The sequence below is a fragment of the Anaerosacchariphilus polymeriproducens genome, assembly GCF_003363435.1.
Taxonomy (GTDB): domain Bacteria; phylum Bacillota; class Clostridia; order Lachnospirales; family Lachnospiraceae; genus Anaerosacchariphilus; species Anaerosacchariphilus polymeriproducens.
This window is the reverse complement of record NZ_QRCT01000019.1, coordinates 115,344-173,014: the sequence shown is the minus strand read 5'-3', so window position 1 is coordinate 173,014 and position 57,671 is coordinate 115,344. Positions and strand designations below refer to the sequence as shown.

General features: G+C 34.8%; 53 protein-coding genes (2 of these 53 cut by a window edge). 45 read left to right on the top strand and 8 right to left on the bottom strand.

Going from position 1 to position 57,671, the window contains the following annotated elements; all coding sequences use genetic code 11:
- From ccpM to DWV06_RS08095, 20 genes are all read left to right on the top strand, one after another.
- Nucleotides 1-655 carry the final stretch of a Cys-rich peptide radical SAM maturase CcpM gene (ccpM, locus tag DWV06_RS08185; RefSeq protein WP_162300608.1) on the top strand. 791 nt of this gene lie to the left of the window's left edge, so the window shows 655 of its 1,446 coding nt (coding positions 792-1,446); the start codon falls outside the window, past its left edge; it ends in the stop codon at nt 653-655.
- Entirely contained in the window at nt 624-1,637 is a 1,014-nt protein-coding gene (locus DWV06_RS08180; RefSeq protein ID WP_115481694.1) for a P-loop NTPase family protein, read from the top strand. The genes ccpM and DWV06_RS08180 overlap by 32 nt, the downstream gene beginning before the upstream one ends.
- Before the next feature lie 4 nt (nt 1,638-1,641).
- Nucleotides 1,642-1,890: a hypothetical protein gene (locus tag DWV06_RS08175; RefSeq protein ID WP_115481693.1), complete on the top strand. Its 249-nt coding sequence runs from the start codon at nt 1,642-1,644 to the stop codon at nt 1,888-1,890.
- A gap of 74 nt (nt 1,891-1,964) precedes the next feature.
- Nucleotides 1,965-2,129 carry a hypothetical protein gene (locus DWV06_RS18350; RefSeq protein WP_155522623.1) on the top strand — a complete coding sequence of 55 codons (165 nt, stop codon included), beginning with the start codon at nt 1,965-1,967 and terminating at the stop codon, nt 2,127-2,129.
- A 117-nt stretch (nt 2,130-2,246) separates the two neighbouring features.
- A complete protein-coding gene (locus DWV06_RS08170; protein ID WP_115481692.1) occupies nt 2,247-5,117 on the top strand; it encodes an ABC transporter permease in 2,871 nt (956 codons plus the stop codon).
- Nucleotides 5,118-5,154: 37 nt separating this feature from the next.
- The gene (locus DWV06_RS08165; protein WP_162300607.1) at nt 5,155-6,843 is read left to right on the top strand and encodes an ABC transporter ATP-binding protein; all 1,689 of its coding nucleotides are present in this window, start codon (nt 5,155-5,157) and stop codon (nt 6,841-6,843) included.
- A complete protein-coding gene (locus DWV06_RS08160) occupies nt 6,821-7,906 on the top strand; it encodes a S8 family serine peptidase (protein WP_115481690.1) in 1,086 nt (361 codons plus the stop codon). The genes DWV06_RS08165 and DWV06_RS08160 overlap by 23 nt, the downstream gene beginning before the upstream one ends.
- Before the next feature lie 44 nt (nt 7,907-7,950).
- Nucleotides 7,951-8,598, top strand: coding sequence for an ABC transporter ATP-binding protein (locus DWV06_RS08155; protein WP_115481689.1), 648 nt, complete (start codon nt 7,951-7,953; stop codon nt 8,596-8,598).
- Between the two features lie 181 nt (nt 8,599-8,779).
- Nucleotides 8,780-9,688, top strand: coding sequence for a LysR family transcriptional regulator (locus DWV06_RS08150; protein ID WP_115481688.1), 909 nt, complete (start codon nt 8,780-8,782; stop codon nt 9,686-9,688).
- 112 nt (nt 9,689-9,800) lie between these two features.
- Nucleotides 9,801-11,426 carry a nickel ABC transporter substrate-binding protein gene (gene nikA, locus DWV06_RS08145; protein ID WP_115481687.1) on the top strand — a complete coding sequence of 542 codons (1,626 nt, stop codon included), beginning with the start codon at nt 9,801-9,803 and terminating at the stop codon, nt 11,424-11,426.
- 54 nt (nt 11,427-11,480) lie between these two features.
- Nucleotides 11,481-12,419 carry a nickel/cobalt ABC transporter permease gene (opp1B, locus tag DWV06_RS08140; RefSeq protein ID WP_115481686.1) on the top strand — a complete coding sequence of 313 codons (939 nt, stop codon included), beginning with the start codon at nt 11,481-11,483 and terminating at the stop codon, nt 12,417-12,419.
- Nucleotides 12,420-13,247, top strand: a complete 828-nt coding sequence (gene opp1C, locus DWV06_RS08135; RefSeq protein ID WP_115481685.1) for a nickel/cobalt ABC transporter permease — start codon at nt 12,420-12,422, stop codon at nt 13,245-13,247.
- Complete coding sequence (locus tag DWV06_RS08130; RefSeq protein ID WP_115481684.1) at nt 13,240-14,073, top strand: ABC transporter ATP-binding protein; 834 nt, start codon at nt 13,240-13,242, stop codon at nt 14,071-14,073. The genes opp1C and DWV06_RS08130 overlap by 8 nt, the downstream gene beginning before the upstream one ends.
- Nucleotides 14,070-14,804: an ABC transporter ATP-binding protein gene (locus DWV06_RS08125; protein WP_115481683.1), complete on the top strand. Its 735-nt coding sequence runs from the start codon at nt 14,070-14,072 to the stop codon at nt 14,802-14,804. Before DWV06_RS08130 ends, DWV06_RS08125 begins: the two co-directional genes overlap by 4 nt.
- Before the next feature lie 17 nt (nt 14,805-14,821).
- Nucleotides 14,822-15,769 carry a M14 family metallopeptidase gene (locus tag DWV06_RS08120; RefSeq protein ID WP_235828921.1) on the top strand — a complete coding sequence of 316 codons (948 nt, stop codon included), beginning with the start codon at nt 14,822-14,824 and terminating at the stop codon, nt 15,767-15,769.
- Nucleotides 15,770-15,942: 173 nt separating this feature from the next.
- Entirely contained in the window at nt 15,943-17,385 is a 1,443-nt protein-coding gene (locus DWV06_RS08115) for an ABC transporter permease subunit (RefSeq protein WP_115481681.1), read from the top strand.
- A complete protein-coding gene (locus DWV06_RS08110; RefSeq protein WP_115481680.1) occupies nt 17,382-18,302 on the top strand; it encodes a carbohydrate ABC transporter permease in 921 nt (306 codons plus the stop codon). Before DWV06_RS08115 ends, DWV06_RS08110 begins: the two co-directional genes overlap by 4 nt.
- A gap of 23 nt (nt 18,303-18,325) precedes the next feature.
- Nucleotides 18,326-20,086 (top strand): type 2 periplasmic-binding domain-containing protein, encoded by a 1,761-nt coding sequence (locus tag DWV06_RS08105; RefSeq protein WP_115481679.1) that lies wholly within the window; start codon nt 18,326-18,328, stop codon nt 20,084-20,086.
- A 180-nt stretch (nt 20,087-20,266) separates the two neighbouring features.
- Nucleotides 20,267-21,463, top strand: coding sequence for a macrolide family glycosyltransferase (locus DWV06_RS08100; protein WP_115481678.1), 1,197 nt, complete (start codon nt 20,267-20,269; stop codon nt 21,461-21,463).
- A 27-nt stretch (nt 21,464-21,490) separates the two neighbouring features.
- Nucleotides 21,491-22,111 carry a YesL family protein gene (locus DWV06_RS08095; protein WP_115481677.1) on the top strand — a complete coding sequence of 207 codons (621 nt, stop codon included), beginning with the start codon at nt 21,491-21,493 and terminating at the stop codon, nt 22,109-22,111.
- Nucleotides 22,112-22,145: 34 nt separating this feature from the next.
- Here DWV06_RS08095 and DWV06_RS08090 read toward each other — a convergent pair whose 3' ends face one another.
- From DWV06_RS08090 to DWV06_RS08065, 6 genes are read right to left on the bottom strand one after another with little or no spacing between them, the layout of a single operon-like run.
- Nucleotides 22,146-23,690 carry a response regulator gene (locus DWV06_RS08090; RefSeq protein ID WP_115481676.1) on the bottom strand — a complete coding sequence of 515 codons (1,545 nt, stop codon included), beginning with the start codon at nt 23,688-23,690 and terminating at the stop codon, nt 22,146-22,148.
- Between the two features lie 38 nt (nt 23,691-23,728).
- Nucleotides 23,729-25,213 carry an alpha-L-fucosidase gene (locus tag DWV06_RS08085; RefSeq protein ID WP_408608148.1) on the bottom strand — a complete coding sequence of 495 codons (1,485 nt, stop codon included), beginning with the start codon at nt 25,211-25,213 and terminating at the stop codon, nt 23,729-23,731.
- Complete coding sequence (locus DWV06_RS08080) at nt 25,210-25,866, bottom strand: SGNH/GDSL hydrolase family protein (protein ID WP_115481674.1); 657 nt, start codon at nt 25,864-25,866, stop codon at nt 25,210-25,212. The genes DWV06_RS08085 and DWV06_RS08080 overlap by 4 nt, the downstream gene beginning before the upstream one ends.
- Before the next feature lie 15 nt (nt 25,867-25,881).
- The gene (locus DWV06_RS08075; protein WP_115481673.1) at nt 25,882-27,897 is read right to left on the bottom strand and encodes a beta-galactosidase; all 2,016 of its coding nucleotides are present in this window, start codon (nt 27,895-27,897) and stop codon (nt 25,882-25,884) included.
- The gene (locus tag DWV06_RS08070; protein ID WP_115481672.1) at nt 27,894-29,636 is read right to left on the bottom strand and encodes a type 2 periplasmic-binding domain-containing protein; all 1,743 of its coding nucleotides are present in this window, start codon (nt 29,634-29,636) and stop codon (nt 27,894-27,896) included. The genes DWV06_RS08075 and DWV06_RS08070 overlap by 4 nt, the downstream gene beginning before the upstream one ends.
- 42 nt (nt 29,637-29,678) lie before the next feature.
- The gene (locus tag DWV06_RS08065; RefSeq protein ID WP_115481671.1) at nt 29,679-31,487 is read right to left on the bottom strand and encodes a sensor histidine kinase; all 1,809 of its coding nucleotides are present in this window, start codon (nt 31,485-31,487) and stop codon (nt 29,679-29,681) included.
- Between the two features lie 230 nt (nt 31,488-31,717).
- On the opposite strand from DWV06_RS08065, the gene yicI reads away from it, so the two are divergent.
- The 4 genes from yicI to xylB are packed head-to-tail and all read left to right on the top strand — an operon-like array spanning nt 31,718 to nt 39,312.
- Nucleotides 31,718-34,057: an alpha-xylosidase gene (gene yicI / locus DWV06_RS08060; protein ID WP_115481670.1), complete on the top strand. Its 2,340-nt coding sequence runs from the start codon at nt 31,718-31,720 to the stop codon at nt 34,055-34,057.
- A 30-nt stretch (nt 34,058-34,087) separates the two neighbouring features.
- Nucleotides 34,088-36,301, top strand: coding sequence for a beta-glucosidase family protein (locus DWV06_RS08055; RefSeq protein WP_235828920.1), 2,214 nt, complete (start codon nt 34,088-34,090; stop codon nt 36,299-36,301).
- 19 nt (nt 36,302-36,320) lie between these two features.
- Nucleotides 36,321-37,805, top strand: coding sequence for an L-fucose/L-arabinose isomerase family protein (locus DWV06_RS08050; RefSeq protein ID WP_115481668.1), 1,485 nt, complete (start codon nt 36,321-36,323; stop codon nt 37,803-37,805).
- 34 nt (nt 37,806-37,839) lie between these two features.
- The gene (xylB, locus tag DWV06_RS08045) at nt 37,840-39,312 is read left to right on the top strand and encodes a xylulokinase (protein WP_115481667.1); all 1,473 of its coding nucleotides are present in this window, start codon (nt 37,840-37,842) and stop codon (nt 39,310-39,312) included.
- Between the two features lie 55 nt (nt 39,313-39,367).
- On the opposite strand, the gene DWV06_RS08040 is transcribed toward xylB, so the two are convergent.
- Nucleotides 39,368-39,655 (bottom strand): response regulator, encoded by a 288-nt coding sequence (locus tag DWV06_RS08040; protein ID WP_115481666.1) that lies wholly within the window; start codon nt 39,653-39,655, stop codon nt 39,368-39,370.
- Nucleotides 39,656-39,822: 167 nt separating this feature from the next.
- Here DWV06_RS08040 and DWV06_RS18820 point away from each other — a divergent pair, with 167 nt between their 5' ends.
- The 15 genes from DWV06_RS18820 (at nt 39,823) to DWV06_RS07970 (ending at nt 50,585) form a co-directional block, all read left to right on the top strand.
- Nucleotides 39,823-40,896 (top strand): TlpA disulfide reductase family protein, encoded by a 1,074-nt coding sequence (locus tag DWV06_RS18820; RefSeq protein WP_235828919.1) that lies wholly within the window; start codon nt 39,823-39,825, stop codon nt 40,894-40,896.
- Nucleotides 40,893-41,039: a CD1871A family CXXC motif-containing protein gene (locus DWV06_RS18625; protein WP_193726009.1), complete on the top strand. Its 147-nt coding sequence runs from the start codon at nt 40,893-40,895 to the stop codon at nt 41,037-41,039. The genes DWV06_RS18820 and DWV06_RS18625 overlap by 4 nt, the downstream gene beginning before the upstream one ends.
- 7 nt (nt 41,040-41,046) lie before the next feature.
- Nucleotides 41,047-41,931: a 4Fe-4S binding protein gene (locus DWV06_RS08030; protein ID WP_115481665.1), complete on the top strand. Its 885-nt coding sequence runs from the start codon at nt 41,047-41,049 to the stop codon at nt 41,929-41,931.
- A gap of 222 nt (nt 41,932-42,153) precedes the next feature.
- Nucleotides 42,154-42,549 (top strand): hypothetical protein, encoded by a 396-nt coding sequence (locus tag DWV06_RS08025; protein ID WP_115481664.1) that lies wholly within the window; start codon nt 42,154-42,156, stop codon nt 42,547-42,549.
- 26 nt (nt 42,550-42,575) lie between these two features.
- Nucleotides 42,576-42,872, top strand: a complete 297-nt coding sequence (locus tag DWV06_RS08020) for a hypothetical protein (protein WP_115481663.1) — start codon at nt 42,576-42,578, stop codon at nt 42,870-42,872.
- 22 nt (nt 42,873-42,894) lie between these two features.
- Nucleotides 42,895-44,271, top strand: a complete 1,377-nt coding sequence (locus DWV06_RS08015) for a hypothetical protein (RefSeq protein WP_115481662.1) — start codon at nt 42,895-42,897, stop codon at nt 44,269-44,271.
- A 42-nt stretch (nt 44,272-44,313) separates the two neighbouring features.
- A complete protein-coding gene (locus DWV06_RS08010) occupies nt 44,314-44,772 on the top strand; it encodes a hypothetical protein (protein ID WP_115481661.1) in 459 nt (152 codons plus the stop codon).
- A 45-nt stretch (nt 44,773-44,817) separates the two neighbouring features.
- Nucleotides 44,818-45,390, top strand: a complete 573-nt coding sequence (locus DWV06_RS08005) for a hypothetical protein (RefSeq protein WP_115481660.1) — start codon at nt 44,818-44,820, stop codon at nt 45,388-45,390.
- Nucleotides 45,381-45,785 carry a hypothetical protein gene (locus DWV06_RS08000; protein WP_115481659.1) on the top strand — a complete coding sequence of 135 codons (405 nt, stop codon included), beginning with the start codon at nt 45,381-45,383 and terminating at the stop codon, nt 45,783-45,785. The genes DWV06_RS08005 and DWV06_RS08000 overlap by 10 nt, the downstream gene beginning before the upstream one ends.
- A 421-nt stretch (nt 45,786-46,206) precedes the next feature.
- Nucleotides 46,207-46,881: an esterase/lipase family protein gene (locus DWV06_RS07995; RefSeq protein ID WP_115481658.1), complete on the top strand. Its 675-nt coding sequence runs from the start codon at nt 46,207-46,209 to the stop codon at nt 46,879-46,881.
- A 160-nt stretch (nt 46,882-47,041) separates the two neighbouring features.
- Nucleotides 47,042-47,344 carry a hypothetical protein gene (locus tag DWV06_RS07990; protein WP_115481657.1) on the top strand — a complete coding sequence of 101 codons (303 nt, stop codon included), beginning with the start codon at nt 47,042-47,044 and terminating at the stop codon, nt 47,342-47,344.
- A 52-nt stretch (nt 47,345-47,396) separates the two neighbouring features.
- A complete protein-coding gene (locus tag DWV06_RS07985; protein WP_115481656.1) occupies nt 47,397-48,365 on the top strand; it encodes a metal ABC transporter substrate-binding protein in 969 nt (322 codons plus the stop codon).
- Nucleotide 48,366: 1 nt separating this feature from the next.
- Nucleotides 48,367-49,080 carry a metal ABC transporter ATP-binding protein gene (locus DWV06_RS07980; RefSeq protein ID WP_115481655.1) on the top strand — a complete coding sequence of 238 codons (714 nt, stop codon included), beginning with the start codon at nt 48,367-48,369 and terminating at the stop codon, nt 49,078-49,080.
- Nucleotides 49,070-49,888 (top strand): metal ABC transporter permease, encoded by an 819-nt coding sequence (locus DWV06_RS07975; RefSeq protein ID WP_115481654.1) that lies wholly within the window; start codon nt 49,070-49,072, stop codon nt 49,886-49,888. The genes DWV06_RS07980 and DWV06_RS07975 overlap by 11 nt, the downstream gene beginning before the upstream one ends.
- A gap of 4 nt (nt 49,889-49,892) precedes the next feature.
- On the top strand, nt 49,893-50,585 hold the full coding sequence (locus DWV06_RS07970) for a TIGR03943 family putative permease subunit (RefSeq protein ID WP_115481653.1): 693 nt from the start codon (nt 49,893-49,895) through the stop codon (nt 50,583-50,585).
- Nucleotides 50,586-50,634: 49 nt separating this feature from the next.
- Here DWV06_RS07970 and DWV06_RS07965 read toward each other — a convergent pair whose 3' ends face one another.
- The gene (locus DWV06_RS07965) at nt 50,635-51,597 is read right to left on the bottom strand and encodes a fibronectin type III domain-containing protein (protein ID WP_115481652.1); all 963 of its coding nucleotides are present in this window, start codon (nt 51,595-51,597) and stop codon (nt 50,635-50,637) included.
- 319 nt (nt 51,598-51,916) lie between these two features.
- Between DWV06_RS07965 and aguA the strand changes: the two genes are divergently transcribed.
- The 6 genes from aguA to nspC form a co-directional block, all read left to right on the top strand.
- Entirely contained in the window at nt 51,917-53,032 is a 1,116-nt protein-coding gene (gene aguA, locus DWV06_RS07960) for an agmatine deiminase (protein WP_115481651.1), read from the top strand.
- A gap of 24 nt (nt 53,033-53,056) precedes the next feature.
- Nucleotides 53,057-53,935 (top strand): N-carbamoylputrescine amidase, encoded by an 879-nt coding sequence (gene aguB / locus DWV06_RS07955; protein ID WP_115481650.1) that lies wholly within the window; start codon nt 53,057-53,059, stop codon nt 53,933-53,935.
- Nucleotides 53,936-54,058: 123 nt separating this feature from the next.
- Nucleotides 54,059-55,507, top strand: coding sequence for an aminotransferase class I/II-fold pyridoxal phosphate-dependent enzyme (locus DWV06_RS07950; protein ID WP_115481649.1), 1,449 nt, complete (start codon nt 54,059-54,061; stop codon nt 55,505-55,507).
- A 26-nt stretch (nt 55,508-55,533) separates the two neighbouring features.
- Nucleotides 55,534-56,379 carry a polyamine aminopropyltransferase gene (gene speE / locus DWV06_RS07945; RefSeq protein ID WP_115481648.1) on the top strand — a complete coding sequence of 282 codons (846 nt, stop codon included), beginning with the start codon at nt 55,534-55,536 and terminating at the stop codon, nt 56,377-56,379.
- Between the two features lie 30 nt (nt 56,380-56,409).
- Nucleotides 56,410-57,609, top strand: a complete 1,200-nt coding sequence (locus DWV06_RS07940) for a saccharopine dehydrogenase family protein (RefSeq protein WP_115481647.1) — start codon at nt 56,410-56,412, stop codon at nt 57,607-57,609.
- Nucleotides 57,610-57,635: 26 nt separating this feature from the next.
- Nucleotides 57,636-57,671 carry the 5' portion of a carboxynorspermidine decarboxylase gene (gene nspC / locus DWV06_RS07935; protein ID WP_115481646.1) on the top strand. It continues 1,095 nt past the right edge of the window, so the window shows 36 of its 1,131 coding nt (coding positions 1-36); it begins with the start codon at nt 57,636-57,638; the stop codon falls past the right edge of the window.

The window sequence follows — 57,671 nt, the reverse complement described above, 5'->3', positions numbered from 1 at the left end:
TGATAATGATAAACTATTAGAAGAAAATCATATCTCTTTTAATTTATTAAGACCTAAAGATTTAGATGAAGTAATTCCTTATAGTAAAGAAGCACTTTGTATACGTAAATTTGAGTATTTGAAAGTGTTATTGGCATTGACTTATAAAGTTAAATTATCCAGTGTTAGTAAAATAGTAAGAGAAGGTATAGGAGTTCCGTTAAAATTTTATAAAGAAATGAGTAAAAAAACTAGATTAACGGAAGAATGTCATCACAATGGTCCATGTCTACCAGGAATTCAAAGGCTTTTTATAACGGTAGAGGGAAAATTCTTTCCATGTGAAAAAGTGGACGAGATGGTTGATGCTCATTGTATTGGTGACATTCAAAATGGATTTAGATTAAATAAACTGAAAGAATTATTAAACATAGGAAAGATTACAGAAGAAGAATGCAAACAGTGTTGGAATCTACAGAATTGTTCGATGTGTATTGACAATATAGAGTGTGTTGGAGAAGAGAAACAATGCAAAAGAAATAAATTAAAAGTATGTCAGGAAAAGAAAGAAGAGGTATTGCAAAATCTGTATGAATTGTGTGTATTGAAAGAATTAGGATGTGATTTTGAGGGGGCGTTTAATCGTGAAGAGTATGATGATATTTCCATATCATAGAGATTTAGATATTTTGTTAAAATACAAAGAAATGCTGAAAGATAGAAAAATTGTAAATATTCTTTCTTTTCCGGAGGATCAAGAAAGATTAGAAAAGTTAAAGGAAAAATATAAAATTAATAAAGAGTATGAGGAAACAGCGAATGAATTGTTGGTTTTAAATCCTGAAGAAGGAGTAATTTTCGAGAAATATAAAGAAAAGCTAGAAGAGTTAAAAAAGCAAGGAATACCGTTATGGTATCTAAAAACACAAAATGAAAATAGAATTAAAAATGTACATTTTTATAACGAAGATATTTATAAAAAACGACGATATTCGGTTCCAGTACCAATTATTGCTATCTTAGGACAAGGAATTAACTGCAGTAAATTTGAAACTTTGTTAATGACAAATCAAATAATAGAAAAAATGGGATATAAAAGTCTCGTCGTTTCATCCAATGAATTAGGAGGATTATTTGAGTTTTACAGCTATCCTGATAGTTTATCGAAGTTAAATGTTAGTTTAGAAGATAAAATCTTTTCAATGAATCATTATATTTATGATTTATATATGGAGGAAAAACCAGATCTTATTTTGCTTGAAATACCTGGAGGAATAATGAAAATGGGAGAAAAGGGTGAAAACCATTTTTCAGAGTACACACATGTAATTTCAAATGCTCTGGATATTGATAGTGGTATTATGAATTTATATTATACAAAATCATATGAAGAGTCTTATTTAAATAATATTCGTCAGTATTGTTTTTACAAATATGGAATTGAGATTGAAATGTTGCTTAGTGCAAGACAACGTACGGAATATAATATGGGGAGTGAATCATGGGATTATTTTTTTCTGGATGAATTATTTTTGAAAAGATTACAAAATGAGGATGGAAAAGAACAGAGTATACCAAATATTATTGAAGTAGATAGTTGTGTTTTAAAGATACAAAAAATAATTGAAGAATTTATAAATATATATGAGAGGATTTAATTATATGGATAGACACAGGAAAGTAAAGAGTACTATTACAAAAACAATAGAAGAAATCTGTGGAATAAAAATAGATGATGAGAAGTCTAATCTATTAGAGGATTATTTGGGGATAATTTTAGTAGATTGGCTTTATATTCTAGATGAATTACATAGGAAATATCATTATCCAGTTTATGAAATAATAGAAAGTATGGATTGTCAAAGTTTTACGGTTGAAGGATTAAGTAAAGAAATAAGTGAAAGAATATAAGTCTTTTGCAGTAACTTAAAAATCTATATTAGCACATGTAAAAAATCAACTAAAGAAGATATGGAGGAATATAAATGAAAAAACTAAACAAAAAAGTAAGAAATGAATTAGTAAGTGTAGGGGCAAATGCAAAGTGTTATTCTTGTGTAGTTTATGATTGTTTTGGTGCTCCAACACCTCGGAGGACTCAGGAAACTTGGCAGAAAAATATAAATATTAATTTCAGTAATCCAAGATAAAATAAACAAAATAAAATTATACATGTGCTTATAGAAAATATGGCAGAGAAGAAATATTTTTCTTTTCTGCCGAATTTAATTTGAATAAATGTAAAATAGAAAAAGGGATGGAAGAATATGACAAAGCGTTTAGTTTTATACTTAATTAGAAAAAGAGTCCGTACAGTTATTGTCTTAGGAATTTTATTCATAATCACTTTCATGGGGATACTATCTATTACGACTCAAGTTAACATTGAAAAGACTTTAGCTGCGTTAAGAGAAAAAACGGGAGCTTGTTTTGCGGTAGAAGGGAAACATGATAGAAATGTTCAGGAAAATTGGCATTTTGAACCTGCTTTAAGTGGAGGTACCAGTTTTTATATTGGTCCAGATGTAGATGAAGCACTTGTATCCGATATAATGGAGCAAGAGGGTTTACTAAGTTATGATCTTTATGGAAATATTCCAATGTATTTGGAGAATGGAAAAATTTTTCCTGGACTCTGGTCGGATGAATATGGTTTTTTTTACGATGGTCAGAAAGAAGAAGAACTACCTGCAAATGAATTAGATTTATTGTGGTATGGGAGGATGGCAAGAAATCAAATTGGATTACAGGGACATGCTGATATTTCAAAGGCAGTACAATTTCGCTCAGGTAATTATTCGTTAGCAGAAGGAGAATTTCCTTCTGGGAAGGATGCTTATGAAATACTGATATCAAAACAATTGGCTGAGTTAAATGGATTTCAAATTGGTGATTTCATAGAACTTTCACAAAAAAAATGTTCATGGGACTCAGAATCTATGAAAATGCAGGAAGAAGACTATTTTATAAATGAAAATGGACCATACAAGTGCAAAATTGTTGGAATTTATACCATAAATGTGGGAGGAGAGTATTCAAAATTAACACCAGAAGATTCTATTCCTAGGAATATTATTTTTGGTACTTTTCGGTTTTTAGACGAATTAAAAGATCCATGTGCAACATATGATACGGAAGAAAGTAAACCACATAAATATTTAAATGCCACATTTTTCGTAAAAGATGCAAATCAGTTAGATTCGGTTATATCAAATCTGATTCAAAAAAAAGTAGTAGATGAAACTTATTTTAAGATATACAAAGATAATACAGCATTCGCCCAAAGTGCCAACGCATTAAACAACATGCGTATCATCACCTGGATTCTGACAGTCCTCATCCTGGGTGGAGGGATTGCCCTCCTGCTTCTATTGGAGAAGATGTGGATAGAAGGAAGAAAGCGGGAAACCGGAATCTACCTTGCATCCGGAATAGGAAAGAAGCAGATTCTGGGTCAGTATTTCTTGGAACAGTTTTTTTGTCTGATTCCTGCAGTTGGGGTGTCCAGCATCTTGAGCGTTATAGTCGCACCAAAACTAGGACAACTTCTTTTTCGAAGCAGTGGAGGAGCGGAAGAGATTTTATTAAAAGATTGGAGTATTCATGTAGGGTGGATGCCAATTGTTATAGTGGCTTTGAGTTCCGTTGTTCTATGTGTTGTTGGAACTTTGATCCCGGGTAAAAAGCTGATCGAAATGAGTCCAAGAGAATTGTATTCGAACTTAAGTATTCCGGTAAGAATAAAAACAGGATGGAAGAAGAAGCGGGACAAGAAAGTACAGGAAGCGAGAAAGCAGAGATATTCCCGCTGGGACAAGGTTTTGGCTTCTCATCACTATGATTGTAGCAACTGGAAATGGAGATCAATTACCTATCTGGTACGAAACCGTAATCGGACAGTAGGGATGTTTTTGATTCTATTTTTAACTACTACATTACTACTTTCTTCCTTAGTGATTCAAGAAGCTGCGAGAGAAGGAAAGCGACAGCTGGCGTCTTCCATAGGAGCTAGTTTCCAAATAAAAAAGACGGAAGGAAAGAAAGTAACGCAGGAACTGGCAGATGCAGTGGGGAAAATGAAGGGCATTCGTTCTTATAATACCACAAGCATTTCAAGTCCAGCTACGAAAGATCTGCAGCTGATTCCGGGACATTTCGCCGGTTCCGGGGAGATTTGGGAGAAGGTACCGCGGGTCATCAGCTGCAATGCGAGTTCCAATGTTCACTTTTTCAGAGACGGAGAGGTGAAGATGAAGGAAGGCCGAGAGCTGGAACGTGACGATAGTAATGCGTGTTTGATTTCAGAAGACCTTGCGAAACAGAATAAGCTATCCGTCGGGGATTCGATAACGCTTTGGCTGGCAGAGGAACTGGCACCTGAGAAAAAGGAGAGCATCAATGAAGAAAAACAAGTAGAGATTGTAGGAATTTATTCCATTGAAACAACAGATTTAGTCAGTGATAAATCCACAGAAGCCGATAAATATGCCAATATGATTTTTACGGATGCGGTTACAGGGGACTGGCTTCAGACCAGACTTTATGGCTTGGAAACGGGGGAGGTCAATGACAATGCGGAGTTCTTCTTGTCAGACCCGGAACAAATGGAATCTATTCTAGCACAGATTCAAGAGAAGTATGAGGTTACAAAACAACAGTTGACAAAGAATGACAAAAAATATCAGGAAAGTGCTGCAAGTCTGACACAATTAGATTCCGTGATGAAGATCTTGGAAAAGGCTACTATCTTTATCAGTCTTTTCGTGCTGGCTCTGGTACTAACTCTATGGGCAAGGGAGAGGATTCAGGAAATCGGAATTTATCTTGCTGGAGGGATTGGTAAGAGAGAAATCCTGTTACAGATGTTAGGGGAAAAGTTATTGATCGGAATCACCTCCTTTTTCGCTGCTGTTATTGTAGTAGCAGCCTTTGGAACGACTTTAGAGCAGTGGATGAAGAACAGTGTGACGAAGGAAACCGCAGAAAGTCTTTCCGGTCTTCAAGTCTTTCCGGATATGAAGACACTATTTGTATCCTTTGGATTGGAAATGGGGATTGTTCTTTTAGCCGTAGGTGTTTCGCTCTTGGCTGTGATGCGGTTTAAGCCCAAACATATCTTAAGCCAGATGAGTGAATAATATAGTGGAAGTAGTAGAAATATAAATGGAGCAGAATATGAAAAATACAGAAAAAAGAATCCTGCAAAAAATTTTAAAAAGTATGAGTCATTATAAATGGGAAATTGGTGGAATAACTCTATGTTATCTTATTGTGACGGCTACCTCCTTCTTATCACCGATTTTAATCGCCCAAATAACAGATAAAGGTATGCTTCAAAAAAATATGCAGATGATTTTGACATTTTCCTTGTTGCTGCTTGGATTTGCAGCAGTCGAACAGTTAATTGGAATCGGAGAATCCAGGTTGTTTTTAAGGATAAGAAATCATATCAGACTTCAGTTCGGAGCTGATGTGTTTGAAAAATTATTGAAAATTAAATATTCCTATTATAAAGAATCCAATAGTAATGAGATTTTGGAGCGGATCACCACAGATGTAGATCGGGTCAGTATGGTTGCGGATCGGGGAATTATGTATCTGGTACAATTTGTTCTAAGAATCATCAGTGGATTTATCGGTCTATGTTATATCAGCTGGAAACTGACTCTGGTCGTAATTTTAATCATCCCTATTAAATTTGGTCTGGCTAAACTACTGTCAGAAAAGAAAAAGAAAAAAGTAGGTGCGTGCATTACCAGCAGTAATCAACTAAGTTCCTGGTATGGTGATATGATTAATGGAATACGGGAAATAAGGATGTGGAATCTTCAGTATGCAAAAAAAGAGCATTATATTAAGGAACAAAAAAAGTTACTCGAACTAGAAAAAGATATGGAAATGACAGATGCTGTTAATATGAGTTTGGATGGTTTTCTGGAATGGCTGATTACCTGTCTTCTTTATCTGTTTGGAGGTTATCTGGTATGTACCAATGGATTAACAATTGGAGGTGTAATTGCCTTTATTTCTTATAGCAAGTATGTGACAGGACCGATTTCCGCCTTGTTAGATATGAAAATGATTTTTGCCGGAATTCTGCCTTCAGCAGTACGTTTATATTCTTTCCTTGATGACGATGAGGAATCTGGCGAAGGTGATCCAATAAGGCCTGAGCAGTTCGAAGAAATGGAATTTGAAAATGTATCGTTTGCGTATGAAGAAAAAAAGATTTTGAAGCAAATTCATTTTAAAATAAAACGAGGAGAAAAAATAGCGATTATTGGAAAGAATGGAAGTGGGAAAACCACGTTATTTCAATTATTAATCAGGTTGTTAGAACCGGCAGAAGGTATGATACGATTGAATCATAAAGAGATATCAGCTTATCAGATAAAGGACTATCGCAACTTGTTTGGATTGGTCAGTCAGGATGTCTATCTCTTTGCAGATAGTATTCGAGACAATATCAGCCTAGGGGAGAAATTAGAACCAGATCAAATGGAAGAGGCCTGTAAGAAAAGTGGACTATCGGAATTTGTTCAGTCACTTCCGAATGGAATCAGCCAGACAATTGGGAAAAATGGATCAAAGGTCTCAGGAGGAGAAAAGCAAAAGATTGCATTGGCAAGAGCTTTGTTGAAAAACAGACCAATCATACTTTTGGATGAAGCAACTTCAAATATGGACGTAGAGTCAGATGCTGATTTTACAAGACTTATAAAGGAAGAATTAAAAGATAAAACTATCCTTATGATTACACATCGTTATACGAACCTGGAAGGGATGGACCGGATCTTTGAATTATCGGAGGGACGATTGGTTGAAAGAGGGGAAGAAATGCATGGCAAAGATCGTAATCATTGATACTATCATTGAAAAAGAATTGTTAAAGAAAAAGTTAGAGATTCAAACATTTTTTTTGTGCGAGCCGGAAGCAGAAATGCCACCCTATCAGCATGGAACCATTTGCATGAAAATTTTGGAAGCACGTACAGAGGACTATGAGATTATAAATATTGTTATTTTAGAGAATGAGCAAAAGAAAGTGTCGATTGAACGCTTGGTAGAAGCTTTGGAACTCTGCTATAATTTCGAGCCGGATATTATCAGCATGAGTATAGGGACAACATGTCTAAAAGATTATCAAAAATTAAGTGGAGTCATTCAAGCACTTAATGAGAAAGGCATCATTCTGATAGCAGCTCCGGATAACAGTTGCAAAATAACTTGGCCGGCAGCCATGGATTCGGTCATAGGGGTTACCTGTGATTGGAAGGAAAGATTGAAACCGGGCGAAATAAGAACCTTAGAAGAAAATATTTTCGGGTTAGATCTTGTGGCAAATGCCAATCTGGAATTTAAAAATGAGCCTGTGGCATTTGGACAAAGCAATAGTTATGCGGTCCCAATTGTTGTAAGTCTCCTTAATACCTGTATTAATAAAGGAATTCGAGGAAAAGAACGAATTTTAACAGAAATTCAAAATAGTTTTGGAACGGCATTGGCCTATGAGCAGTTAAAATACCCGGAGAAAACTAAGTTGGAAATCTTTGATGAGCCGGTTGTTCTATGTCAGGGATTACATGAAGAAGAATTTGTTCCTTTTATTGAATGGCTATGGGAGGAGCATATGATACAAGCTGTTGGAATTACGGACGACTTACAAACAGATGACTTTACTCTTCTTGCAAGAAATAGAATTGGAACAGATATAGAATCATTTGTAAGTACTTGTTTGCAAAAGGATCTTGTTCTATTTTCGTTGAATCAAAACCAATCAAGGCTCAAATGGGATGTGTTGATTCAAGGTGAGGAAAAACAAGTGGTAATAAAAAGTGCTGAAGAAGAAATTTATGTACAGACAAAAGATGATCAGCAATGGCTGGGAACACTGGTAAATAATCTCGTCGAAATGCTGACAGAATAAATGTGAAAATAGAATAGAAAATAAGAAAAAGGAGAGGTATCAATATGGCAGTAATAGAAGCAAAAGATGTAGAATTTCATTATTATTCTTCAAGGAGTGTTTTAAAAGATATTAATATGGAATTTGAGGAGGGAAAGATGTATGCAATTGTAGGACCGTCAGGATGTGGAAAAACAACATTGTTGTCTTTGTTAGGAGGACTTGATGTACCTACTGGAGGAGAGATTCTATGTGTAGGAAAAAATATTAGTCAGCTTGGTTTGGAGAAACACCGCAGAGACAATGTGACCTTTATTTTTCAGAGCTACAATTTAATTGATTATATGACTGCAGCAGAGAATGTAACTTTAACGTCGAAAGAAGATCCGTTTCCAATCTTGGAGAAACTAGGGATTACAAAGGATGAAGCAACCAGAAATGTGTTAAAGCTGTCAGGAGGACAACAGCAGAGAGTCGCTATAGCCAGAGCACTTGCATCGAATGCTTCTATTATACTTGCCGATGAACCGACTGGAAATCTTGATGAAGAGACAGCAGGAGAGATTACTAAGATTTTAAAAGAAAGTGCCCATACCTATGGAAAATGTGTCATAGTAGTAACACATTCGAATGAATTGGCATCAGAGGCGGATCAAGTGTTTCGGTTAAGAGGAGGTATTCTTTTGAAAGAAGAATTAGTTTGTGAATGCTGATTGGAATCAGAGCGTAGGTGCTTTTATGGCATGAAAACAAATAGGGGATACTTGCTGCTGCTCGACAAAAATTGACATTAATCTCACGCAATGTTAAAATGATTAGAAAAGGCTAACCAAGGTTAGATTAAGAGTGAATGATTGCTTTCATAGTATTTATTGGAAGTGAAGAGGAGAGATTATGGAAATACGACAGATGGAATATCTGATAGCAGCGATTGAAACCAAAAGTTTAAATAAAGCAGCGGAGGTCTTGTATACGACTCAGCCAAATGTAAGCAAAGTAATCCGGAACTTAGAGAGTGAGTTGAATGCAAAGATATTTATTCGTTCGAGTAAAGGTATTAGTTTGACCCCTTTTGGTGAGCAGTTATATGAATATGCAAAGAATATAGTAAAAAATTCAGAGATGGTACAAGAGTTAGCTCAAAATGCGGCCTATCAGAAATTAAAAATAGCATCTTATCCAAGTAATATGGTGGCTCGTAATTTGACAGATTTTTATATGCAAAAAGAACATGATAAACTACATATTGAGTTTCAAGAAGGGACAGCCGAAGAAGTGATTCAGTTAGTATCAGAACGACAGGCACGTATTGGTATTATTTATATTGCGAAGAAACAGGAAGCAATTTTGAATCGTATTTTAGAAATGAAAAAATTGCAGTTCAAGGTATTGAATGAATGTGAACTATGTTTAAATGTAGGGCCAAAGAATCCCTATTATCATTTAGAAAACATTGAGTTTGAAGAACTGAAAGAACTAAAATTTGTGCAGCGAAATAAAGATTATTTCTCTATGGTGAACCATTTAGAGACTTTTAGCAAGGGTGCAGTCCGTATGAATCAGTTAAAGCATATGGTTCATACCAATAGTGATCATTGTGTATTGGATATGTTATTATATACAGATTTATGCAGTTTGGAATTAGATTTTATGATGCCTGATTATCAACAATATGACATAAGGACGATAAGAATAAAAGGGTGTGAACGGTGTCTTTATGTAGGATATATTTCAGAAGGCTTAGAACAACTTGAGAATTATGAAAAATTGTATTTGGAATCATTAGAAAGCTTATTTCAGTGATAGTGGAGCAATGGTATAACAAATTGTTATATCCATGCTCTCTTTTTTTGCTATTAGTAAGTCTTAACTAACTTATGTTATAGTACATATGGATAAATTAAGGAGGAGAATTATGAAAAAAAGAATATTTACATTGTGCCTTGCATTGATAATGGCAGCAGGTACAATAACAGGTTGTGGTTCAAATAAAACCAAAGAGACAGAAAAGACAAGTTTAAAGGGAACAGGAATACAAAGCGAAGATAAAAAAGTGAAAGAAGAGTTAGTATTTGTAAATTATAGAGATATTCGAGATCTGAATCCTCATCTATATGCAGGTGAAATGTATGCTCAGGATATGCTCTATGATACATTGGTAACGATTACGAAGGACGGATATGAAGGGGGTTTGGCAGAAAGCTGGGACATCAGTGAAGATGGAAAGGTATATACATTTCATATCAGAAAAGGTGTTTACTTCTCAGATGGGGAAATTTGTGATGCAAATGCCATTAAAGCAAATTTTGATGCTATTATACAAAATAAAGAACGACATACCTGGTTAGAAATGATGAATCTGTTGGTAGGTGTTGAGGCACCGGATGAAAAAACTTTTGTGATTAAATTGTCACAACCATATTATCCATTGTTAACAGAATTAGGGGTGACAAGGCCTTTTGCAATGATTTCACCAAAAGCAATGATAGATGGGGGGACGAAAGATGGTGTCAAAGAGTATATTGGTACAGGTCCATATGTGTTGAAAGAATTTGAAACAGACAAATATGCGGTATTTGAAGTAAATGAAAAGTATTGGGGTAACAAGCCGGCAATTAAGAAAATTACAGTAAAGGTAATACCGGATAACCAGACAAGAATTTTGGCATTAGAAAAAGGTGAAATTGATTTAATATATGGAAAAAATATGATAGATGCAGATGCTATCAGTAAATATACGGATAGTAAAGACGTTAGTGTAGCAATGTCAGATGCTACGTCGACTAGACATCTGGTCTTAAATACAACGAATGATATTTTAAGCGATACGAATGTCAGAAAAGCATTACAACAGGCAACGGATAAAAAAGCAATTTCAGAAGGTATCTTCTATGGATTGGAAGAACCGGCAGATTATTTGTATGCAAAATCGATACCATATTGTAATGTAGATTTAAAACCATATGAATATAATTTAGAGGTTGCTAATCAATTGTTAGATGAAGCAGGATGGACAAAGAAAAATAGTGAAGTTCGTGAAAAAGACGGAAAGAAATTAGAACTAGATCTCTTATATAATAGTGACAGTGTAACGGAAAAAAGTATTGCAGAATTGCTTCAATCGGAATACAAAGAAATTGGCGTTCAGATTAATATAACGGGACAGGAAGAACAATCTTATCGTGACAATATGAAAGCGGGTAATTTTGATATTGTATTTAATATCTGCTGGGGTACGCCATATGATCCACAATCTTCATTGTCGGCAATGACAGCACCGGTTTATGGAGATTATGCAGCACAACAGGGACTTGAAAATAAAGCAGAAATTGATGATGCAATTGAGAAGATATTAGTATCAACAGATGAAACAAAAAGACAGGAATTGTACAAGTATGTATTAACGAGTCTTCATCAAGATGCAGTCTATATACCTCTGACTTATGAACGGAATAAAGCAATTTTTAGCTCAGAATTAGAAGGGGTTACATTTACACAGAGTCAGTATGAGGTACCGTTCTATCGTATGAATTTTAAATAAAATTGTAAATGAGGCGTTGTCTTTTGACAATGCCTTATTTTAAGAGAGGAAAAAATGAAAGCTTATATATTCAAGAGAATCTTAACGACAATTCCATTATTGCTATGTGTCTCATTCTTGTGTTTTGTTTTTATTAATCTAATACCTTCGGATCCTGCTGAAGTAGCATTACGAGTTCGTCAGACGCCTGTAATTACAGAAGAAGCAATTGAAGAGGTAAGAGAAGAATTGAGATTGAACGACCCTTATTTTGTTCGCTATATTCGGTGGTTAGGAGATTGTCTTACCCTTGACTTCGGAGTAAGTTATACAAATCCATCCAGAACGGTATTAGGAGAAATCAGTCGGTGTCTGCCGGCGACTGTTTGGTTAGCAGGAGCTTCTTTGCTATTTGTAATTATCCTGAGTCTTCCAATTGGATTTCTTTGTGCTGTCTATCAAAACAGTTGGTTTGATAAATTAATGAGAGCGCTTATATTTATGACAACTGCAATGCCCGCTTATTGGATAGGCTTATTGTTAATCTGGCTGGTAAGTATTCAATGGGATCTGCTTCCTACTAGCGGAAGTGGAAGTATTAGGCATATGATATTACCTGCATTTACAGTTTCATTGACTTACATTTCAACTTATATACGTCTGATACGAAATAATATGTTGGAAAATATGAAAGAAGATTATGTTCTTTATGCAAAGGTACGTGGATTGAAGCAGAAAAATATATTAGTAAGGCACATCTTGAAAAATTCACTGCATACTTGTATTGTGGCGATTGGTATGAGTATACCGCAGTTGATTGCCGGAACTATTGTAGTTGAAAATGTGTTTGCATGGCCTGGATTAGGGAAGCTTTGTATCGAGTCGATTTTTAACAGGGATTATCCAGTCATACAGATTTATGTATTATTGATTGGTACTTTATTTGTAATATTCAATCTGCTATTTGATATCATTCAGTATTTGGCAGATCCTAGATTGCGGGGGGAAAGATAAATGTGGAAACGGTTATGGAAAAATAAAATGGCTGTTCTTATGCTTGGGATTATTTTGGGAGTGATAATTGCTGGAATATTTGCGCCAGTAGTTGCACCTCATGACCCTTATAAAACAGATATACTTAATAAGTTTGCCGGATTTAGTATGAGTTATCCATTAGGAACCGATCATTTGGGCAGATGTATTTTATCTCGTATGATATATGGGATCCGTCCTACTTTGTTTTTATCAATTTTAACAATGACAGGTACCATTTTTCTTGGTATGATTATGGGGCTTTTAGCAGGATATTTCAGAGGCTTCGTGGATGAAGTAATTATGAGAATCGTTGATGTGATGCTTTCCTTTCCAAGTCAGATCATGGTGTTTGCGATTGTAGCGCTTCTTGGAGTTGATATACGAAATGTAATTCTTGCAAATGTATTTATTAAGTGGGCATGGTATGCCAGAATGATACGAACGAATGTTATGAAGTACAGAGATAAAAATTATATTCTGTATTCAAAATGTATAGGAAATAGAGAACGTTATATATTATTTCGGCATCTATTGCCGAGTATCTCATCAGAGCTGGCAGTATTAGCTACTTTGGATATGGGATGGGCCATATTAAATATCTCTACCTTATCATTTCTAAAACTCGGAGTTCAGCCGCCGACACCAGAATGGGGCGCTATGCTCAATGAGGCTAAAAATGTTATGACAACAAATCCTGTTCAAATGATTGCACCGGGCTTAGCAATTGTTATCTTGGTTGCTGCTTTTCATTTTCTTGGAGATGCACTAAGAGATGCATTGGATCCTAAGGAGGCAGAGTATGAATGATAAAGAAATCTTACGAGTGAAAAATTTAGTAGTAGATGTTAAAGGCAAGAATGGAAAAAGGTCAGAAATTATAAAAAATATCAGTTTTGAATTAAACAAGGGGGAATGTCTTGGGATTTTAGGGGAAAGCGGTAGTGGAAAAAGTATGAGTATGAAAGCAATTCTTGGATTGTTAGATAGTCATTTTATCATTCGGGGAAGTGCTTATTATAAAAATATGGATCTGATGTTAGAGACTCCTGAAAAGCTAAGGAGTTACAGAGGAAATGATATTGCAGTGATATTACAAAATCCAATGACATGTTTTGATCCTTTGTTTAGAATGGAAGATCAGATGAAGGAAACTTGGCAGTCTCATTTAAATCTATCAAAAAGAGAATTACACGAAAAAGCATTATCGGTTTTAAGAACAATGCAGATTCCCAATGAAAGAGATGTGTTAAGAAAATATCCACATCAGTTAAGCGGCGGTATGCTGCAAAGAATCACCATAGGACTTGCGTTGTCCATGGAACCGGAAATCTTAATTGCCGATGAACCTACGTCATCGATTGATGCCATTACGCAGTTTGAAATTATGAAGGAATTTCAGAAGATTAAGGAGAAATGTGGGACATCAATGATATTTATTACGCATGATTTAAGTGTAATTTCACAAGTTGCAGACCGGATTCTTGTAATGAATCAAGGGGAAATTGTAGATATGGGTGATTTTAAACATATAACTACAAAGGCACAGGATGAATATACGCGACATTTGGTAAGAAGTAAAATGATGGTAATGAGACAATACAATCAGGTCTTACAGAAAGGAGAAACGTTATGATCCGCTTAAACAACGTAGGAGTAAGTTTTCGGAAGGAAAACCAGAAAAAGATATTTGGCAAAGAGCGCCAGCAGATATTGGTAGATGTATCAATGCACGTGAAAGAAAAGGAATGTCTTGGAATTTTGGGAGAAAGTGGAAGTGGAAAAAGCACAATGGGTCGTGTCATCTGTGGATTATTAAAGCCTGATTGTGGTAAAGTAGAGGTGGAAAAACCAATCAGTATTGTGTTTCAGGATTACACGACATCTGCAAACCCAAGATTTACTGTAAAGCAAATTATTTCCGAATCGCTTATTGTTCGTGAAAGAAGAGAATCGATTCGATTGGATAGAGAAAAAGAAATTCGTAAGCTTTTGGAATTAGTGGGATTAAGTGAGGAATTTTCCTTACGTTATCCACATGAGTTGAGCGGAGGCCAGTTACAGAGAGTTTGTATTGCAAGAGCTGTTGCACTACAGCCTAAAATTATTCTTTTTGATGAATCAATTAGTTCGTTAGATGCATATACACAGGTACAAATTATGGATTTATTAAAGGAAATTAGAAAGAAGTATGGATTGACCTATGTATTTATTACGCATGATTTGTCTTCCGTGACTTATTTTTGTGATAGAGTATTATTTTTATACCAGGGTCAGATTGTGGAGACATGTGAAATAGCAGAACTAGGGAAAGTGAAAGATGAATATGCAAAAAAACTTTTAAATTCTGTGGTGAATTTAAGATAGGAATGAAAGGACAAAAAATGAAAATAGGAAACTTAAATATAAATTGTGGAGAAAAGAAACAGGGATTTGTGTCTGTCTATAAAACAGGACTACAGATTCCCATTACAGTCATCTGTGGGATAGAAAAAGGAGATACGATATTGCTTACCAGTGGAATTCACTGTGCGGAATATGTTGGTATTGAAGCGGCTTTAGAGTTGGCACAGAAAATGACTCCTGATGAGTTGAAAGGACAGGTCATTATCATTCATCCGGTAAATATTTCAGGGTTTGAGCAGTGTAACTATAATTCAAAAGTTCCAGAAGATCATAAAAATCTGAACCGAGTTTTCCCGGGAAGTCAGGATGGAACTGTATCGGAACAAATAGCAGATTTTTTAGTAAAAGAATTTCAGTCAAAAGCAGATTATTATATTGATATGCATGGTGGTAATACACAAGATAATTTGGCTCCTTATGTTTATTATGTTGCGGCAGCAAAGCCGGAAGTTATGGAAAAAGCCAGAAAAATGGCTTGTAGGGTAAATGTGAATTATATGGTAGGTTCTACAGTTTCAAGTCAGGGGTCATACAATTATGCAGGGACATCCGGTATTCCTTCTATATTGATTGAACGGGGATGTGCCGGAGTCTGGAGCTTGGAGGAAGTTGAGTTATACAAAAATGATATTAAAAATGTAATGCGTTATCTTGGGATCTTAAAAGATCAAGAGGAGGAAAAAGAATATCAACCTGTTTCCGTAAAACAAGTAGAATATCTGAAATCTAATCATACCGGTTGCTGGTATCCAGCAAAAAAAGCAGGTGATATTGTTAAGAGAGGAGAGCTGGCAGGTGAAATCAAAGATTATTTTGGAAACATGTTAGAGCAGTTTTATTTTCAAGATACTGGTGTTATCCTGTATCAAACATGTACACTATGTACATATAAGGGAGAAGAAATTGTAGTGTATGGAAAAATATAATTTAAAAATAGAAGGGAAAAAGACCGATTGTAGAAATTGGTCTTTTTTTTACGAACAAAACACCAGAAAAAAATATTGTATTTTACCTCAAATCTTTCAGGTATTACAAAATAGAGAGTTTATATATAATAATTCTAAGTAAAAGAGTGACAGCTTAACTAATAAAGGAGGAAATGAGAGTGAAAGAAAACAGCGAAGACGATAAGATTTATATTGTGCAAAGAATTTGTACCATGGCGGCACTCGTTTTGTTATTTGTACCTTCTGTTAATCCTGCAAGAATCTGTGGACTGATTGGAAAAAACATATCTTTGTTTACTGCGGGGACGTCATATTCATCGTTATGTGAAAATTTCAAGAGAGCATTTGATAAAGGCTGGGTTGGGACTTTAAGTATGCAGGTTGTGTTCCTATCAAGTTTGCTGATCTGTATTGGGATTATTTTGGCCGGATTGGGTGTTTGTATAACACTGGGATCATTAAAGTTAAAGCAATTAGGTAATTTTATTACGATGGCGGGTGGTATTATTTCGTTAATTTCCTGCTATGGATTACACTGGGCTGCCGTCGATATTCAAGGTACATCAAAGCCGGATAAGGTAGAACCAATGATGCCGCAAGGAATCTGGTATTTTATCATTTTTAGTGTTCTGATAGTATTTATAACGATTGTGCTATTGATTCGTACACCGAAACCGGAAAAAGAAGAAAAGTATAGCATGGAATCAAAATATAAACTGTTTTTTATGCTGTTACCATTTATTATTCTTTGTTTTGTATTTTGCTATCTTCCATTGTCCGGTTGGAGATATGCATTTTTTAATTATAAAGCAGGAGATGTCCTGACGGGAGACAAATTTGTTGGGTTTAAATGGTTTATCTACCTTTTCAAGAATGAATCTACTAGAAATGATTTAATACGGGTCATCAAAAATACGTTAGCGATGAGTGGGCTTGGCCTTGCAACAAGCTGGTGTGCTATGGCATTTGCTATTTTTTTATCGGAGATCAAAAATGTACGCTTCCGCAGGTTCGTTCAAACATTTACAACAATACCGAACTTTATTAGCTGGGTCTTAGTATACGCAGTGGCGTTTTCCATTTTTTCCACAGATGGTTTTTTGAGTTCTATTCTGATAAAACTTGGGATTTTAGACAAGGGTGTCAATTTTTTAATGAGTTCGTCTCATATGTGGCTTAAGATGCTTGCCTGGGGGATGTGGAAAGGGCTTGGATGGGGAGCCATTATTTATATTGCAGCGATTTCAGGGATTGATCAGCAATTATATGAAGCGGCAACGGTAGATGGAGCCGGACGTTTTCAGCGTATGTGGTATATTACAGTGCCAAGTTTAATTCCAACTTTTATGGTTCTTTTGCTATTAGCCATAGCGGGGATACTAAGCAATGGAATGGATCAATACTTAGTATTTGAGAATTCTTATAACACAGATTATGTAACAGTACTGGATCTATATGTTTATAAATTGGGAGTCAATAGTGGTAAAATACCGTTGGCAACAGTGATTGGAATGGCAAAATCACTAATTAGTGTAGTTCTTTTATTTAGCGCCAACAGTATTTCAAAAGTAATTCGAAAGGAAAGTATTATATGAAGAAAAAACATAAAAAGAGGTATAAACGAACATTACAAGATTGGATATTTGATATTTGCAATCATTTAGGTTTTTTACTATTTACTTTGGCCTGCATTTTTCCATTTTATTACATATTAATTAATACCATTAGTGATAACAATTTAGTTTTAAAGGGCAGCATAAATTTTATTCCAAGAGGAATTCATATAAAAAATTATATCGCTTTAATCAATGTAAATGATTTGGGTACGGCAGCGATTGTTACCATCTCAAGAACGATAATTGGTACAGCATTGATGGTTCTGGCATCTGCATTTGTGGGATATTTAGTGACCAAAAAAGAAGTATGGGCAAGAAAGTTCTGGTATCGTTTTTTGATTGTTACAATGTATTTTAATGCAGGATTGATACCTTGGTATTTAAATATGTCTATGTTGGGCTTAACAGATCATTATCTTGCTTATATCATACCGACGATTGTAGCACCGTACAATATTATTCTTGTTAAGACATATATTGAATCTATCCCATCCGAATTAGAGGAAAGCGCAAAGATAGATGGAGCCAGTTATTTCGTAATTTTTCGTAAAATTATATGGCCTTTATGCAAGCCGATTTTGGCAACGATTGCAATATTCGGCGCAGTCGGTAACTGGAATTCGTTTACGGATTCTTTGATTTTGATGCCGAATGCGACAGAACTACAGACTTTGCAGCATAAGCTATACAATTATTTAAGAGCATCCACGAACCTTAAAAGCCTTATGAATTCAGGCAGTAGTACGGTTGGTGCTGCGGCGATGGATAATGTATTGAATGCAAAAACGATTAAATATACAATTTCTATGATTACCATTATTCCAATATTAATGGTATATCCGTTTATGCAGCGTTACTTTGAAAAAGGAATTATGTTAGGAGCAGTGAAAGGGTAAAAGCAAAACAGGAGGAGAAGGATATGAAATTAAAGAATGTAGCAGCAGGAATGATGGTATTTGTTTTGATAGTCAGTATGGCAGCTTGTGGTGAAAGAACAACGACTACCAACTTACAAAGTGAAGACACTACAAAAGAAAATCAGTCTTCAGATGAGACTGGATCAGAGATGTTAGATCTGGAAGAAATTATTCCGGAGAAAACAGTAACATTAAATGTATACAGTCAAGTGGCAAATTATCAGGGGGAGCAGATTGGGTGGTTTGCAAAGGTCATAAAAGATAAATTTAATGTAAAACTTAATATTATTAACGATGGTACAGATGGGGTGTTTGCGACTCGAATGGAATCCGGGAACTTAGGTGATATTGTTATTTTTGGAAACGATACGGATCAATATCATCAGGCTATCGACAAAGGGATGCTGTTAAACTGGAATGAAGATCAAATTTTAGCAGACTATGGTCCTTATATGAATAAAAATATGACAAAGGCATTTGAGAAGAATAAGAAAATTTCCGGAGGAAAAATATACGGATTTGGTCATGATGTAGCTGTTAAGAAAAATTCTTATGGAGAATTTGAGTATCATCCGGATATCCGATGGGATCTTTATCAAAAAATTGGTTCTCCAAACGTAGATACTTTAGAGGATTACGTCAATGTATTGAAAAAAATGAAAGAAATATGCCCAAAATCTGATTCAGGAAAAGAGACTTATGGCGTATCTTTATTCAATGACTGGGATGGAGATATGGTTATGTTTGTAAAGGCAACAGCAACAAATTTCTTTGGTGTAGATGAATTTGGAGTTGGGTTTTATGATGCTGAAACAGGTGATTTTCAAGGATGCTTAGAAGATAACGGTTATTATACAAGATGTTTGAAATTTTATAATTCTTTATACCGAGAAGGTTTGCTAGATCCGGATTCTATGACACAAGGATATGATGGATGTATGGAAGATTACAAGGATGGTACTGCATTTTTTTGTATTTTTGGATGGATGGCGGCTCCATTGTATAATTCTACGGAACACGTCAATCAAGGTAAAATGATGTTACCCCTGGCAGCAAAAGAGCAAGATACCTTAGTCTATGGGTTGAATACGAACGGAAATAACCGGGTATGGGCGATAGGTGAGAATACCCAGCATCCGGAATTATGTATGGCGATTATAAATTGGTTATGTACGCCGGAAGGCAGATTAATTACAGAATATGGCCCAAAGGGAGTATGCTGGGATTATGATGAAAAGAGAAATGCATTAATTACAGATTTTGGATACGAAGTTAAGAATTCTGCCGAATTGAAGATGCCTGAAGATTCCGGGTATGACGGTTTATGGAAAGATGGATGTCCCCAATTTAATAATACAACATGGTCTTTATATACAGAAAATCCTGAATCTAATGGTGAGACTTATTATTATAAATATTGGCCGAATGTATTGGCAAGAAAGGTTTCTCCTGTAGAAAAAAGCTGGAGAGAGGCAACGAAGTCAATCACTTCAAAAGATTATTTATCAAAGTTTAAATTTTCTGTGTCAAAACCAAATACCTATTCAGCAAGTATTAAATCAGATGAACTTGATACGACATATAATCAAGTTACAAAGTGTATAAAAGATGGTTCCTGGCAGGCAATTTATGCGAAATCAGATGAGGAGTTCAACCGTATTGTAGAAAAGATGAAGACAGAAGCAGCTTCTTATGGATATCAGCAATGTATAGACTGGTGTAAAAGAGAAGCTAAATTGCGAAAAGCTTCTGAGGAAAAATAGAAAGTTAGTGATAAAATCTTATTTTTCAATATATTGACATCTAATAAATGTTGGTATACGCTGATTATAAGGAGGTAAAATAAAGATATTGCTGGAAACAGTAAAACATTAATAAAAATTAATATTTTAAGTTCTAATTACTAGTTATAATAACACAACATAATAAAAGGACGTGAAAAAATGGAGAAAATATTATTTTTGGGAATACCAGCTTATGGGCATATTAATCCAACATTAGGTATCATCGCTGAGTTAGTGAAACAAGGGAAAGAAGTAGTCTATTTTTGTTCTGAAGAATTTAGAGATAGAATAGAAAAAACTGGTGCTGTATTTAAATGTTGTAGTGGTTTGGATGATTTTCTGGGTAAGAATAAATCACAAACACATAGTCTTAATAAAGAAGATATAGTGAGAGTTTTTGAGTGGACCATAAATTCTTGTGAGAAGATCATTAATGAAATTTTAGAAAAAATAGACGATATGAAATTTGATGTTATTGGTTATTCAGTTAATTTTCCTTATGGTTATATTATGGCTCAAATACTTCAAATTCCTTCATTTTCATCTTTTGAAGTATTTGCTAAATCAAAAGATATAATGCCAAAAGAACTACAAAAAGTAGTAAAAGAAATATTAGCCGATCATTCATTAGTGGATGAATATAAAGAACTTTCATTAAAACTGAATGCAAAATATAATATAGAAATGCCGGAATTAAGAGAACTATTTATTAATAAAGGAGATATTAATTTTGCATATACATCAAAGTATTTCGTTCCAAATATAGAAGAGTATGATGATACTTTTAAATTTATAGGACCTCCTATATATGATAGAAAAGAAGATATCACAGATTTTCCTTTTGAAGAGATTAAAGGAAAGAAAGTTATATATATATCTTTAGGCACTGTATTTAGTAATTTTTATAAAAATCTTTATGCTATCTTCTTTAAAGCGTTCAAAGATTTTGATGCAGCAGTTGTAATGACTGCATATAATACAGATTTATCAGAATTTGAGATACCTGAAAACTTTATAGTAAGAAATTATATTTCCCAAACAGAGATCTTGAAATATACAGATGTTGCTGTAACTCATTCAGGTATGAATAGTACAAATGATCTATTATTTAATAATGTCCCATTTGTTGCGATTCCTTTAGGCGCAGATCAACCATATATGGCTTCAAGAACTGAAAAATTAGGAGCGTGTATTAGTTTAGATAAGAATAATCTTACACCAGGAATTTTAAGAGATTCAGTAAATAAAGTAATGACAGAACCAAAATACATAGAGAATATTAAAAAAATAAATGAGTCTTTTAAAAAATGCGGTGGTTATAAAAGAGCAGTTGATGAAATATTAAGTTTAGCATGAAAATTTTCATTATATTAGGAGGAATTTATGGGGAGGATATTTCAAGTGGATGGACCGGTTTATAAATTTTTGAGCCGGTTCGTAGATTTGGTAGTATTGAACTTTTGGTTCTTGCTCTGTTCGATTCCTATTATTACGATAGGTGCATCTTTATCTGCTGCATATACAGTTGGAATGCGTATGGTGAAAGATGAGGAGGATTCTATCACCAAAGATTACTTTGCGGCTTTTGCATCAAATTGGAAGCAGAGTACAATATTATGGATAATTACAATCGTAGTATCTTATTTTGTTTATTTAGATTTTGAAGTGTTTAAAGCTATGGATAAGGGGTCGGTTTTATTATTGCTCATTGGAGGACTGACCGGTTTTTATTTTTTCTTTTCCTTATTATATGCTATCCCATTAAGTACTCGATATAAAAATACAATATACATGATTCTACGAAATTCTATGCAGATTTCATGCAGGTATTTTGGAAAGACAGTTTTTCTGGTATTTTTAATAGTAATGGAATTAGTTATGTTTTGGTATGATAAGGTCACCCTATTTTTTGCAGTATTAATTGGACCATCCTTTATCATATTTACAAAAAGCTGGTTATGCAGGACTATTTTTGAAGATATAGAACGGAAACAAAAAGAGTAGATTAATTATATAGAGGGATTGGTGCATATAAGCATCATCCCTCTTTCATTGATTTTCTATATTCAGCAGGGCTCATCCCAACATACTTTTTAAACTTTTTATGAAAATAATCCACATTGTTATAGCCGATACATTCTGCAATTTCATAAACTTTTAATTCCTGTTGGCTAAGTAGCTTTTTAGAGTGCTCAATTCTGATTTCATCTAAATAAGAATTAAAATTTTTACCAACTGTTTTGTGAATTAGTTTTCCCAGATAGGCACTGTTATAACCAAATAAAGGAGCAATAGTTTCTAACTTAATATGATTATGGAAATTATGTTCTATGTAATATAAAATATCTTCCAGAATACTATTTCTTGAGTAAGCGCCTAATGCGTTCATGATCATTTCAAATTGACTTGAGTAAAATTGAATGATTTCATAAAGATAGAACTTACTCTGAATCAGTTGTATAATTTCCGAGTTGGTAGGAAAAGGAATCTGTATATTGCTATAAAGGCGATTGATACGTTCTTTAATAAGAAGATATAAATCGGCCAGAAACAATTTAGTCTCTGAAATATTATTTCTCACATTATATAAGTGATTTTCTAGATGAATTAAGGAATCATTTACCTTTTGTCTGTTAAAACATTGTATGTAATCAGCCAATTCAAAAGCGTATTCTTCAATAATCTCTCTGGTAATCATAATATTTTTTGTTTCAATAGCAGGAAAATCAGGAAATCCTAAGGTATGTTGCCCTTTTTTGCAGAAGAACCGCCGTTTAATTAAGGCGGCCGCTTCTTTGTAAGAGATAGAGATATCAAAAATATGATTGACAGGACGTCCATAAGCAATAAAGATCGAATCTAGCGGACTTCCTTTTTGTGGAATTCTATCATAGTGTTCTAGAAAACGATTAAATTTTTTCAAAGCAACGTCGCCTTTTAATAATATAACATTCATGTTATCTTCTATAAAATAGTCGAATAAATTTGAGGTATTGGTCAAGCGTAGTATATCTGCAAAATCGTAGGAAACATCACGGAATTTGTAACTATAATTTTCGTACAACAGTATTTGATATTTATCAGCATATAAATGGATATACTGAATATCGTTCAACGAAAGAGAAGACGATTCTGTAATTAATTCGTGTAATATTGTATTTTTTGCTTTTTGCTTATATTGAAAGATGTTTTCCAAATTTTGAGCTTCAGATATAAGTGTAGTTTTGATAGATTCTATAGAACGACTTAGTTCATCTTCGTCAATTGGTTTCGTTAAATATTCATTAACTCCAAGTTTAATAGCAGATTGTGCATATTTAAAGTCAGAATATCCACTTAAAATAATAAATTTACCTTGATATCCGCGATCCCGGGCTAGCTTTATTACATTAATACCATAAAGTTTTGGCATATTGATATCTAATAGTACCAAATTTGGTTGTTTTTTTAAGATTAAATTTAAAGTTTCTTCCCCGTTTGATGCTTCCCCACAAATGGTAAAGCCGTAATCTGTCCAGTTTATGATACAGGACAAGCCTTCACGTATTACTTTTTCGTCATCAGCGATGAGAACTGTATACATAATTATCATCTCCCCTTTTTTATTCATTTAAGATAAAATTAATCGCATGTAATTTTAAATACAATAGGAAATGTATTTTTTAAAGGGGTGGTTTGAATCAATAGTCCATTTGTGTCTTTAGACCAGGTGATTGGCCCCTTATAACCTAGTAGCGTTACTTGTTTTATAATACCGTGAAACATTGGAATATTTTGATCTTTATTATCTGCCAGCATTGTAATAAGGGTATTACCGTCAGGAGGACATTTCATGACAATGGCATAAATAGCTCCATTATTTACAGTAAATCGGATATCCCTGCACGTATATGCTCCTGTATTTCCTTCACTGAATTTCCCCTCAACTTCTTTTGCAGGTCCTTCTCCATAATAACGCCATACTTTACTATTATATATAGCTTCTCCATTAACAGCAAGCCAGGATCCAATTTCTGTTAATAAAGTTCTTTCAGATTCCGAAATGGAACCGTCAGCTTTTGGACCGATATTTAATAGAAGATTGCCATTTTTGCTGACGACATCAATAAGATAACAGATTAATTCTTCACTGCTTTTGTAATCTAAAGAATTGGTATAGCACCATGAATTTTTGGCTGTAGCTGTATCAGTCTGCCAAATAAATGGTTTACAATCTGCGAATTTTCCTCGTTCCATATCCACAATACCCGTACCAAACATCATAGCATCATGTTTATAGCAGATAGCTGCCTGTTCTCCCAGTTTGTTACTTTTATTATAATAATAAGCAGCAAATTTGCGTAAGTAAGGTTTGAATGCTTCATGCTGTATCCACCAGTCAAAATAGAAAAGTTTCGGATTGTAACGGTCAACAATTTCACAACAGCGTAACAACCAATCAACTAAAAAGTCATCGGAAGGGTAAGGAACTGCATATAAATCATCTTCTTCCGGCTGTTCCTTAACAGATGGCCAATAGAAGTCTCCGGTGGTGAGCGGTTCTTTGATATCACTCTCAAATTGTTTTCCATAGCCTAAGAACCACCAATGTTCAGCACGATGAGAAGAGGTGCAGAAATATAGTCCGGAGTCTTCACTAGCTAGTTTCAGTTCTTTCAGTATATCACGACAGGGTCCCATTTTGTAAGCATTGTAATGAGATAAAGAACTTTGGTACATTTGAAACCCCTCATGATGCTCTGCTACCGGAACGATATATTTCGCTCCAGATTGTTTGAAAAGTTCAATCCATTCTTTTGGATAAAATTTTTTAGCAGTAAACATAGGAATAAAGTCTTTATAACCAAAATTTTCGTGCAAACCATATGTTTTTAGATGGTGTTCATATTCCAATGTTCCTTCTATATACATATTTCTAGGGTACCACTCATTCTGGTAAGCGGGGACACTAAATACGCCCCAATGTATAAAGATTCCGAACTTTGCTTTTGAGAACCAAGTTGGAGTTTCATACCGGCTTAAGGAATCCCAAGTATCATGAAAAGGACCTTTTGCTATTGCTTGATTTATTTCGTTCAGATATAAATTTCGATTCAACCTTATCACCCTTTGTTCCATTCAAAACCAATAGTATCCAAGAAAGCTTTCGCAATCAGCATATGTCCCTGAAGATTGGGATGTACGCGGTCACTAGACAATATAAAGCTGTTCAAGTGTAATAAGAATTTATCAAAATAAGACTGTACATCAATGAATGGAAGTGAGTATTTGTCTGCAAGCTCTTTTGTGATATCTGCATATTGGTGAACCATGGCAGCCATTTTATCATTCTTGTTCGATTCGATCATAAAACAGCCTAATAAGAAGATATTTTTTACTTTTGGCAGAGTAATTTCTATTAGTTCTTGATAGGTGTTTCGGAATATTTCTGGTGTAACGGGGATATCTTGTTTCAAAATACCGTCAAACTGGCGCCATACATCATTGACACCAATCATTATGCTGATATAGTCGGGATTTAGGGAAAATACATCTTTTTCCCAACGTTGCTTTAGATGGAGAATAGTGTCACCACTTATCCCTTTATTTATGACCATAATTTGCTTTTTCGGTTCTAATGCAGTGAAGAAGGCATTCATGAGACTGACATAACCATCTCCAAAAGAATCCCATCCCCCAGGTTCAGAATCATAAGACCTGCCACAATCTGTAATCGAATCTCCAATCATAAGTAATCTGCTGTTTTTCTCTAATAACATGGTATACCTCCAATTTTATAATAGTTTTAATATTTTTATAGCATAGCCGGATAAGATCAGGGCATCATTTACCTGATAAGTCTGTTTCGACAATAATTCTGTTGCGTGGTAAGGGAGAGAGATAGAAATCTCTTTGGAATTATGATTTAACAAAAATAAAAATTTTCCATTTACATTCTCGCGAATCGAAACTTCTAAATGCTCCGGTCCATTAATAATAGGTAAAATTTGCTTTTCCTTACAAAGTTTTCTTAAAAGAGTCTTAGTCAGGGAGAGATCTGATATGGTTCCCATATAATACCCTAGCCCTTTTCCAAAATGGTTACAGGTGATAACAGGCATTCCGGAATAGAAATCTTTTTCATAGGAGCATAGTATTTCGGCTCCTTCACTATGTAATAAATCACAAATAATGCGTGCAGGATAGGTGATACCTTCATATGTAAAACTGTTTTCTTCTCCTTCAATAAGAGCATCTTCTTCTTCGACCCAGATTCCCAAGATATCTCTTAAACGTCCCGGATATCCTCCGGTTATTACCAAATCATTTTCATTCACATAACCGCTGAAAAAAGTGGTCATGAAAGTACCCCCATTTTTGACGAAGGTTCGTATTTTATCGTCAGACCCTGCTTTTGTCATATAGAGCAGAGGAGCTATGACAACGTCGTATTTACATAATTCATCTTCTACACTAATGATATCTACAGGTATATGCTGTGTATGAAATGCGGTATAGTAATGAAGGATGATATCATAATATTTTAATAAGCATGAAGGGCCGGCAGAGAAGTCGACAGACCACCAGTTATCCCAGTCAAATATAATAGCTGCTTTTGCTTGTATTCTAGAACCTAACAAAGTATCTCCAAGAAAACGAAGTTCTTGACCAAGAGAAGCAACTTCCCGAAAAACACGCGTATTTTCGTGACCAGCATGATCAATGACAGCCCCATGATATTTTTCACAGGCTCCAATACTTCTGCGCATTTGGAAAAACATAATGGTATCAGCTCCATGAGCGACTGCCTGATAACTGAGAAGGCGCATTTGTCCTGGGCGTTTCAAAGCATTATAGGGATGCCAATTGGTTACACTTGGCGTTTGTTCCATCAAAGCAAAAGGTTTTCCTTGTTTTAAACCACGCATCAAATCATGAGCCATTGCAGTGGAAGAAGGAGAATTATCATAAGCAGGGTAATTATCCCAAGAGATGAAATCCATAGATTTTGCCCACTTATGATAGTCTAATAATTTATAGAATCCCATTAAATTAGTTGTTATTGGAATATTTGGTGTAATAGTACGGATTGCTTTTGCTTCTTCCTGGTAACAAGTTAGCAGGCTGTCAGACATAAATCTTCTATAATCAAGTGAAATGGGTTGATATGTAGTGCGATCATAATCAAAGTGCTCGCTTAGAAGATTAGGAGAAACAATATCTTCAAAAGTATAAAAGGTATGTCCCCAAAAAGCAGTATTCCATGCACGGTTTACTTCATCAATTGTGTGGTAACGGTTTTTGAGCCACTCCCGAAATGCATTTTCACAGTTTTCACAGTAACATTCTCCGCCAAATTCATTGGAAATATGCCAGGCTATGATGTTATCATAATCTTTGTAACGTTCTGCAAGTCTTCTGGCTAATTCAACAGAATATTTCCGATAAATTGGACTATTAGGACAGGAATTATGCCGACTTCCAAATTTGCGTTTCATGCCGTTAAATTCAGTCCTAAGTACTTCCGGATATTTTCTTGCCATCCATGCCGGATGAACAGCGGTTGAGGTTGCAAGACACACAGAGAGCCCGTTTTTTTTGACAATTTCCATAATGCGGTCTAATTTCTCGAAATGATAAGTAGTCTCATCCTCTTGTAGACTAGCCCAGCTAAAGACGTTAAGAGTTACAACATTAATATTTGCCAAAGACAGCAGCCGCATATCTTCGTGCCAAATTGTTTCCGGCCATTGTTCAGGGTTATAATCCCCCCCATATAAAATACTTTTAATGCTTGGATTTTCTATCATTTTGTTACCTCCTTATAATTATGAACAATATCAATTCTAGCTTTATATAAGTCTTTTGCGGCCTTAATATCAAAACTTACAACTTTCTTATAACCCAAAGTATTTACGATCTTTTTACACTCCCTTAATAATTGGTAATAAGTTTCTTCCTCTTTTGCAAATACCATTTTCCATGAATAATCTACGATAATCTTACTGCATTGTTTTCGTAGTGCAGCTATTTCAGAAGAAGTATCTGAAGATTGATAGATATAACCTGGAGCTAATAAAATCTGGTCATTCTTTTTTAGATATTCATAGGTCGAATCTGCTTTCATAAAATTCTTCCAATCGATATCAAGTGGAGAATTCATCATATCACGTATTGATTTCCAGAGGCTGTAATGATACGGTATTCCTTCGTCATCACAATCCACAGGTGAGACAGGTTTATAATTTAAGGCACAAATGCCATTTTTCCAACTGCCGCCCCCGTATTTCTCAGGCACAAGGGCATCTTTACTAAAAAAAGCAGATTTACCAAATTCAGTAAGGATGGGACCATTTTCGGTCTTTTTCCAGGTCAGGCCTTCCGGACCGGAAGCATCATTGGATGCAGATGCACAGGCTGTACGGATTCCTTCTGAAGAATAAAGCCAGTCTATAAAATCGGCTAATCTTTTTGGATCTTTTGCTTGTGAACCAATGGAAATGACCATTTTTTGATTGCCTAGCGGATTACATCCATGGGAGTATATTTTCATATCCTTGATGGGAGCGAAGAGAAATCCCTTGCCTTCTTGAGAGTGCTTTGTGTTGTTGAAGGCACCTTTTCCTAACCAGGGCCATGGAGAATACAAGACAGCACCATCGGCATATTTATCATATACTTCTTGGAAGGACTGATTACGTGACTTAGGATCGACAAGCCCTAATTGATTTGCTTTAAAATATAAATGAAGTACTCTAAGATAGTAGGAATCATCAGATAAGATATCTTGATAATCACTACCGTCAGCTTTGGCTAATACAAAACCGACTTCATCATAACCATACATACAGCAGGGCTGTTTTGCTGCATTCATCATATTGTTATCCCAATCAGGAAAAAATGAAAATGCATAAACAGGTTCGCCATTATCGCTTCTCGGGTTCATTTCCTGCATTTTTTTTAAAATAGGAAGGATATCTTCAAGTGTATTCATTTCAGGATATCCGAGGCTCTTATATAAATCCCAACGAATATATGGACCGAAATCTAAGTCCGCTCCCTCACTGGAAGTCGTTGGTGAACAATTGGATATTTCACTGGGTATCGCATAAATACCCTTTTGCAATAATTGATTGTTTAAGGAAGCAATCGCATGCTGATAACGCATTATGTCTTTGTTTTTCAACATATCAGACATATCAAGAATTAATCCGGAACTAGCCAAACGCTGCAATATTTTAATATCTCCGGTACTGATAATCAAATCTCCCAGATTTCCTGATGCAGAACGCATTTCAAAGAGAGTATTTCCGCCGCCGGTCACATTGGGAGCGATGATATTTAACTTCATATTGAACTTATCTTTTACTATTTTGGCAAACCATCCCGATTGCAAACCCTGATAATTTGACAAAGAATCAAAGACATCGATAACAAGGAAATCCTTGTAGGGACTATCTTTTTGATTATTATGTTGAAAAACTATTATAGCTGTTAACATGAATAAAAAAATAGTGGAAAATAGTATCAGATGTTTAAGTTTTTTCAAATGAAATCCTCCAATTCGAAATGATTCGCCGTCTTTGAAATGTTATTCCGGGGTCGTTGGATTCAATGGGAGTGTCAGAGTAAATAAGGTACCTTGATTCTGACGGCTGATAAAGCTCAACCCATACTTTTCACCATAGCAGAGACGGATACGTTGACAGATATTATATAAACCAATATTTGAGTTCAATTTTAAATCAGGAGTATGTAATCGATTTACCAATGCGTTGCATGTTTCTTCGGTCATCCCAATCCCATTGTCACAAATTTGAATGATTAAATGTTCATAATTCCGGCTTTTGACAGTGATAACAATATATCCTTTATTATCAATATGTTTTAGACCATGAAGAATCGAATTTTCTACAATAGGCTGTAACAATAGTGGAAGAATCGGGTAATCACATGGTCGGATATCAGAAGAAATTTTAATTTTATAATTCACTTTATCTTCAAAACGAAGTTTTTGAATCCTAATATAATTTGTTACATAATCAAGTTCCCGATTCAACTTGGTGAATGCAGTTCCTGTATTTTCGAGAACATAACGCATTGTCTTTCCTAATAATTTGGTTGCCGTTGCTACTTCTTGGTTTCCGGCTGTAAATGCTTTCATCCGGATCGTTTCAAGCGTATTATAGAGAAAATGTGGATTGATCTGGGCTGCCAGCATTTTAAATTCAATTTTTTGTTGCTTATTCGTCAGTTCCTGTTCCTTAATACGAGCCTGATAAATAGCTGCTTCTTTCTTTTTGATCTTTTGAAGAAGAACTTCAAGATCAGAGAATACTTCGTAAAGTTCATCTTTGCCATTTAAAGATGTAGACAGATTATAATCATCATTACTAGCCTTATGCATTACATGTCGAAGTGTATGGATACGATGATTAAAATAGGAAGTAAATAAATATATAATTCCAATCGGGGCTAATAGGCTGATCGCAGTTAAAACCATACAAAGTGCAAGGATACGGTATATATGGGCATAAGCTGTTTTGTCTAAAATGCAGATATAGAGCCTGCAATCTGATTGATAAAGATACATGGTACTAAGAGAAGCCATACAAGGTTTTCCTCTTACTTTAACTTTTCCGTTTTTCTGATAATATAAAGTATCATAATCAATAGGTATAGACGGCATACTGCCATATAGGCTGCGATCAGAACTATAGGAAATATAATTTTGGTCTATCGATACGAATGTAGTATATTGATTATTCTGAATACAGCTGTTTAAATAATTGTCACTTATTTTTATGACCATTACAGCCGTATGAGTAGAATCGATCATAGGGATCTTTCGGACCAATGACATATGATAATAGTGATTTCCATATTTATCTGTAGTTTTGATAGGAAACCAGAAAATTTCATCATGATTTAATGCATTTTGATACCATTTTGTTTCTTTGATTTTTTTATTAATTGGAATGATTTGGTTGTATTTCGTATAGGCCAAGTAATTATCTGTATAGATAGTAACATCTTCTATCTCGGCATAATTATAAAAAGACTTGTTGGTAATGGTATAGTCATTTATATTCGTTTTAATTTTTTCAATATTCTTCTTATTTGCAGACAAAATGGTAAGCAGGTTTTTATCGTTATTTATTTCTTCAGATAAATGATAGACCTGTGTGGTAATCTCAAAAAGTATAGTCTTTATACGGGTATTTTCAGAGATAGCGAGGTCATGATAATAACCTGTTAATATATTATGAATATATGATGTCAGTAAAATCCCTAAAATAATAACAGGAATCAGAACAGCTGTCAGATATGTCTGATAAAGTTGTTGACTGACTTTCGATTTACTTAAGTATTCCTGCAATTTCTGTAGCCTTACTTTCATAAGACATGCCCTCCATTTCTGGAACAACACTCTGTTCTAAAACAGTATAATACAATATGTGAAGTATCAAAATAGTAAAAATTATACATATTTAATGTAGATTCTAGAGGTTTTTAATTTAGTTCAAATTATAAATGTAATTTAGTATAAAAAGAATGGTATTATTTTTTTAGTAAAAGTTTTAAAATCAACTTAAAGATATTTTTTTAAAGAAGGAGGAAGGAATCATTATGAAATTTAGTAACGGATGCTGGCTGCAAAAAGAAAGTTGTGAATGTTTTTCACCACAGGAGATATATTTTACAAAAATAGAAGAAAAAAAAGTAATCTTATGTGCCCCTACCCAAAAGATTAACCATAGAGGCGATACATTAGGAGGTATTAACTTAACAATTACCATTACTTCTCCGATGAAAAATGTTATTCGAATACAGGCCTCTCATTTTCTGGGACACATTAAAAAAGGACCTGAGTTTGATTTAGTAGTAAAGGATACTATTCCGTTAGAAGTCATTGATTCAGAAGGAGTGATAACGATCACCAGTGGAAATCTGACCTTAGAGATTGAAAAAGAAAATGGGAATATGACTTATAGACGTGATGGAGAAGTAATTACCAAAAGCGGCACTAGAGATTTGGCATTGATGAAAACAGACTGGCGTGGGCAGGTCTATGATAAAGGAGATTATAAGGATACCTATATAAGGCAGCAATTAAGTATTGGAGTAGGAGAATTGTTGTATGGAACCGGTGAGCGTTTTACACCGTTTGTAAAAAATGGGCAGAGTATTGATATTTGGAACGAAGATGGTGGAACCAGTACAGAGCAGTCTTATAAAAATATTCCGTTCTATCTTTCAAATAAGGGATATGGTGTATTTGTAAACCATCCTGAGAAGGTATCTTTTGAATTGGCTTCGGAGATGGTGACGAAAGCGCAATTCTCTGTGGAAGGAGGAAGTTTGGATTATTACTTATTAAATGGTCCTACTATGAAAGATGTATTAGAACGTTTTACTGATATAACTGGAAAACCTTCGCTTCCGGCCCCCTGGACCTTTGGATTATGGCTGTCTACCTCCTTCACTACCAATTATGATGAAGAGACCGTTATGAATTTTATTGATGGAATGATTGAGAGGGGTATTCCACTACGGGTATTTCATTTTGATTGTTTTTGGATGAAGGATTTTCATTGGTCTGATTTTGTTTGGGATGAAAGAGTATTTCCTGATCCAAAGGCTATGTTAAAGCGGATCAAAGAAAAAGGACTGAATATCTGTGTATGGATAAATCCTTACATTGCGCAGGAGTCCATCCTCTTTTCAGAAGGTATGGAAAAGGGGTTTTTGGTGAAGCGGACGAATGGAGATATTTGGCAATGGGATATGTGGCAGCCGGGAATGGCGTTGATCGATTTTACGAACCCAAATGCTTGTGAGTGGTACGCTTCGAAATTGGAAGAATTACTGGATATGGGAGTTGATTGTTTCAAGACCGATTTCGGAGAAAGAATTCCAGTTGATGATGTCGTGTATTTTGACGGTTCTGCCCCTAAAAAAATGCACAATTTTTACACATATTTATATAATAAGACAGTATATGAACTTTTAATGAAAAAAAGAGGGAGAGAGGATGCCGTTTTATTCGCACGTTCTGCAACTGCAGGAAGTCAGAAATTTCCTGTTCATTGGGGTGGTGACTGCTGGTCTGATTACGAATCCATGGAGGAAAGTCTGAGGGGAGGATTATCCCTTATGATGTCTGGATTTGGATATTGGAGTCATGATATTGGAGGGTTTGAACATACGTCTACACCTGATGTATATAAAAGATGGGCGGCCTTTGGTCTGCTATCTTCCCATTCCCGCTTACATGGAAGTACTTCTTATCGAGTGCCCTGGGTCTATGATGAGGAAGCAGTGGAGGTAGTAAAAACGTTTACTCTTTTGAAAGCAGCGCTGATGCCATATATTTATCGAAATGCGGTTGAAACTTCTTTGACCGGAGTACCAATGATGCGAAGTATGGTATTAGAATTTACAGAAGATAGAAATTGTGCCTATTTGGATAAACAATATATGTTTGGTGACAGCCTGTTAGTGGCACCGGTTTTTAATGAAGAAAGCAAAGGGATATTTTATCTGCCAGAAGGAAATTGGACTAATTTCAATACAGGTGAAGTAAAGACCGGTGGAAAGTGGTACGAAGAATACTGCAGTTATTTAGAAATACCTCTCTATGTAAAAGAAGGATCTTTATTAGCAGTGAAGGAAAATGCAGAAAGAGCGGATTATAATTATGCAGATGGTGTAACTTTTCGTGTATACCGGTTAGCAGAAGGAGAAACAGTAACTACTGTTATTTACAACAATTATATGGATAAAGCAGCAGAGGCTAAAGTGAGTCTTCTGGAAGGAAAATATTATATTACAGTCAGTATTGATATGCCTTATACGGTATTGCTTATGAATCAAACAATTGCTCAGGTTACGAATGGAAGCGTGACTATGGAAGGAAAGAATGCACGTATCAGTTGCAAATCTGACGGTGTTGTTATATGTAGTTAAATGCTAAAAGAGAGGAAGTATAAAGCGGCTATGAGAGTAGATGAAACAATGATTGAAAAACTAGTGGAACAATTAACACTGGAAGAAAAGATCGGTATGATTCATGGAGCCGGGTTATTTCGAACTGGCGGAGTCGAAAGATTAGGAATTCCATCGCTTTTTATGTCAGATGGACCTATGGGGGTTCGCTCAGAATTTTTAGATGGAAAGTGGGAAGCAGCCTGTACGACAGAAGATTATGTTACATATTTACCTAGTAATAGTGCTTTAGCATCTACCTGGAATAGAGAATTAGCTTATGAAAGCGGTAAAGTTCTTGGATGTGAAGCCAGAGGCCGTGGAAAAGATATTATCTTGGCGCCGGGTATTAATATAAAAAGAAGTCCATTATGCGGTCGCAACTTTGAGTATATGAGTGAAGATCCTTATCTGACAGCACAAATGGCTGTACCATTTGTAAAAGGAGTACAGGAAAATGACGTAGCGGCCTGTGTGAAGCATTTTGCTGCAAACTCTCAAGAGACAGAACGACTATGGGTAGATACCAGAGTGGATGAAAGAACGTTACAGGAAATTTATTATCCGGCTTTTTTTGAAGCAGTGGAAGAGGGAGAATGCTATTCTGTAATGGGAGCATACAACAAACTGAATGGAGAACATTGTTGCCATGGCAGACATTTGTTAGGCCGTGTACTCCGAAGAGACTGGCAATATGATGGTCTGGTAGTATGTGACTGGGGAGGTATCCATGACACGAAAGAAGCAGCACAAGCCCCTATTGATATTGAGATGTCTGTTGACAACAATTTCGATGAATATAATTTTGCACGACCTCTATTGGAAGCAGTGAAGAAAAACGAAATAGATGAAAGCGATATTGATGCTAAGATACGTAATATTTTAAGATTGATGTTTCGATTAAAAATAATAGGTGCGGAAGCAGAGAATAGAAAGCCGGGAACATATAATACAGCATCTCATCGAGATACCGTTTATCAGACAGCGAAAGAATCTATTATTTTATTAAAAAATAATGAGAACAGACTTCCGATACAGAAGAAAGGACTAAAAAAATTAGGTGTCATCGGACTGAATGCAGAAAAAGTGCATGCATTGGGTGGAGGAAGTGCAGAAATTAAAGCATTATATGAAATTTCTCCCTTATTAGGCCTTCATATGGAATTAGGAGGAAATACCCAAATTGTTTATGCAAAAGGTTATAAGGAGCCGATTGAAGCAGAAATCGGGGACACCAATTGGCAGGAAAGCAGTCTTGACAGGCAGGAAACGGAGAACGCTACCAGTATGGAACTGGCAGGAACCAGAAGAAAGGCAAAATTAAGTGAAGACAGAGAAAGACAATTAGAAATCGAACGAAAAGCACTGCTTGAGGAAGCAGTTGCAGTGGCAAGAAATTGTGAAGAAGTAATCTTTGTCGGTGGTCTGAATCATGATTATGATGTGGAAGGTTTAGACCGGGAAAATATGAAGCTGCCTTACAGACAGGATGAATTGATTCAGGCCTTATTAGAAGCGAATCCGAATACAATTGTAGTTATATATGCAGGTTCTCCGGTGGATATGACGAAATGGGCTGATAAGGCAAAAGCTATTCTTTGGTCATATTATGCTGGAATGGAAGGCGGTCGTGCATTGGCTGAAATTATTTTTGGGGAAGCAAATCCGTCTGGAAAGTTAGCGGAAACATTTGTGAAAAGTGAAAAAGATACATTTCCATATAAGTTAGGCGAATTTGCCAAAGAAGAGATAGTTACTTATAAAGATGGTGTTTTTGTAGGATACCGTTATTATGATAAAGTGAAAGTAGAACCAATGTTTTGTTTTGGACATGGGCTTTCTTATACAGAATTTTCATACAACAATTTATTGATACAAGTAGAAGAAACAAATATGCCAACAGTCTTGGTCGCAGTTGATGTGACGAATGTTGGAGAAAGAGAAGGAGCAGAAGCTGTCCAGCTTTATGTACATCCGAAGAAGTCATCTTTGGAAAGACCTGATCAGGAGCTGAGAGGTTTTCAAAAGGTACTTTTAGAGCCGGGAGAAAAACAAAAGATTACATTTCAACTAGATATGAAAGCATTTTCCTATTATGAAGAAGAGAAGAATGCCTTTTATATAGAAGCGGGAGAATATTTGCTGCGTGTCGGTGCGTCTTCCAGAGATATTCGTTTAGAAAGCAAAGTGATATTTGAAAAAAGTTATATTGTAGAGAATTCTTAAAATAAGGAGGAGATTTCATATGACAAATATACCTGAATTGAAAATCGGTGTCGTAGCAGTAAGCAGGGATTGTTTTCCGGAGTGTCTTTCCGTAAACAGGTGTAAGGCTGTAGTGAATGCATATAAGGAAAAGTATGCAGAAAAAAATATTTATGAGTGTCCGATTTGTATTGTAGAAAGCGAAATTCATATGGAACAGGCATGTATAGATATTAAAAAAGCAGGCTGTAATGCATTAGTTGTTTACTTAGGGAATTTTGGTCCTGAAATTGCAGAGACACTTTTAGCTGAATATTTTGAGGGGCCTAAAATGTTTATTGCAGCGGCCGAGGAATCCGGAAAACATTTAATACAAGGCAGGGGGGATGCATACTGCGGTATGTTAAATGCCAGTTATAACTTGAAACTGCGAAAGATTAAAGCATATATTCCTGAATATCCTGTAGGAGATGCGAAAGAGTGTGCTAACATGATTCATGAATTCGAACCGATAGCAAGAGCGGTTCTAGGACTGAATAAATTGAAAATCATTAGTTTTGGTCCAAGACCGTTGAATTTTATGGCATGTAACGCTCCAATCCAGCCACTATTTGATTTGGGAGTAGAAATTGAAGAAAATTCAGAATTAGATCTATACGAAGCCTTTCAAAAACACAAAGAAGATCAAAGAATTCCAGAGCTTGTGAAAGAAATGGAAGAGGAATTAGGAGAGGGAAATAAAATACCTAAAATTCTTCCAAGGCTGGCTCAGTATGAGTTAACTTTAAAGGACTGGATCGAAGAACATAAAGGGCATTGTGAGTTTGTGACCGTTGCCGGAAAATGCTGGCCTGCTTTTCAAACACAGTTTGGCTTTGTGCCCTGCTATGTGAACAGCCGTCTTACTGCACAGGGCTATCCGGTTTCTTGTGAAGTAGATATCTATGGTGCTTTAAGCGAATTCATAGGAATGGTCGTCAGTGAAGATGCGGTCACCCTATTGGATATTAATAATTCTGTACCGAAAGATATGTATGATGCAGAGATAAAAGATAAGTTCAATTATAAAATTCAGGATACTTTTATGGGATTTCATTGTGGGAATACAGCGTCATCTAAGCTTTCGTTCTGTGAAATGAAATATCAAATGATCATGGCAAGAAATCTTCCGCAAGAAGTAACACAAGGAACATTAGAAGGTGATATTATTCCGGGTGACATTACTTTCTTTCGGTTACAAAGTACAGCAGATTGCAGGCTGCGTGCTTATATTGCACAAGGAGAAGTATTGCCTGTAGCAACCCGTTCCTTTGGCAGCATTGGTGTTTTTGCAATTTCAGAGATGGGAAGGTTTTATCGGCATGTATTAATAGAAGGAAATTATCCTCATCATGGCGCCGTTGCTTTTGGACATTATGGAAAAAATTTGTTCGAAGTATTCAAATATATAGGAATACCAGTAGAAGAAATCGGATTTAATCAGGCAAAAGGAGTACGATACCCAACAGAAAATCCATTTGAATAAAGGCTCTTATGCTTAACAGGGAAAGGGGATCATCATGTATTATATAGGAATTGATTTAGGGACCTCAGCAGTAAAACTTCTTTTAATGAATCAAAATGGTGCAATTCAAAAGATAGTATCCAAAGAATACCCGGTGGAATATCCAAAGCCCGGTTGGTCACAACAGAATCCAGAGGAGTGGTATGAAAAGACTGTAGATGGATTAAATGAATTATTAGCTGATTATTGTAAAGAAGAAGTTGCGGGGATTAGTTTTGGAGGACAAATGCATGGTTTAGTCATTTTGGATAAAAAGGATCAAGTGATAAGACCGGCAATTCTTTGGAATGATGGAAGAACAACTGAGGAAACAGAGTATTTGAATTATAAGATTGGGAAAGAAAAATTAGCATCCCATACAGGAAACATTGCATTTGCAGGATTTACTGCACCAAAATTATTATGGATTAGGAAGCATGAGCCAGAGAATTTTTCTAGAATTGATAAAATAATGCTGCCTAAGGATTATCTTTCTTATCGATTGACGGGGATACATAGTACTGATTATTCAGATGCTTCAGGCACCTTGCTTTTAGATGTTAAAAACAAGAAATGGTCAAATGAAATGATGGAAATCTGCGGTATTCGTAAAGAATGGATGCCAGTGCTTTATGAAAGTCATCAAGTAGTAGGAACATTGTTGCCCGAAGTTTGTCAATTATTATCTCTACCATCAAGATGTAAAGTTGCCGCAGGGGCCGGTGATAATGCAGCCGCAGCAATAGGGACTGCGACTGTAGGAGAAGGTCAATGTAATATTTCTCTTGGCACGAGTGGAACAATTTTTATTTCTGCTCGTCAATTCGTGAAAGATTCAAACAATGCGCTTCATGCATTTGCGCATGCAGATGGTAACTATCATCTTTTGGGATGTATGTTAAGTGCAGCTTCTTGTAATAAATGGTGGATGGAAGAAATTCTAAAGACCAGAGATTTTGTGAAAGAGCAACAAGATATTTTTGAATTGGGAAAGAATCAGATATTTTTTCTACCATATTTAATGGGAGAACGATCGCCATATAACAATCCTAATGCCAGAGCGGTTTTTTTTGGTATGTCGATGGATACTAGCAGAGAAGATATGACACAGGCAGTATTAGAAGGAGTAGGATTTGCATTAAGGGATTCTCTAGAAATAGCAAAAAGAAATGGAATTTCAATAAAATGTGCCAGAATATGTGGTGGTGGAGCAAAAAGTCTGTTATGGCGAATTATAATTGCAAATATTTTAAATATCAAGGTAGAGTCCATACGAGTAGAAGAAGGACCGGCATTTGGAAGCGCTATTTTGGCAGCTGTTGCCTGTAAGGAATATGCTTCCGTTGAAGAAGCTGCCAACAAATTAGTTATGGTGACAGAGACATTAGAACCAGATGCAGAGCTTTCAGCCCGGTATGAAGAAAAATACAGAAAGTTTAAGGAAATATATCCGGCTTGTAAACCTGTATTTGAGATATTGAAACAGTAAACTTCAAAAATTTATATTTAGGCTTTGTATAAAGAATGTTTCATCAGCATAGGAGTTAAGAGTTATATGTGGATAGCCATACAATTTTAGATGCAGGAAATCGATTACGAATGATACGGGACAAATCAAGACCGTTTAATTCATCATTACCCATATCTAAATCCAAAAAGAAGATGTAATTATTATCCGGATTCTTATTCAAAAAGTTAAGAAGTTCATTTGTAGAAGAAGCCCTACACAAAATATTTGCAGATATAGAAAGCCTATTGATTGCTTCTTGTAGGAGTTCTGAAAAAATGGTAAGTGTGAATCGATCATCATCACAGAGAATGATTTTTAGCATAATTTTTCAACAACGATGTCGTGAAAGTAGAAAATTTGTCATAAACTGTTATACTTAAGATTTTTTATGACACAAAATATCGAATTAAAGACAAATTAAATATTTTATCTATTTTTTGTGTTAAGCTGATATGGCAAGTAAAAATAATTAAAAAGGAGACTACAAAAATGAATTCAAAGATTTTGAAAAGAATGATAACAATGATTTTTTCTGTCTGCATGATAATATCCATGCTTGCAGGTTGTGGAAGCAAAGCGGTCACACAAACGGATAGCAAACCAGAAGGTGATGTTACTAAAGTAAAAGAAAGAGGACTCTCTTTTAAAATTTCAAAAGAATATATTGATAAAGGTGTAAAACTGGAAGGATATAATGAAAATGAAAGTGGTAAGCCTATTATATCAATTTTTTATTATTATAAACCTATTACAGATAAGCTATTTGAAGAAATGATTGATATGAAGGCGGAAGAACGGACTAAACCAGTGGAAGATGCTTTTTATAAGAAGTTGTACACACATTCTAAGTGTATCATGAATATCGTGTTGTTAGAAGAAAAGGAATTCAAACAGGAAATGGAAGCAGGGAAAACATTAGATGAACTATCTGGTTTTAATAATACAATTAAATTTGGAAATAATGATGGTTATGTCTATTTGCTTTCCATTCCAAAAGAAGATACAAAAGGTATGAGTGAGGAAGAAAAAAAGCAGTATGAAGAATGCAGAAATTATATGACAACAGTAAAAGAAAACCTTAAATTTATTCCAATTGAGTTAGAGTCAAATGAGACGAAGCTTCCTACTAAGATGCCTTCTTTTACAACAAAGGATCTGAAAGGAAACAAAATAACAAATTCTATATTTGCAGAGAAAGATTTGACAGTAGTAAATGTATGGGGAACCTTCTGCGGACCATGTATGGATGAAATGCCGGAACTTGGTGAGTGGGCAAAAGATTTGCCGGAAAACGTACAAATCGTAGGTCTTGTTGCTGATATTGATGAAGAAAATGATAAAGAATATCAAGAAAAAAAAGAACTTGCTGAAAAGATTGTAACAAAAGCAAATGCTGATTTTGTACAGCTTATTGGGAATAAAGATTTAAAAGGTTTTTTGTCTGGTATCGTAGGTGTACCGACAACATTTTTTGTTGATAAAGAAGGAAATATTGTTGGAGAACCGATCGTTGGTGCGGATGTAGAAGGTTATAAAAAGTTTGTGGAGGATTATCTTAAATGAGTAAAAGCTTGAAACGAAAGATACAAACAATTACCTGTATATTATCGGCTGCGTTTATTATATATGGAATAAACAGAGGCGAAATGGAAGTAGTTCTTAATAAAGCCGTTAATATTTGTCTTGAATGTATAGGATTGGGGTGAAAATGAATTGGTTTTGAAAAATACAGTGAAGAGAAAGTTGATTCAAGTAGCAGCTTTTGGATTTACAAATGTACATATGGGAAATTTTATTGGCGGGAAGCTATATGAAGGGTCATGGAAGCAATTTTGTAATCCCGGATTAAACTGCTATTCCTGCCCGGCTGCAAATCTGGCTTGCCCGATAGGTTCATTACAGGCAGTCAGTAGTTCAATGGATTTCCAATTCAGTTTTTATGTTATTGGATTCTTACTTGCGATAGGGGTTTTACTGGGACGGTTTGTTTGTGGGTTTTTATGTCCATTTGGACTCTTTCAAGAACTACTACATAAGATTCCATTTCCTAAAATAAAACTATGGAAAGGATTTCTGTATATTAAATATTTTGTATTGATTGTATTTGTTATTTTGTTACCAATTGCAGTCACAAATTATATGGGAATCGGAAAACCGGCCTTTTGTCAGTTTATTTGTCCGGCAGGCACATTAGAAGGAGGAATTCCGCTCCTTGCGACACATAAAGAATTACAGCAGACCATTGGAAACTTATTTAGTCTGAAAATGATAATTTTGATTTTAGTAATTATAGGAAGTCTTAGTATTTACAGATTCTTTTGCAAAACATTATGTCCACTAGGAGTCATATATGGATTGTTGAATAAAATCAGTATATATCACTTGGAAGTAAACAAAAATCAATGTGTAGATTGTGGAAAATGCAGTAAAGTATGCAAAATGGATGTAGATCCTTTAAAAAACCCGAATTCAATTGAGTGCATACGATGTGGAGAATGTGTTTCTGAATGTCCCGTAAATGCAATTCATATAGGATTTAAAACATTGAAAAAAGAAAATAAGATTATAGGGGAAAGGACTTCCTCCTCTCTGAAATAAATATATTAAAGAAGGTTGCCAGTGGATTTTTTTGAAAATTCACTGGTGTTTTTCTTTGCCTAAAATTCCAGTTCAAATAACAATAAATACATTAGTTTTATATTGACACTTACCATATTTTCCCTTAAACTATTGAAGTATTACGTAAACTATGATTATAGTAAAGTGTAGGGATATGCTTGTTTATTAAGTTGTATAAATTATTATCAGGAGGGGAAATAAATGTTTGGTGCAGTTAATATAGGTGATAAAATCAAATTGACAAGTCAGTTAAAGGTACTGTTTGTGGAAAATACAGAAATGGAAACTATTTTACAGACTTTGGAGGAAGAAAAAATAAAGCTTAATGCAAAAATGAGTCAGATTATAAATTTGCAGGATGAAGTAGTAGCATATGATATAAGCCGAAATGGACTTTGGCAGGGAACGAAAGAAGAAATAGCAGAAAATGTCAAAAAGAATCTTACTGCTGAAATCAAAAATTATTACGATGCTTGTGAAGTTTTAATGAAAGAAATCAATGCGGCAATTGCAAAGACCAATGAAGAAATAACAAGGACTCAAGTCCAAATAAATGCAATGAAAGCTCAAATTTTATCTTTTGAGGGTGAAGATTAAGTTTGAATGAGGAGAGAGGAGCTAGTATGGGAAACACAAACAATCAAAAAGAAACGAAAATGGAATACACCAGTTATGAAAAGATCGTGAAAGAAATAGAAACCGGAGTGGAAGACATTTTGAAGGACATTACAAATAGTAAAATGAAAAGTCCCGGTACAGAATCGGTTGAATCATATTTAGAAGCGCAAAATCGAATGATTAAAATGGTTAAAATGTATAAGAATCATGTTTCAAAAGTCATTAAGGTTATGAAGCAATCGGAAAAAAATTTAAAAAAAATAGATGAAGTAGTAGCAAGTACAATAAATTTAGATAAATAAAGAAATGAGGTGAGATAAAATAATGATTTATATCGAAAAAAAAAAAGTAAAAGAAAATTTCAAGGATTATTGGTCGGATTGTTCTAAGATCAAGAAGAAAATAGAAGTGCTGCAACAGGCATTTGACAAATTCATCACGAACTCAGAATATACTGGTTTAGAAGCCGAAAGTGCAAAGCGTTTTGTAAAGGAAGTAGAGAAGAAAATCGCAAATGATATATGCCTGTCATTAGTAGAATTAAAAAAAATGGAGAAATCCTTTTTAGAAGACTTTGGGAAAGAAGTAGACAGTTCAGAAGAAGCTGTTATTTATTCAGATAAGTTACGCTTGATTCAACAGGATTTTAAAGATTTCAGTTCCGATTTTATCGAATACAAAAATGGAGTGAGTGAAATATATAATACATTACAATCTAAGTGTACAAAAATGGGAACTTTTACAATACCGGATTCAGAAAAAGTTAAAAAGGGATTTTTATTTCTAAAATCAGGTTCAAGAGGAGGCTCCATATTAGAAGGTGCAACAAAAGGTCTTGTTGCAGGTCTGAAAAAAGATTTTGAAACTTTTGATGAGGCACATAGAGATGATATAGATTACAGTAATTTTGAAAAGTTATGTGATTCAATAGAGAGTGATTTAGAGAAATGTAATTCTCATTTAGATGAAATTGATGCAAGTACAAATTGTGAGAATGTATATTTTAATATGAGACTGGAAGATTTTAATTCAAATAGTGACATCTATAAAGAAATTATAGCCGAAGAAGTGAAAAAAGAGATTTCTAAGGTTGACTTATCTCTAATGACACAAGAAGAACAGATGAACTATTTGAATCGTATAATGGAAACAGTGGTGAAAAAGATGCCGAATACAACAACAATTACGACTTCTGATTATAAAATTGAAATTCCTCTGGAGAATGGTCTGATTGCTTTTTATGAAGTGAATACAACATTTACCCCTTATTCAAGTGATTTTCCAATCAATTTTGGGACTACGGTAGAAAATCAGAAGCTGGCTTTGAAGAATTTGACTATTGCATTTTCGGAAGGGGATATAGATAGTGAACTTACAGTTCATTTGGATGGTGGTATAAGTAATACATATTCAGTGAGTGAAGAGAAGAAAACTTCAAGTCTTGATTTTACATTAGATTTTGATGGAAATTTAACTTCAAGTGCAAGTGTTTCTGAAGAATTTGCTGAAAAAAATACAATTACTTCATGTGTAGGGGTTAAAAAAATAAATAATAGCGATAATGATACTACGGAGACCAGTAACGAATATGAAATTGATTGGGATAAAGTTAAAGATGGAGCCTTAGTGGTAGGGGGCGTAGTCTTAGTTGGAGCTTTAATTTATGTTACCGGAGGTGCTGCAGCTGTGGCATTTATTTAGTAAAAGAGAATTATAGAAATAAAATGATAGAGGTGAAGGAATTTGAAAAAATTATTTAATGAAAGTTTAAAAGTAAGTATACCAGATGAATTTGTAGAAATTAGTGAAGAAGAAATTAAAAGTGTATATACGGGACAATATATTCCACAATATGTTTTTCAAGAATCAGAGCTTAATTCAGTGATTAGTTTTATGATGACAGATCATGAGTTGCTGGAAAAAGATATGGAAGCCTGTTTAGAAGAAAAAGCTAAAGTGTATGCCAGGATAGTACCCGGATTTGAGTATCGGGGATTAAGAAAAAAAGAGGTAAATGGTAAACTGTTTGGAGCTATGTTGTATAAATCTTATGCAATTGATCGTGATTTATTTAATATTCTTTTTATTACAAGTTTTAATAAAAAACAGTTAGTAATTAATGCCCATTGTACTTATGATGAATTTCCTGAGAAAAAATCCACATTTATGGATATTATTGAATCTATTATCGTGGATAGGTGATTAGTTGGATGAAATTATTAAAAAAGGGAAAGGAAAATATAAAAAATGATACAAGGTAGAAATATGATTTGTGGAAAGAAATTTATTAAAGTAGGAGTTATTTGCATTTTATTAATGCTTATTTGTAGTGGTTGTAACATGAAAACGAAAAAATATTTAATTCCTTCTACTGCCTTATTTGCACAAACGAATGGGCAGGATGGACTTGTTTCCAAAATTAAAGAAATGAATAAAGACCAAAAGTTTTGTACGGATATTCGAAAGACGGATGATGGAGGCGTTCTATTGGTTTTAACAGAAGAACAAAAAAAGAATATGCAAAGCCAGTATTTGAAAAATATGAAAAAGTTTGCAGATGGAATCAAGGGACTGGGAGATACGATTGAGATAAATAAAGACTATACAGAAATTACGTATTATGCTACTTTTAAAACTTTTTCAACATTAGATATAGGAGCGGTTATGTTTTATCTAGCAGGCTATCAGTGTCTTCAAATTCCGGAAAAAGGTGAGTGGAGTTTAAATGTTACTATAATCAATTCAGAAACAAATAAAATAGTGAAACAGATAGAGTTTCCAAAAGAGAATCTTGATATTGTTGGAGAAGATTGGAAGTAGGGTTAAAAAATAATGAAAAAAAAGGAATTGAGATGATAAAAAGAAAAGAAATAATGAAAGCAGGAGTTATATGTATATTATTCATGTTCATTTGTAATGGTTGTAACATGAAAACAAAAAGGTATTTAATTCCATCTAATGCCTTATTTGCACAAACGGATGGACAAGAAGGCTATATTTCTGATACAAAAGTAATGAATAAAGATCAAAATCTTTTTACAGATATCCGTAAATCAGATGATGGAGGCGTTATCATGGTTTTAACGGAAGAACAAAAAGAGAATAATCAAAATCTATGTCTTAAGAATGTAAAGAAGTTAGTTTGGGTTCAATTATTTATTTTAGTGCACAATATCAATGTCTACAAACTCCAGAAAATGGTGAGTGGAATATAAAATTTACTATGATAAATTCAAAAACTGGAAAAGTAATGAAACAACAAGAGCTTCCAAAAGAAAATATTAAAATCACCGCAGAGGATTGGAAGTAGTAAATATTTAAAGAAAAATAATTATAAGACACCATAAAACATTAAATATGCATTATGGTGTTTTTAAATGCTTTAAAAAAGGATTGCTCCCTAAAATATATAAAGCCAGAGAAGAAATTAAAAAATACCAAACACTATAATTTACATTATTTAGCAAAAAGATATTGACAAAATATTGCAAAAATGTTACAAATATTACAGGTAATGCAACAAGGCATTACGATAATGTTAAATACAACGCATTAATATATAATTCTAGATAGTATATTTGCTTGTATTTAATATGAGTAACTAGGTGAGTATAGTTTTATAGGAGGTATTTTTTAATGAAGAAACTAAAGAAACTGATTATTTTTGCTGTATTACTTTCAGTATTTACATTTAATTCTACTATTTTTGCATCTGCAGCAAGTAATAAAAATCCAGTAATAATGGTACATGGTCTTGGAGGAAGCAGTACAAACTTTTATATGATTCAGAATTATCTTGTGTCAAAAGGCTGGTCCAGAGATCAAATGACTGCTGTTGTTTTGCCGACTAAGACAGGAGATAACATTCTAAATTCAAGAGCTATTTCAAATGCAGTAGACAAATTATTAGCTCAAACAGGTGCATCAAAAGTTGATATTATTGCACACAGTATGGGAGGAGCAAACAGTCTATATTACATAACCAAGATGAATGGAGCACAAAAAGTAGATAAACTTGTGACTCTGGGTGGAGCTAATAGACTTGTAACATCTAGTGCGCCATCAGGTGTAGATGTAACATCAATTACAGGAACCGCTGATATGATAGTTGCGTCAAGCTTATCAAAATTAAATGGAGCAAATAATATCAGTGTACCTGGAGTAACTCATATAGGTTTATTAAGTAATAGTAAAGTTAATTCATTAATTGAAAAGGCTTTACTTAACAGTGAAAGCAACCAGGGATCAGGATCTTCAGATTCAAATTCAGGTTGGAATTGGCCGTATTTTAATTGGTTTTCCAGTAAATAAAATCTTATAATAAACTGTTAAAATAATAGAGTCAGTAGAATTTTTAAAATATTCTACTGACTTTTTTTCGACTTAATATTGACATATGCCGAAAATAATTATAATATCAATATGTGTTTAGACATACAGATTAGGGATGACGGCATTTAGGAGGTTACAAATGTTAATAATGGATAAAAAACGAATGTTGACATGCTTTCTTGTAATTGTAATTCTTTTCCTCCCAATCTTTTCTCATGGTTTTATTATTAAACATTTAAATCATCATTGTACAGGTGAAAAATGTCCGATATGTGCAGCGATTAAAAGAGCAGAAGCTTTGATCAATGAAATTGGATCGGCAATACCAACTGTACTTCTATTAATAGTATTTTTCTGCTTTTCTGCAGTTTGTTTACCCATTAAAAATCAAATATTTCTATTGAGAACTCCGGTTAAATTAAAGGTGAGAATGGATGATTGAATACAAGCTATTCTATTCATAATTGCAATTAATTTAAAATTGGAGGATTAAAATGAGAAAAATATATAAAAAAATATTTATGTTACTGGTATGCGTGGTTATGCTGGTAGCTTTAACTTCATGCGGAAAAAAAGCGGAACCTACGAAAGCAGAAGCAGATAATGGGAAGCTGAATGTAGTTGCTACCATTTTCCCTGAATATGACTTTCTTCGTCAGATTGCAGGAGACCATATTAATTTGAAACTTCTTTTGAAACCAGGGGCTGAAAGTCATAGTTATGAGCCAACGCCTCAAGAGATTTTAGAAATTCAGAATTCAGATCTATTCGTTTATGTTGGTGGAGAAACAAATCAATGGGTGGCTGATATTTTAGATTCCATGAAAGAAAGTGAGAAGAAATCGATTACATTAATGGAATGTGTAAAAGCATCTCAAAAAGGAATACAGACAAGTGAAACAAATGCAGTACAGACGGAGGATTCAAATGAAAAAGAATTAGATCCACATGTATGGACATCTCCCAAATATACGATTATGATTGTTCAAAAGCTTTGCGACAGACTTTGTGAAATAGATCCGAATCATGCAGAAGATTATAAGAAAAATACAGAATTCTATAGGAAACAACTGGCCGATTTGGATCACGAATTTCAAGATATTGTTGATCATGCAGCCAGAAAAGAAATTATCGTTGGTGATAGATTCCCGTTCCGAAATTTTGTAAAAGCATATGGATTGAAGTATTATTCAGCGTTTCCGGGCTGCGCGACTGAAACGGAGGCTAGTGCAGAGACGGTCACAAAGTTGGTAGAAAAAGTGAAGGAAGATAAAATACCGGTGGTATTTCATATTGAATTTTCGAACGAAGAAATGTGTGATTCGATTTGTAGTGCAACAGGTGCCAAAAAGGAACTTCTGCATGCAATTCATAATGTCAGCAAGGATGATTTTGAGAAAGGAATTACTTACATAGAAATTATGAAGCAGAATGCAAAAGTACTTAGGGAGGCCTTAAATTAAGATGAGTCTGATCAATTGCAAGAATGTTTCTTTCTCTTATGAAGGAAGGACAGTTATCTCAAATCTTAATTTTGAAGTGGAAAAGGGACAATTCGTATGTATTATAGGGGAAAACGGAGCTGGTAAGAGTACTTTGATAAAAGGAATCTTACAACTGAAGAACCCTTCATCAGGCAGTATATTTTTAGGCGATGGATTAAAGGAAAAACAGATTGGTTATCTGTCGCAGCAAACGATTGTACAGAGAGATTTCCCTGCAAGTGTTTTTGAAGTGGTGTTGTCAGGAAGACTTAATAACCAGGGGTTTCTTCCTTTTTACAAAAAATCAGATAAAGATTATGCAAAGAAACAATTAGAATTTTTGGAAATTGGTGATTTAAAAAATAGATGCTATAGAGAATTATCCGGAGGTCAACAGCAGAGAGTGCTATTGGCAAGAGCCCTTTGTGCCGGAAGAAAACTGTTGGTGCTAGATGAACCGGTAACGGGACTTGACCCGGTAATGTCAGCTGAAATGTACCGATTGATTGAGAAATTAAATAAAAAAGAGGACAGGACGATTATCATGGTCAGCCATGATATTAAAGAAGCAGTTGTTTATGCAACACATATTTTACATTTAGGAAAGGGGCAGTTGTTTTACGGCTTAAAAGATGACTATATAAAAAGTGAAGTTGGAAAATTTTTTTTAGGAGGCAGAATGAATGATACATAATTTTTTGCAGATGTTGTCCTATCCGTTTTTGATAAATGCGTTAATTGTAGGTATTCTGGTATCTCTTTGTGCTTCCTTGCTAGGAGTCAGTCTGGTTCTGAAACGGTATTCAATGATAGGAAACAGCCTCTCTCATGTGGGTTTTGCAGCTTTAGCAGTGGCATATGCAATGAATGCCGCACCACTTACATTAGCAATTCCGGTTTGTGTCATAGCAGCTTTTTTATTGCTTAGGATGAAAGAAAGCAGCAAGTTAAAAGGAGACGCAGCGACTGCGTTGTTGTGTAGTGGAGCTCTGGCAGTCGGTGTTATGACTATTTCTATTACGTCCGGGATGAATACAGATGTATGCAATTATATGTTTGGAAGCATTTTGGCAATGAGTGAATCAGATGTTAGGCTTTCTATTATATTATCAATAGGAGTTTTGGTCTTGTATGTTATTTTTTATAATAAGATATTTGCTGTTACGTTTGATGAAACGTTTGCAAAAGCAACAGGGACTTCCAGCAATTTGTATAATATGCTGATTGCCCTTTTGACTGCAGTCACCGTAGTATTGGGAATGCGGATCATGGGGACCTTGCTTATATCGAGTTTAATTATATTTCCCTCACTTTCAGCGATGAGGATATGTAAACGTTTTTTCACTGTTGTAATATGTTCCGCAATATTTTCAATTATTTGTTTTGTAGCAGGAATTTATTTCTCGTTCCTTTACTCAACGCCTACAGGGGCGAGTATTGTAATTGCTGATATTATTTTATTTTTCATATTAGCAGGATTCGAAAAGATTAAGGAGAGATAACAGAATGAATAGAAATAAAAAAAAGACCTTATTATTTTGTGTTTTTATCAGCATCATGATATATGCAATGACAGGTTGTGGGAATCGCCAGAATGCTTCCTTTAATAATAAAATGAAATCTAAGAATTCAGAACAAACTTCAGATTCTAATGCGTCAAAAGATCCAAATGCTACAGGGGATCCGGAATATCAAGCTTTTATGGAAGCAAAATCACAAGAGGAATCCAAGGATAAAGAGGCAGACAAAAAGAAACAAAAAAAAGATTTCGGAGCACCCGATGATACCGGAAGAGTCGGTTATCAGCAAGATATTGAAACAGACAAAAAAAACTTTGATGGTAATGTAGATATTGTGGTAGGAGATAATCTTTATGAGACCCAGATAAATGACTGGTATGTGAATTTTCCCAAATATGAAGGAAAAGTAGTTGAAATAGAAGGTTATTTTATTAATGATTTTGCACCTTATACATTTGTTGGAAGATATGGACCTACTTGTCCTTATTGTAATGGGGGCTATGTCAGCTTTGAATTTTATACAAAGGAAGACTTATCAAGTTTTAAGTCAGTAAAAGATTGGATTAAAGTAACAGGAATTCTTAGAAAAGGAGAGGATTCCAATGGAGTCTTTTATTATATTGAAACCTTGTCCATAGAGAAAATGGATAAAGTAGGAAAAGATACCGTATCCAATTAAAAGGGCAGAGCCGTTTTGGCTCTGCCTCTAATTATATGTAAATCATTATTTATTTATATCCAAATGAACTATTTTTGTTGTTCCAATAATATAAGGAAGAAGATCTATAAGTTCTTTTTCCTATTTTTTTCTTGGTAATAACATAAACGTAATAAGTTTTTTTCGCTGAGAACTTCTTGCCTTTTAATTTAGAAATAGTAGCTTTTGTAGTATTTTTTCCAACTGATTTAACTTTTTTATATCCGGAAGTTTTTTTCGTTGAAACATAAACATCATATCCGGTTGCACCACCTACTTTTCCCCAGGAAACTTTTAATTTCTTTCCAGAAACTTTTACAGATTTGATTCTAGGCTGGTTGAAACAAAAAATAGTTGACCATTTTGAATAGTAAGTTTTTCCATTCAATTTAGTATAAGATCTGACATGAACCGTATAGATTTCATCTTTCATATTTGAAAAAGACGCGGAATCATAATAACCTGAATTATAATTAAGTTTTTTAACAATTTTACCTCTGCTGTTTTTGAGCTCAACCTGATAACCATCCACTCCAGATGCTCTATTCCATGAAACATTTAATACTTTTATAAAATAATACCATTTATCCTGTTTTAAATTTTTCACAGTATTAGGTAAAGTTTTTACATAAGTATATTCGTAATCGCCTTCTTCACCTGAAGCTGAATAACCGATTACTTTAATATCATACTCAGTACCATCTGCTAAATTACCAAATGTATAGTTTTTTGCTTGCGTAGAACCGAAATATTTATATTGGTAAGATGAATTAACTCGAATATAAATATTGAACTTAACTGTTTCTGCGTCAGAAGTCCATTGAATTGTTGCACTGTTAGTTGTTGCATTAGTTTGTCTAAGATTACTGATATCTCCATAATAATAGTAAGCATTAACTTTCATTGAATTAAATCCAAGAAGCAAACAAACCATAATAGCTGCCGCAAAAAAGTGCGACACTTTTTTAACCATAGTTTCTTTTAAATTTTTCATACAAACTCTCCTTAAAAAATTATTTATATTTATTTTATCAAAATAAAATATATAATAGATTATTGTCAAAAGCAATCATAATGTAAAATTTTGTAAGGAATGTCAATAAATGCTCGGAATATTTGTACAAATTTATCGAGTTTTTTACAGATAGAAAAGAAAAGTATAGGTATTTAATATAATTCTATAGATTTAGAATTTAGTTGTATTGCAGAGTATAAGCTGATAAAATATAGAGTATTGAGAATAATTATAGATTAGATGACAATTTATTCTTTTCAATAGTTGTATGTGCACAGGCGCACAGATTGGAGTGAATATGAATATATTACAAACCAAACCAAAAGACGATGGTTATTATATGCCAGCTGAATTTGCACCGCATTACGGCTGCATTATAATATGGCCTGAAAGAGCAGATTCTTGGCAATATGGTGCGGTAGAAGCTAGAAAAGCCTTTGTAAAGGTAGCAGAAGCTATTTCACGGTCTGAAAAAGTGACCGTCTGTACCAGTTTTGAACAATATGAAACGGCTAGACAGATGCTCCCACCTCAAATCAGAGTGATTGAAATGTCCTCAGACGATTCCTGGGCAAGGGATTATATGCCTACCTTTGTGATAGATGGAAAGGGAGGTATCAGAGGTATTGATTGGTACTTTAATGCTTGGGGCGGGCTTGTAGACGGTCTCTATTTCCCTTGGGATCGAGATAATAAAATGGCGAGAAAGTTTTGCGATTTAATGGAAATAGACGTTTATAATGCCAGAGATTTTGTACTGGAAGGCGGTTCCATTCATGTAGATGGTGAGGGTACTGCATTAGTGACGGAAGCTTGTCTTTTAAGTAAAGGAAGGAACCCTGAGTTATCGAAAGAACAGATTACCGAAAAATTAAAAGATTATCTGGGCGTAGAAAAAGTGATCTGGCTTAAGCATGGTATTTATCGTGATGAGACGAATGAGCACATTGATAATATTTGTGCATTCACAGCACCGGGAGAAGTGGTTTTGGCTTGGAACGAGGATGTCAACGATCCGCAATATAAGATGTCATTGGATTGTCTGAATATTTTAGAAGGAGAGACAGATGCCAGAGGAAGGAAGTTGAAGGTACATAAACTTCCTTTACCGAAACCTGTACTGGTAGGAGAAGAATGTGAGGGGCTCATTGATTTTGACGGGGAACCTACAAGAGTTGAAGGAGAACGTTTAGCAGCTTCTTATGTCAATTTTTATATTGCGAATAAGGCAGTGATTATGCCGGGGTTTCAAGATCCGGCAGATGAAAAGGCAAAAGCCGTTTTAGAAGGGCTGTTTCCAGAAAGAGAAGTGATACAGATAGATGCCAGGGATATTTTGATTGGTGGAGGAAATATACATTGTATCACACAGCAGATACCGGCTTTTAAACATAAAAGTGAACAGAAACAATAGAATAGAAAGGCGGATACTTTAACAATGAGAAATGTTACGGTCGCAGCGATACAAATGGCTTGTAGTCATGATAGAAAAGAAAATTTAGATAAAGCAGAAAGCATGGTGAGGAAGGCAGCTAAACAGGGAGCAGAAATTATTTTGCTTCCGGAATTATTTGAATATCCATATTTTTGTCAGGAAAAAAGATATGAGTACTATAATCATGCACAGCCTGTTTCTGAAAATGAGGCCGTGAGAAGGTTTATAGAAGTATCGAAAGAACTAAATATCGTTATTTTAGTCAGTTTTTATGAACGAGATGGCAATCGGTTATTCAATTCAGCAGCAGTTATTGATGCAGATGGAACCATGCTTGGAGTATATCGTAAGACCCATATTCCGGACGATCATTTTTATCAGGAGAAATTTTATTTTAACCCTGGTGATACAGGATTTAAAGTTTGGGATACCAAATTTGCCAAAATAGGGGTAGGTATCTGTTGGGACCAGTGGTTTCCGGAAACGGCCAGATGTCTTGCACTTAATGGAGCAGAGTTAATATTTTATCCTACAGCAATTGGTTCAGAACCGATTCTAGAAACAGACAGTATGCCTCATTGGAGAAGATGTATGCAGGGGCATGCAGGAGCGAACCTGGTTCCTGTTATTGCTGCGAACCGGATAGGCACAGAAAAAATTGAGCCTTGTAAAGAAAATGCAGGTCAAGAGTCTTCGCTTTCTTTTTACGGTTCTTCCTTCATTACGGATGAAACCGGTGAAATAGTGAAAGAGGCGGCCAGGGACAAAGAAGAAATCATCCTGACTTCTTTTGATTTAGATGATGTGGAAGAGAAACGTCTGAGCTGGGGAATTTTTCGGGATAGAAGACCAAAAAGCTACGATACAATTACATTAAAATAGTGTTATAAATTTTTGTATAAAATAAGGTATAAATAATGTTTAAAAATAATCAATTTGTATATTGTATTTAGAGTGATTATGCTTTACAATGTTACTTACTATTTTTAGAAAGAGGTGTGTGGGATGTTATCTTTTACACAAGAAGATCTACCTATTTTCGATGCCTTAGAGAAACAAAGGCTGGAACGTCTTGTACATTTTGATGTGCCTGGGCACAAAGGTGGCAGGGGGAATAAAGAATTGAAACAATGTTTGGGAGAAACATGTGTGAAATTAGATGTTAATTCAATGAAGCCTTTGGATAATCTTTGTCATCCGTCTTCTGTGATAAAAGAAGCACAAAAACTAGCAGCAGAAGCCTTTGGCGCAGATGAGGCATTTTTTATTGTAAATGGTACTACAGCAGCTGTCCAGGGAATGATTATGTCTGTCTGCAAAGCAGGAGACAAAGTCATTATGCCTAGAAATGTTCATCGGTCTGCTATTAATGCACTTGTTATTAACGGAGCCATACCTGTTTACATAAACCCCGGTATTAATAAACATTTAGGGATTCCATTGGGAATGACGATGGAAGATGTGGAACGGACGATATTAGAGAATCCGGATGCCAAGGCAATCTTGGTCAACAATCCGACTTATTATGGTATTTGCTCCAATATAGTAGAGATTGTGAAACTGGCTCATAAGCATGGAATGTTAGTATTAGCGGATGAAGCTCACGGAACACATTTTTATTTTGGTGAAAATTTACCGATTTCAGCAATGGCCGCTGGAGCAGATATGTCAGCTGTCAGTATGCATAAAACCGGAGGTTCACTTACACAAAGTTCCTTACTTTTGACTAAAAATACGGTAAACGCAGATTATGTGCGTCAGATCATTAATCTTACACAAACAACGAGTGCTTCTTATCTATTACTTTCTTCTCTGGATATAGCCAGAAAGAATCTTGTCAAAAATGGAAAAGAGATGTTTGCAAGAATGCTTCAGATGGCGGACTATGCAAGAGAAGAGATCAACCGCATGGAAGGTTATTATGCATTTGGTGAAGAGTTGGTCGATAGAAACTTAACTTTTGATTTTGATCAAACAAAACTTTCTATTCATACAAGAGATATTGGTCTTGCAGGAATTGAAGTTTATGATATATTAAGAGATGATTATGGGATTCAAATTGAATTTGGAGATATTGGTAATATACTGGCTATCATTTCGGCTGGGGATAGAAATTTAGAGATAGAAAGATTAATTGCTGCATTATCTGAGATCAAAAGGATTTATAAGCGGGATAAAGCAGGACTATTCGATCATGAATATATCAATCCCAAAATTGTGATGGGACCACAAGAGGCATTTTACGCAGAGAAAGAATCCTTGCTTTTAAATGATTGTAGTGGAAGGATCTGTGGGGAATTTGTAATGTGTTATCCTCCGGGAATCCCTATATTAGCACCAGGAGAGAAGATTACGGATGATATACTTAATTATACCAATTATGCCAAAGAAAAAGGCTGTTTTATGACTGGTACAGAAGATATGAACATAGAGTATATCAATGTAGTAAAATAAGAAAAATATGGGAAGGGAAGGATGAAATGGAACTATGGTATACAGATCAACATACGGATAATGTCCGTTTTTCCATGAAAGTGGAGAAGGAATTAGTGAGTTTAGAAAGTTTCTATCAAAAAATAAATTTATTGAAAACGTATGATTATGGAAAAGTTCTGGTATTAGATGGTGAGCTCATGATTACTGAACGTGATGAATTTATATATCATGAAATGGCGGTCCATGTACCTATGGCAGTTCATCCCAAAGTGAAAAAAGTATTGGTGATTGGCGGGGGTGACGGTGGTTCAGCAAGAGAGCTTACCAAATATGATACCATTGAACAGATAGATGTTGTTGAAGTAGATGCAGAGGTCGTTCGAATCTGTAAAGAATTTTTTCCTGAGGTATCAGACAGCCTGTCAGATAAGAGAGTTAAGATTCATTTTGAAGAAGGAATTCGTTTTGCAAGAGGAATTTATGACGAATACGATTTGATCATAGTAGACTGTGCTGATCCTTACGGTCCGGCAGAAGGGTTGTTTACCCGTGAGTTTTATGGAATCTGCTGGAAGGCATTGAAAGAAGACGGAATATTGATTAATCAGCATGAGAGTCCTTATTATGAACAACATGCCAGAAGTGTTCAAATGGCACATAAACATATACAATTTTCTTTTCCATATAGTACAGTTTATCAATGTCATATACCATCTTATCCATCAGGACACTGGTTATTTGGATTTGCGTCAAAGAAATATGATCCAATCAAGGATTTAGATGATGAAAAATGGAATAATTTAGGGATACAAACCAGATACTATAATACAAAGCTGCATCAGGGAGCTTTTTATCTTCCCAATTATGTGATGGAGCTGCTGGAAATATAAGATAAAATAAGAGAGAGTGAGGAATGATAAATGGGTAGAGCGTTAATTATAGGAGCCGGAGGCGTAGCCAGTGTAGTTGTGCATAAATGTTGTCAAAATGCAGAAGTTTTTGAGGAAATCTGTATTGCAAGCAGAACAAAGTCAAAATGTGACGCATTGAAAGCAAAATTGGATGGTGGAAAGACTAAGATTACAACGGCACAGGTCGATGCAGACAAAGTGGAAGAATTGATTTCATTAATCAATGAATATCAGCCCGACATCGTAATTAATGTGGCTTTACCATATCAGGATCTGACTATTATGGATGCATGTCTGGCTACAAAAACTCATTATTTGGATACTGCTAATTACGAGCCGGAAGATACTGCGAAATTTGAATATAGCTGGCAGTGGGCATATAGAGAGCGTTTTGAACAGGCAGGTATTACAGCAGTTTTGGGATGTGGATTTGATCCGGGTGTTACCGGTGTCTTTTCTGCATATGCAGCAAAACATTATTTTGATGAAATTCATGAAATAGATATATTAGATTGTAATGGCGGCGACCATGGTTATCCATTTGCAACGAACTTTAATCCAGAAATAAATATTAGAGAAGTGAGTGCCAATGGAAGCTATTGGGAGAATGGACGTTGGGTTGAAACAGAACCGATGGAAATAAAAAAAGTCTACAATTTTGATCAAGTTGGAGAAAAGGATATGTATCTGCTACATCATGAAGAACTGGAATCTCTAGCGCTTAATATTAAGGGAATTAAGAGAATCCGTTTCTTTATGACATTCGGTCAAAGTTATCTGACTCATTTAAAATGTTTAGAGAATGTAGGAATGACTTCCATTGAGCCAATCGAATTTGAAGGAAAGCAAATTGTTCCGTTACAATTTCTTAAAGCAGTATTGCCGGATCCATCTACATTAGGTCCAAGAACAGTAGGTAAAACGAATATAGGATGCATCTTTAAAGGATTAAAAGATGGACAAGAAAAAACTTATTATGTATATAATATTTGTGATCACCAAGAGTGTTTCAAGGAAGTAGGTTCGCAAGCGATATCATATACCACAGGTGTCCCCGCAATGATTGGTGCTATGATGGTAATGAATGGAACATGGAAAAATCCGGGTGTTTATAATGTGGAAGAGTTTGACCCGGATCCATTTATGGATGCTTTGAATCAATGGGGATTACCATGGAAAGAAGATTTCAATCCTGTATTGGTTGATTAATAAATTTAGTTCAAGAGGAAATAAAGATGGATTTATATACAGTACCAACTCCCTGTTATATA

Bases quoted from the DNA above. Each gene is read 5' to 3' on its own strand.
- DWV06_RS08175 (WP_115481693.1), top strand. From the start codon at position 1,642: ATGGATAGACACAGGAAAGTAAAGAGTACTATTACAAAAACAATAGAA.
- DWV06_RS18350 (WP_155522623.1), top strand. From the start codon at position 1,965: ATGAAAAAACTAAACAAAAAAGTAAGAAATGAATTAGTAAGTGTAGGG.
- DWV06_RS08170 (WP_115481692.1), top strand. From the start codon at position 2,247: ATGACAAAGCGTTTAGTTTTATACTTAATTAGAAAAAGAGTCCGTACA.
- DWV06_RS08165 (WP_162300607.1), top strand. From the start codon at position 5,155: ATGAAAAATACAGAAAAAAGAATCCTGCAAAAAATTTTAAAAAGTATG.
- DWV06_RS08160 (WP_115481690.1), top strand. From the start codon at position 6,821: ATGGCAAAGATCGTAATCATTGATACTATCATTGAAAAAGAATTGTTA.
- DWV06_RS08155 (WP_115481689.1), top strand. From the start codon at position 7,951: ATGGCAGTAATAGAAGCAAAAGATGTAGAATTTCATTATTATTCTTCA.
- DWV06_RS08150 (WP_115481688.1), top strand. From the start codon at position 8,780: ATGGAAATACGACAGATGGAATATCTGATAGCAGCGATTGAAACCAAA.
- nikA (WP_115481687.1), top strand. From the start codon at position 9,801: ATGAAAAAAAGAATATTTACATTGTGCCTTGCATTGATAATGGCAGCA.
- opp1B (WP_115481686.1), top strand. From the start codon at position 11,481: ATGAAAGCTTATATATTCAAGAGAATCTTAACGACAATTCCATTATTG.
- opp1C (WP_115481685.1), top strand. From the start codon at position 12,420: ATGTGGAAACGGTTATGGAAAAATAAAATGGCTGTTCTTATGCTTGGG.
- DWV06_RS08130 (WP_115481684.1), top strand. From the start codon at position 13,240: ATGAATGATAAAGAAATCTTACGAGTGAAAAATTTAGTAGTAGATGTT.
- DWV06_RS08125 (WP_115481683.1), top strand. From the start codon at position 14,070: ATGATCCGCTTAAACAACGTAGGAGTAAGTTTTCGGAAGGAAAACCAG.
- DWV06_RS08120 (WP_235828921.1), top strand. From the start codon at position 14,822: ATGAAAATAGGAAACTTAAATATAAATTGTGGAGAAAAGAAACAGGGA.
- DWV06_RS08115 (WP_115481681.1), top strand. From the start codon at position 15,943: ATGAGAGTGAAAGAAAACAGCGAAGACGATAAGATTTATATTGTGCAA.
- DWV06_RS08110 (WP_115481680.1), top strand. From the start codon at position 17,382: ATGAAGAAAAAACATAAAAAGAGGTATAAACGAACATTACAAGATTGG.
- DWV06_RS08105 (WP_115481679.1), top strand. From the start codon at position 18,326: ATGAAATTAAAGAATGTAGCAGCAGGAATGATGGTATTTGTTTTGATA.
- DWV06_RS08100 (WP_115481678.1), top strand. From the start codon at position 20,267: ATGGAGAAAATATTATTTTTGGGAATACCAGCTTATGGGCATATTAAT.
- DWV06_RS08095 (WP_115481677.1), top strand. From the start codon at position 21,491: ATGGGGAGGATATTTCAAGTGGATGGACCGGTTTATAAATTTTTGAGC.
- DWV06_RS08090 (WP_115481676.1), bottom strand. From the start codon at position 23,690: ATGTATACAGTTCTCATCGCTGATGACGAAAAAGTAATACGTGAAGGC.
- DWV06_RS08080 (WP_115481674.1), bottom strand. From the start codon at position 25,866: ATGTTATTAGAGAAAAACAGCAGATTACTTATGATTGGAGATTCGATT.
- DWV06_RS08075 (WP_115481673.1), bottom strand. From the start codon at position 27,897: ATGATAGAAAATCCAAGCATTAAAAGTATTTTATATGGGGGGGATTAT.
- DWV06_RS08065 (WP_115481671.1), bottom strand. From the start codon at position 31,487: ATGAAAGTAAGGCTACAGAAATTGCAGGAATACTTAAGTAAATCGAAA.
- yicI (WP_115481670.1), top strand. From the start codon at position 31,718: ATGAAATTTAGTAACGGATGCTGGCTGCAAAAAGAAAGTTGTGAATGT.
- DWV06_RS08055 (WP_235828920.1), top strand. From the start codon at position 34,088: ATGAGAGTAGATGAAACAATGATTGAAAAACTAGTGGAACAATTAACA.
- DWV06_RS08050 (WP_115481668.1), top strand. From the start codon at position 36,321: ATGACAAATATACCTGAATTGAAAATCGGTGTCGTAGCAGTAAGCAGG.
- xylB (WP_115481667.1), top strand. From the start codon at position 37,840: ATGTATTATATAGGAATTGATTTAGGGACCTCAGCAGTAAAACTTCTT.
- DWV06_RS08040 (WP_115481666.1), bottom strand. From the start codon at position 39,655: ATGCTAAAAATCATTCTCTGTGATGATGATCGATTCACACTTACCATT.
- DWV06_RS18820 (WP_235828919.1), top strand. From the start codon at position 39,823: ATGAATTCAAAGATTTTGAAAAGAATGATAACAATGATTTTTTCTGTC.
- DWV06_RS18625 (WP_193726009.1), top strand. From the start codon at position 40,893: ATGAGTAAAAGCTTGAAACGAAAGATACAAACAATTACCTGTATATTA.
- DWV06_RS08025 (WP_115481664.1), top strand. From the start codon at position 42,154: ATGTTTGGTGCAGTTAATATAGGTGATAAAATCAAATTGACAAGTCAG.
- DWV06_RS08020 (WP_115481663.1), top strand. From the start codon at position 42,576: ATGGGAAACACAAACAATCAAAAAGAAACGAAAATGGAATACACCAGT.
- DWV06_RS08015 (WP_115481662.1), top strand. From the start codon at position 42,895: ATGATTTATATCGAAAAAAAAAAAGTAAAAGAAAATTTCAAGGATTAT.
- DWV06_RS08005 (WP_115481660.1), top strand. From the start codon at position 44,818: ATGATACAAGGTAGAAATATGATTTGTGGAAAGAAATTTATTAAAGTA.
- DWV06_RS07995 (WP_115481658.1), top strand. From the start codon at position 46,207: ATGAAGAAACTAAAGAAACTGATTATTTTTGCTGTATTACTTTCAGTA.
- DWV06_RS07990 (WP_115481657.1), top strand. From the start codon at position 47,042: ATGTTAATAATGGATAAAAAACGAATGTTGACATGCTTTCTTGTAATT.
- DWV06_RS07985 (WP_115481656.1), top strand. From the start codon at position 47,397: ATGAGAAAAATATATAAAAAAATATTTATGTTACTGGTATGCGTGGTT.
- DWV06_RS07980 (WP_115481655.1), top strand. From the start codon at position 48,367: ATGAGTCTGATCAATTGCAAGAATGTTTCTTTCTCTTATGAAGGAAGG.
- DWV06_RS07975 (WP_115481654.1), top strand. From the start codon at position 49,070: ATGATACATAATTTTTTGCAGATGTTGTCCTATCCGTTTTTGATAAAT.
- DWV06_RS07970 (WP_115481653.1), top strand. From the start codon at position 49,893: ATGAATAGAAATAAAAAAAAGACCTTATTATTTTGTGTTTTTATCAGC.
- DWV06_RS07965 (WP_115481652.1), bottom strand. From the start codon at position 51,597: ATGAAAAATTTAAAAGAAACTATGGTTAAAAAAGTGTCGCACTTTTTT.
- aguA (WP_115481651.1), top strand. From the start codon at position 51,917: ATGAATATATTACAAACCAAACCAAAAGACGATGGTTATTATATGCCA.
- aguB (WP_115481650.1), top strand. From the start codon at position 53,057: ATGAGAAATGTTACGGTCGCAGCGATACAAATGGCTTGTAGTCATGAT.
- DWV06_RS07950 (WP_115481649.1), top strand. From the start codon at position 54,059: ATGTTATCTTTTACACAAGAAGATCTACCTATTTTCGATGCCTTAGAG.
- speE (WP_115481648.1), top strand. From the start codon at position 55,534: ATGGAACTATGGTATACAGATCAACATACGGATAATGTCCGTTTTTCC.
- DWV06_RS07940 (WP_115481647.1), top strand. From the start codon at position 56,410: ATGGGTAGAGCGTTAATTATAGGAGCCGGAGGCGTAGCCAGTGTAGTT.